Annotated in this window: 47 protein-coding genes and 4 tRNA genes (1 of these 51 only partly in view); 36 read left to right on the top strand and 15 right to left on the bottom strand. The window is 46.7% G+C overall.

Going from position 1 to position 57,671, the window contains the following annotated elements:
* Nucleotides 1-2,094: the 3' portion of a multicopper oxidase domain-containing protein gene (locus tag A4V09_RS12235; RefSeq protein ID WP_065542601.1), read on the top strand. It extends 1,590 nt beyond the left edge of the window; only the last 2,094 of its 3,684 coding nucleotides appear in the window; its start codon lies beyond the left edge, outside the window; it ends in the stop codon at nt 2,092-2,094.
* A gap of 181 nt (nt 2,095-2,275) precedes the next feature.
* Here the strand turns inward: A4V09_RS12235 and A4V09_RS12230 are convergent, their stop codons facing one another.
* Complete coding sequence (locus tag A4V09_RS12230) at nt 2,276-2,935, bottom strand: GntR family transcriptional regulator (RefSeq protein WP_065542600.1); 660 nt, start codon at nt 2,933-2,935, stop codon at nt 2,276-2,278.
* Nucleotides 2,936-3,149: 214 nt separating this feature from the next.
* Between A4V09_RS12230 and garR the strand changes: the two genes are divergently transcribed.
* The 12 genes from garR to A4V09_RS12170 all read left to right on the top strand — a co-directional run bounded on the left by garR (nt 3,150) and on the right by A4V09_RS12170 (nt 16,096).
* Nucleotides 3,150-4,040, top strand: a complete 891-nt coding sequence (gene garR / locus A4V09_RS12225; RefSeq protein ID WP_065542599.1) for a 2-hydroxy-3-oxopropionate reductase — start codon at nt 3,150-3,152, stop codon at nt 4,038-4,040.
* Nucleotides 4,041-4,049: 9 nt separating this feature from the next.
* A complete protein-coding gene (locus A4V09_RS12220; protein WP_065542598.1) occupies nt 4,050-5,483 on the top strand; it encodes a four-carbon acid sugar kinase family protein in 1,434 nt (477 codons plus the stop codon).
* Between the two features lie 263 nt (nt 5,484-5,746).
* The gene (locus A4V09_RS12215; protein ID WP_065542597.1) at nt 5,747-6,712 is read left to right on the top strand and encodes a uroporphyrinogen decarboxylase family protein; all 966 of its coding nucleotides are present in this window, start codon (nt 5,747-5,749) and stop codon (nt 6,710-6,712) included.
* Between the two features lie 72 nt (nt 6,713-6,784).
* On the top strand, nt 6,785-8,128 hold the full coding sequence (locus A4V09_RS12210) for a M20/M25/M40 family metallo-hydrolase (protein ID WP_065542596.1): 1,344 nt from the start codon (nt 6,785-6,787) through the stop codon (nt 8,126-8,128).
* 30 nt (nt 8,129-8,158) lie between these two features.
* Entirely contained in the window at nt 8,159-9,340 is a 1,182-nt protein-coding gene (locus A4V09_RS12205) for an iron-containing alcohol dehydrogenase (protein ID WP_065542595.1), read from the top strand.
* 13 nt (nt 9,341-9,353) lie between these two features.
* Entirely contained in the window at nt 9,354-10,625 is a 1,272-nt protein-coding gene (locus A4V09_RS12200; RefSeq protein ID WP_065542594.1) for an L-cysteine desulfidase family protein, read from the top strand.
* Between the two features lie 56 nt (nt 10,626-10,681).
* Entirely contained in the window at nt 10,682-12,049 is a 1,368-nt protein-coding gene (locus A4V09_RS12195; RefSeq protein ID WP_065542593.1) for an ABC transporter substrate-binding protein, read from the top strand.
* A gap of 39 nt (nt 12,050-12,088) precedes the next feature.
* Nucleotides 12,089-13,006 carry a carbohydrate ABC transporter permease gene (locus A4V09_RS12190; protein ID WP_065542592.1) on the top strand — a complete coding sequence of 306 codons (918 nt, stop codon included), beginning with the start codon at nt 12,089-12,091 and terminating at the stop codon, nt 13,004-13,006.
* Nucleotides 13,007-13,021: 15 nt separating this feature from the next.
* Nucleotides 13,022-13,846 (top strand): carbohydrate ABC transporter permease, encoded by an 825-nt coding sequence (locus A4V09_RS12185; protein ID WP_065542591.1) that lies wholly within the window; start codon nt 13,022-13,024, stop codon nt 13,844-13,846.
* Nucleotides 13,847-13,936: 90 nt separating this feature from the next.
* The gene (locus A4V09_RS12180) at nt 13,937-14,569 is read left to right on the top strand and encodes a GntR family transcriptional regulator (protein WP_065542590.1); all 633 of its coding nucleotides are present in this window, start codon (nt 13,937-13,939) and stop codon (nt 14,567-14,569) included.
* A gap of 216 nt (nt 14,570-14,785) precedes the next feature.
* On the top strand, nt 14,786-15,742 hold the full coding sequence (locus tag A4V09_RS12175; RefSeq protein WP_065542589.1) for a 2-hydroxyacid dehydrogenase: 957 nt from the start codon (nt 14,786-14,788) through the stop codon (nt 15,740-15,742).
* Between the two features lie 272 nt (nt 15,743-16,014).
* Nucleotides 16,015-16,096 (top strand) — tRNA-Leu (locus A4V09_RS12170).
* A gap of 56 nt (nt 16,097-16,152) precedes the next feature.
* Here the strand turns inward: A4V09_RS12170 and A4V09_RS12165 are convergent.
* The 3 genes from A4V09_RS12165 to A4V09_RS12155 form a co-directional block, all read right to left on the bottom strand.
* Nucleotides 16,153-16,521: a hypothetical protein gene (locus A4V09_RS12165; protein ID WP_065542588.1), complete on the bottom strand. Its 369-nt coding sequence runs from the start codon at nt 16,519-16,521 to the stop codon at nt 16,153-16,155.
* Nucleotides 16,522-16,612: 91 nt separating this feature from the next.
* Nucleotides 16,613-17,380 (bottom strand): uroporphyrinogen decarboxylase family protein, encoded by a 768-nt coding sequence (locus A4V09_RS12160; protein WP_330396561.1) that lies wholly within the window; start codon nt 17,378-17,380, stop codon nt 16,613-16,615.
* 13 nt (nt 17,381-17,393) lie between these two features.
* Nucleotides 17,394-17,921: an MFS transporter gene (locus tag A4V09_RS12155; protein WP_157766949.1), complete on the bottom strand. Its 528-nt coding sequence runs from the start codon at nt 17,919-17,921 to the stop codon at nt 17,394-17,396.
* A gap of 194 nt (nt 17,922-18,115) precedes the next feature.
* Here A4V09_RS12155 and A4V09_RS12145 point away from each other — a divergent pair, with 194 nt between their 5' ends.
* The 14 genes from A4V09_RS12145 to A4V09_RS12080 all read left to right on the top strand — a co-directional run bounded on the left by A4V09_RS12145 (nt 18,116) and on the right by A4V09_RS12080 (nt 36,583).
* Nucleotides 18,116-19,006: a hypothetical protein gene (locus tag A4V09_RS12145; RefSeq protein WP_065542585.1), complete on the top strand. Its 891-nt coding sequence runs from the start codon at nt 18,116-18,118 to the stop codon at nt 19,004-19,006.
* A gap of 12 nt (nt 19,007-19,018) precedes the next feature.
* Nucleotides 19,019-19,258 (top strand): helix-turn-helix domain-containing protein, encoded by a 240-nt coding sequence (locus A4V09_RS12140; protein ID WP_065542584.1) that lies wholly within the window; start codon nt 19,019-19,021, stop codon nt 19,256-19,258.
* Nucleotides 19,255-20,379 carry a hypothetical protein gene (locus A4V09_RS12135; RefSeq protein ID WP_065542583.1) on the top strand — a complete coding sequence of 375 codons (1,125 nt, stop codon included), beginning with the start codon at nt 19,255-19,257 and terminating at the stop codon, nt 20,377-20,379. Before A4V09_RS12140 ends, A4V09_RS12135 begins: the two co-directional genes overlap by 4 nt.
* 39 nt (nt 20,380-20,418) lie before the next feature.
* Entirely contained in the window at nt 20,419-21,693 is a 1,275-nt protein-coding gene (locus tag A4V09_RS12130; RefSeq protein ID WP_065542582.1) for a ferritin family protein, read from the top strand.
* Nucleotides 21,662-22,564 carry a patatin-like phospholipase family protein gene (locus A4V09_RS12125; protein WP_242964079.1) on the top strand — a complete coding sequence of 301 codons (903 nt, stop codon included), beginning with the start codon at nt 21,662-21,664 and terminating at the stop codon, nt 22,562-22,564. The genes A4V09_RS12130 and A4V09_RS12125 overlap by 32 nt, the downstream gene beginning before the upstream one ends.
* A gap of 203 nt (nt 22,565-22,767) precedes the next feature.
* The gene (locus tag A4V09_RS12120; RefSeq protein WP_065542581.1) at nt 22,768-25,158 is read left to right on the top strand and encodes a glycoside hydrolase family 94 protein; all 2,391 of its coding nucleotides are present in this window, start codon (nt 22,768-22,770) and stop codon (nt 25,156-25,158) included.
* A gap of 78 nt (nt 25,159-25,236) precedes the next feature.
* Complete coding sequence (locus tag A4V09_RS12115) at nt 25,237-26,670, top strand: phosphoglucomutase/phosphomannomutase family protein (protein WP_065542580.1); 1,434 nt, start codon at nt 25,237-25,239, stop codon at nt 26,668-26,670.
* Nucleotides 26,671-26,809: 139 nt separating this feature from the next.
* Nucleotides 26,810-28,558 carry a sensor histidine kinase gene (locus A4V09_RS12110; RefSeq protein ID WP_065542579.1) on the top strand — a complete coding sequence of 583 codons (1,749 nt, stop codon included), beginning with the start codon at nt 26,810-26,812 and terminating at the stop codon, nt 28,556-28,558.
* A gap of 109 nt (nt 28,559-28,667) precedes the next feature.
* The gene (locus tag A4V09_RS12105) at nt 28,668-30,020 is read left to right on the top strand and encodes an ABC transporter substrate-binding protein (protein WP_065542578.1); all 1,353 of its coding nucleotides are present in this window, start codon (nt 28,668-28,670) and stop codon (nt 30,018-30,020) included.
* Between the two features lie 156 nt (nt 30,021-30,176).
* Nucleotides 30,177-31,070, top strand: coding sequence for a carbohydrate ABC transporter permease (locus tag A4V09_RS12100; RefSeq protein WP_065542577.1), 894 nt, complete (start codon nt 30,177-30,179; stop codon nt 31,068-31,070).
* A gap of 15 nt (nt 31,071-31,085) precedes the next feature.
* On the top strand, nt 31,086-31,943 hold the full coding sequence (locus A4V09_RS12095; protein ID WP_065542576.1) for a carbohydrate ABC transporter permease: 858 nt from the start codon (nt 31,086-31,088) through the stop codon (nt 31,941-31,943).
* Nucleotides 31,944-32,132: 189 nt separating this feature from the next.
* A complete protein-coding gene (locus A4V09_RS12090) occupies nt 32,133-32,867 on the top strand; it encodes a response regulator transcription factor (protein WP_065542575.1) in 735 nt (244 codons plus the stop codon).
* A 24-nt stretch (nt 32,868-32,891) separates the two neighbouring features.
* Nucleotides 32,892-34,436, top strand: a complete 1,545-nt coding sequence (locus A4V09_RS12085; RefSeq protein WP_065542574.1) for a Ppx/GppA phosphatase family protein — start codon at nt 32,892-32,894, stop codon at nt 34,434-34,436.
* Nucleotides 34,437-34,447: 11 nt separating this feature from the next.
* Nucleotides 34,448-36,583 (top strand): RNA degradosome polyphosphate kinase, encoded by a 2,136-nt coding sequence (locus A4V09_RS12080; protein WP_065542573.1) that lies wholly within the window; start codon nt 34,448-34,450, stop codon nt 36,581-36,583.
* A gap of 268 nt (nt 36,584-36,851) precedes the next feature.
* On the opposite strand, the gene A4V09_RS12075 is transcribed toward A4V09_RS12080, so the two are convergent.
* The 3 genes from A4V09_RS12075 to A4V09_RS12065 form a co-directional block, all read right to left on the bottom strand.
* A tRNA-Glu gene (locus A4V09_RS12075) sits at nt 36,852-36,923 on the bottom strand.
* A 47-nt stretch (nt 36,924-36,970) separates the two neighbouring features.
* A tRNA-Glu gene (locus tag A4V09_RS12070) sits at nt 36,971-37,042 on the bottom strand.
* 49 nt (nt 37,043-37,091) lie between these two features.
* Nucleotides 37,092-37,163, bottom strand: a tRNA-Glu gene (locus tag A4V09_RS12065).
* A gap of 267 nt (nt 37,164-37,430) precedes the next feature.
* Here A4V09_RS12065 and A4V09_RS12060 point away from each other — a divergent pair.
* Complete coding sequence (locus A4V09_RS12060; protein ID WP_065542572.1) at nt 37,431-38,270, top strand: PHP domain-containing protein; 840 nt, start codon at nt 37,431-37,433, stop codon at nt 38,268-38,270.
* Between the two features lie 243 nt (nt 38,271-38,513).
* On the top strand, nt 38,514-39,887 hold the full coding sequence (locus tag A4V09_RS12055; protein WP_065542571.1) for an MATE family efflux transporter: 1,374 nt from the start codon (nt 38,514-38,516) through the stop codon (nt 39,885-39,887).
* 61 nt (nt 39,888-39,948) lie between these two features.
* Here A4V09_RS12055 and A4V09_RS12050 read toward each other — a convergent pair whose 3' ends face one another.
* The 4 genes from A4V09_RS12050 to A4V09_RS12035 all read right to left on the bottom strand — a co-directional run bounded on the left by A4V09_RS12050 (nt 39,949) and on the right by A4V09_RS12035 (nt 45,149).
* Nucleotides 39,949-41,526: a PucR family transcriptional regulator gene (locus tag A4V09_RS12050; RefSeq protein WP_065542570.1), complete on the bottom strand. Its 1,578-nt coding sequence runs from the start codon at nt 41,524-41,526 to the stop codon at nt 39,949-39,951.
* 133 nt (nt 41,527-41,659) lie between these two features.
* Nucleotides 41,660-42,658 carry a uroporphyrinogen decarboxylase family protein gene (locus tag A4V09_RS12045; RefSeq protein ID WP_065542569.1) on the bottom strand — a complete coding sequence of 333 codons (999 nt, stop codon included), beginning with the start codon at nt 42,656-42,658 and terminating at the stop codon, nt 41,660-41,662.
* Complete coding sequence (locus A4V09_RS12040; protein WP_065542568.1) at nt 42,652-43,713, bottom strand: uroporphyrinogen decarboxylase family protein; 1,062 nt, start codon at nt 43,711-43,713, stop codon at nt 42,652-42,654. Before A4V09_RS12040 ends, A4V09_RS12045 begins: the two co-directional genes overlap by 7 nt.
* Nucleotides 43,714-43,730: 17 nt before the next feature.
* Complete coding sequence (locus A4V09_RS12035; RefSeq protein ID WP_065542567.1) at nt 43,731-45,149, bottom strand: MFS transporter; 1,419 nt, start codon at nt 45,147-45,149, stop codon at nt 43,731-43,733.
* A 288-nt stretch (nt 45,150-45,437) separates the two neighbouring features.
* On the opposite strand from A4V09_RS12035, the gene A4V09_RS12030 reads away from it, so the two are divergent.
* The 7 genes from A4V09_RS12030 to A4V09_RS12000 all read left to right on the top strand — a co-directional run bounded on the left by A4V09_RS12030 (nt 45,438) and on the right by A4V09_RS12000 (nt 54,395).
* Nucleotides 45,438-46,994: a PucR family transcriptional regulator gene (locus tag A4V09_RS12030; RefSeq protein ID WP_065542566.1), complete on the top strand. Its 1,557-nt coding sequence runs from the start codon at nt 45,438-45,440 to the stop codon at nt 46,992-46,994.
* Between the two features lie 178 nt (nt 46,995-47,172).
* Complete coding sequence (locus A4V09_RS12025; protein WP_065542565.1) at nt 47,173-48,264, top strand: uroporphyrinogen decarboxylase/cobalamine-independent methonine synthase family protein; 1,092 nt, start codon at nt 47,173-47,175, stop codon at nt 48,262-48,264.
* Between the two features lie 21 nt (nt 48,265-48,285).
* Entirely contained in the window at nt 48,286-49,662 is a 1,377-nt protein-coding gene (dcuC, locus tag A4V09_RS12020) for a C4-dicarboxylate transporter DcuC (RefSeq protein WP_065542564.1), read from the top strand.
* Nucleotides 49,663-49,701: 39 nt separating this feature from the next.
* Entirely contained in the window at nt 49,702-50,973 is a 1,272-nt protein-coding gene (locus A4V09_RS12015; protein ID WP_065542563.1) for an SLC13 family permease, read from the top strand.
* Between the two features lie 151 nt (nt 50,974-51,124).
* Nucleotides 51,125-51,910 carry an arylamine N-acetyltransferase family protein gene (locus tag A4V09_RS12010; protein WP_065542562.1) on the top strand — a complete coding sequence of 262 codons (786 nt, stop codon included), beginning with the start codon at nt 51,125-51,127 and terminating at the stop codon, nt 51,908-51,910.
* A 138-nt stretch (nt 51,911-52,048) separates the two neighbouring features.
* Entirely contained in the window at nt 52,049-52,726 is a 678-nt protein-coding gene (locus tag A4V09_RS12005; RefSeq protein WP_157123500.1) for a TetR family transcriptional regulator, read from the top strand.
* Nucleotides 52,727-52,976: 250 nt separating this feature from the next.
* Nucleotides 52,977-54,395 (top strand): trimethylamine methyltransferase family protein, encoded by a 1,419-nt coding sequence (locus A4V09_RS12000; protein ID WP_065542560.1) that lies wholly within the window; start codon nt 52,977-52,979, stop codon nt 54,393-54,395.
* Between the two features lie 87 nt (nt 54,396-54,482).
* On the opposite strand, the gene A4V09_RS11995 is transcribed toward A4V09_RS12000, so the two are convergent.
* The 4 genes from A4V09_RS11995 to A4V09_RS11980 all read right to left on the bottom strand — a co-directional run bounded on the left by A4V09_RS11995 (nt 54,483) and on the right by A4V09_RS11980 (nt 57,548).
* Nucleotides 54,483-55,007, bottom strand: a complete 525-nt coding sequence (locus tag A4V09_RS11995; RefSeq protein ID WP_065542559.1) for a nitroreductase family protein — start codon at nt 55,005-55,007, stop codon at nt 54,483-54,485.
* 39 nt (nt 55,008-55,046) lie between these two features.
* Entirely contained in the window at nt 55,047-55,703 is a 657-nt protein-coding gene (locus tag A4V09_RS11990; protein WP_065542558.1) for an ATP-binding cassette domain-containing protein, read from the bottom strand.
* Nucleotides 55,700-56,386, bottom strand: a complete 687-nt coding sequence (locus A4V09_RS11985) for an ABC transporter permease (protein ID WP_065542557.1) — start codon at nt 56,384-56,386, stop codon at nt 55,700-55,702. Before A4V09_RS11985 ends, A4V09_RS11990 begins: the two co-directional genes overlap by 4 nt.
* 133 nt (nt 56,387-56,519) lie before the next feature.
* Nucleotides 56,520-57,548 (bottom strand): ABC transporter substrate-binding protein, encoded by a 1,029-nt coding sequence (locus A4V09_RS11980; RefSeq protein WP_065542556.1) that lies wholly within the window; start codon nt 57,546-57,548, stop codon nt 56,520-56,522.
* Nucleotides 57,549-57,671: the final 123 nt, after the last annotated feature.

The raw sequence follows: 57,671 nt of genomic DNA, 5'->3' as shown, positions 1-57,671 counted from the left end.
GACTGTATTGAAGTTCGCTTTACAAACCTTCTTCCGGAATATATAGAAGCAAGCCCGTTTCAGATGGAGACACTGACTGACATTGTGGGATATCACATCCATCTGGTGAAATTCGATACAATTGTATCGGACGGAGCAGCCAATGGCTGGAATAATATTGCCGGAGCCAGAAGATACGAGACTCTTGTGGAACGGTTCTTTGCAAATGCGGAATTGAGAACTGTATTTTTCCATGACCATCTGTTTGCAAATACACATCAGCAGCATGGGATGTTCGGAGCATTGGTGATAGAGGAAGCGGGAGCTACATTTCATGATGTGGAAACAGGAGAAGCGCTGAAATTTGGGACCAAAGCTGTTATCCGCAGGCGTGATGGAACCTCTTTCCGGGAATTTGCCTTGTTTCTGCATGATTTTGCCCTGTTATTTGACGGAAACGGAAAACCCCTGAATCCGCCGGAGGTTCCCGGCTCCCACCATGATCCCGGCGTCATGGGGATTAATTACCGGTGTGAACCAATGAGGGAAAGGCTCAGCGATACGGCAGACCCGGCTTATATTTTCAGTTCTATTGTTCATGGAGATCCAGCTACCCCTCTGCTGGAGACATATCCGGGAGATGAGCTGATGATCAGGCTGCTTGACGGGGCTCATGAGGAGCAGCATGTTTTAAACGTCACGGGAATGTACTGGAGAAAAGAAATAGCGGATATCCATTCGCCGCTGGCTGCGTCTCAGTCTATCGGAATATCTGAGGCATTTAACCTTCAGATCCGGAAAAATTATAACTGCGGTGATTATCTCTATTATTCAGGCGGGATTGACGACGCCTGGCTGGGGCTGTGGGGGATCATCCGTGTGTACGATAAAAAGCAGGCACATTTGAAGCCGCTGTGTAAAAATGAATTGGGTATCCTGCCGCTTCCCATGTGTCCCGGCAGAGATTCTGTGGTGCGGAAATATGAAATTGCTGCCATAAAGACGGATATTTTATATAACAAATACGGGGATCATGACCCGGACGGTTTGATTTTCGTTCCGGCGGATGAGGTGGAGCAGGTGCTCTGCGGTAAATATCAGCCTAAGCCATTGATACTCCGGGCAAATGCGGGGGACTGGATTGAAGTCACCCTCCATAACATGATGGGGCCGGATATTCCGTATTTTGACTATCCCCGTGTCCCGCTGGATAAGAAGCATCGCCCTTCCAACAGGGTGTCCTTAAACCCCCAATTTCTTCAGTATGATCCGATCTGTGATTCGGGCATCAATGTGGGATACAACAATCGGGAGCAGACAGTAGGGCCAGGGGAGAGCAAGAAATATCTCTGGCATGCAGATCAGGAATACGGCTCCTGTATCATACAGTCTTTTGGTGATCTGCGGAATCACAGATATCACGGATTATTCGGCGCAATTATCATTGAGCCGCCTGCTTCCAGGTGGTATCAGAATTTTATGCTGAAAAGCGGAGTATATCAGGAACAGGCAGTCATCACAGCGCCCGGGACAGAGACTTTCCGGGAGTTTGTTGTCTTTATCCAGAATGGAATCCGCCTGGAGGATGCAGAGGGCAATGTGATCCGGACGGCGCAGGGGGATGACACGGACCCGGTGGAGGCGGAGGACACAGGCGAAAAAGGATATAATTACCGCTCCGAGCGTTTTGCCAACCGGCTTCGCAGAGACAGCCGGATCGCGAAAGTATTCAGCAGTAAAGTGCATGGAGATCCCGCCACGCCTGTTTTTAAAGCATATACCGGAGACCGTGTTATTTTCCGGACCATGATGCCGGCGGATAAACCGCGTAATGTAGGGTTTGCGGTCCATGGGCATATGTGGAAGGAACAGCCGGATGACTTCCATTCCAGAGTGATCCCCATTCAGGGCGCGATCAGTGTGGGAAACAAATTTGAGATGGAACTTGAAAAGGGCGCATCATGTCCCGGTGATTATCTCTATCGGTCCGGAAGCCTGAAGTGGGATGTGGAATCAGGAATGTGGGGAATATTCAGAGTCCTCAGACAGGGAATCGGGTGTAAATGTAAAAACACATGCAGAAAAGCATTACAGTGTTTCGGCAGAAAATATTAAGTGGCAGGAGACAGGGATGATCGGGAAGCTGATAGTGCTGGGTGAGTGATGCCCGTTAAGCCAGGATAAATGATGCTGGTAAGATCAGCGGAAAGTATATTTGGATTACCAGGCAGAGCCATGGATTCGACAGGCTTTGCCTGGTGATGTTCACATTTGCCATCCGGATTTTCTATGTTGATCATGAATAACAAAAGTCTGACAGGTTCAGTCCTTTTGGGGTTTCCATATGCTTCATGGTTATGGAATAGATTTCCGCAAGATTGCCGGATCTCATAGCATTCAGGATCGCGCTGTGTTCTTCAATGGTTTCCTGCATACGTCCCGGATGTCCCAGAGAGAGGACAGCCAGGCGCTTTATCTGAAAAAGATAACTGCCAAAAAGCTCATGAAAAGTCCGGTTGTTAAGACTTGAAACGATTTCTATATGAAACTGGTTATCATATTCCACAAAAGCGGAAATATCCTGGGTGGTTTCAAGGATCTTTCTTTGTTTTTCCATAATATAGTCCAGTTTCCGAAAAAGTTTTTGGGACCAGTCTTCTTTATGATCCTTTGCTATTTGTACGGTACAGTATCCTTCGATCGCGGACCGGATCTGAAAGGTCTCGATGATGTCCTGTTTGGTCATCTGATGGATACAAAAGCCTTTGCTTGGGATGATGTCAATATAACGTTCCTGGGCAAGGCGGTGTAATGCATCCCTCATGGGAGTACGGGAAACTCCGATTTCCTTTGAGATCTTTGTCTCTGAATAAATTGTATCATACACAAAGGCATCCTTTAAGATCAAATCTTTGATATAATCATATGCTTTAGTCTGAAGCGGTTTCTGCGTCATGTTCCATGCCTCCTGAAGGAATACTATTTTATTTATTCTATAGCATACCGGGATACCGGTCAATATAAAACAGAAAAGATAATTGGACAGATTCTACAAAAATGATGGATATAAATTGTAAAATACAGAGAAGATACATAAATGCATTGACCAACACACCGGTATACCGGTATACTGATGATAATAAAATAATTTTCGGATAAGGAGAAAGTGAATGAAAAGAGCAGGATTTATCGGGCTGGGAATTATGGGAAAACCAATGGCAGAGAATCTGTTAAAAGCAGATATAAAAGTCATGGTGAATGATTTAAATCAGGATGCAGTCAAAGAATTGGTAAATGCAGGTGCGCAAGAGGGGACACCCGGTGAAATCGGAAGTTCATGTGAAGTGGTATTCACAATCCTCCCAAACGGCACGATCGTCCGGAATGTGCTGTTTGGGGAGAAGGGTGTGGCAAAATCTATGAAGAGAGGCGGCATTCTATGTGATATGAGTTCTGTGACCCCGGAGGATTCAAAGATATGCTACGAAAAATGCAGAGAGTACGGTATCAGGTTCGTGGATGCACCTGTTTCAGGGGGAGAGCCGGGGGCGGTCAATGGGACACTGGCTTTTATGGCAGGCGGTGACCAGCCGGTGTTTGAAGCCCTTAAGCCTTATTTTGAAGTTATGGGCAGCTCGGCTCTGCTTGTAGGCGGACCGGGCAGCGGAAGTGTGACCAAGCTGGCAAACCAGATCATAGTCAATAATACCATAGCAGCGGTTTCGGAGGCATTTGTCCTGGCTGCAAAGGCCGGGGCAGACCCGGTAAAAGTATACGAGGCTATCCGGGGAGGCCTGGCAGGAAGTGCTGTGCTGGATGCAAAAATCCCCATGATCGTGGAGCGGAATTTTGTGCCGGGGGGAAAGATTTCCATCAATCACAAAGATATAAAAAATGTGGTGGAAGCTGCCCACTCCCTGGACGTACCAATTCCATACACAGCGCAGCTGTTTGAGATCATGCAGGCGCTGAAAGTGGGAGGGCACCTGGAGGAGGACCATTGCAGTATTGTGAAATATTTTGAAAATCTGGCAGGTATCACTGTGGAAAAGATAAAATAGGAGATAAATATGGAAAACATACTTAGCGCGGAGGTATTGTTATCATATCCGGAGGCGGATATGGCAAAGGCGAGACAGCTCCTTCAGATGGAAATCAGCAGGAGCGGTAAAAAAATCGTTGTGCTGGATGATGACCCTACAGGAGTACAGACGGTTCATGATGTATCTGTGTATACAGACTGGACAGAACAGAGTATTCGTCGGGGATTTGAGGAAGAGAACCATTTGTTTTACATACTGACAAATTCCAGAGGACTCACTGCAGAACAGACAGCAAAAGTACATAGAGAAATTGCCGCAGCGGTTACAAAAGTGTCTGAGGAGACAGGAAAAGAGTATCTCATCATGAGCCGGAGTGATTCTACCCTCAGAGGGCACTATCCTTTGGAAACCCGGATCCTAAAGGAGGAAATAGAGGCTTTGGCAGATATCTGCATAGACGGTGAGATTATCTGTCCGTTTTTCAAAGAGGGCGGCCGTTATACCCTTCATAATACGCATTTTGTAAAATACGGAGAGGAGCTGATTCCGGCAGCACAGACAGAGTTTGCAAAGGACAAGACATTCGGATACAACCATTCAGACATCTGTGAATATGTGGAAGAGAAAACAGATGGTGTATATAAAGCAAAAGAGGTGATCTGCATCAGCCTGGAAGATTTGCGGAACATGAATTTAGATAAGATTACCGCACAATTGTGCACAGTGAAAAATTTCCAAAAGGTAGTGGTCAATGCCATTGACAATTGTGATGTGAAAATCATGAGTATTGCTGTTTACCGGGCATTGTCAGCAGGAAAAAACTTTATATTCCGTACAGCGGCAGCCCTGGTAAAAGAAATGGGAGGGGTATCTTCCCAGCCGCTTTTGACCAGGGAAAAAATGATCATAAAAGATACCGATAATGGGGGCGTGGTCATAATAGGCTCTCATACCAGGAAAACCACACAGCAGTTGGAAGAACTTAAAAAAGCGGAGGGAATCATAAGCATGGAGTTTAATTCAGACTTGGTGCTGGATGAGGAGGCACTTTGCGCTGAAACCGGGAGGATAACCAGAAAAATAGAACAGGTGATCACTGCCGGGAAAACAGCGGTGGTGTATACAAAAAGACAGCTTTTGGTTGTGGAGGATGATACAAAGGAGGAAGCTCTGCTGCGTTCCGTAAAAATTTCAGACGCGGTCCAGTCTCTTGTGGGGAATTTAAGGGCAGTTCCCAGCTTTGTCATAGCAAAGGGCGGAATCACGTCAAGTGATGTGGGGACAAAGGCACTGAAGGTAAAACGTGCAGCGGTTATGGGACAGATCCGTCCTGGGATCCCGGTGTGGCAGACCGGAGAGGAGAGTAAATTTCCGCTAACCCCGTATGTGATTTTCCCGGGAAATGTAGGGGATGTGAATACTTTGCGGGAGGCGGTGGAAATCCTCATGAAGCGGAAGTGAGCATCCGCGTAATTGACACTTTAAATGTATATAGGAAGTTGATGAAAAAAGGATGGTCATACTGTCCTTTTTTTATATGGAAAACGATGTCATCGTGAACAAACGACTCCAGAATAAACAAAAATCTGTGGGTATATTTGTGTATTATGTCAAAAAAATAAATTGAAACAGAAAAAAGTTGCATATTTTAACTAAAGGTGGTATCTTGATATTATCACTAATCATATTACAAATAATAATACAGGTAATATCAGGAGGAAAAAATGGATAAAAGGACAAGAGTATTGAATGCAATGAACAAAAAGGAGGTAGACCACGTACCGGTAGGATTTTGGTTCCACTTTGACGGAGAGGAAGCCGTTGGTGACGGGTGCGTGAAAGCGCACCTGGATTATTACCGTGAGACAGATTTGGATTTTGTGAAAATCATGTGTGACAATTTTTTTCCGTATCCAGTGCCGGAGAAATTAGAAACCACAAAAGACTGGTATCAGATGAAACCATTGGAGGCAGGTCATCCCTTTATAAAAGATCAGGTAGAGAGGGCAAAGAAGATTGTAGATAATATCGGGGCAGAGCGATGTGTGTTTTACAATGTCTTTGCACCTTTTTCCTCCATCCGTTTCGGCGCGGGGGATGAGTTGGTAATGGAACACCTGAAAGAAGAGCCCAATGCAGTCATGTTTGCTCTTGATGTAATCGCCCAGACCAATGCGCTGCTGGCACAGCTCTTGATTACAGAGGCAGGCTGTGATGGAATCTATTACTGCGTACAGGGCGGAGAATTTGACAGATTTACGCCGGAGGAATATAAAAAATTAATCACTCCCAGTGATTTATATGTGATGGAGCATGCCAACAGATATTCCTCCAACAATATCATACATATGTGTGGATGGGCTGGTCAGCCGAACCAGCTGGATATCTGGAAAGATTACCCTGCAAAGGTGATTAACTGGGCTGTATTTGTGGAGGACCTTCCTTTGGATGATGGGCGGTATTGCTTCCAGGGAAGAACATCTCTGGGCGGTTTCGAGACACACTGGGATGAACATGGACAAAGAGGTATCCTGTACAACGGAACAAAAGAAGAGCTTCAGGAATATACCAGAAATCTGATCCTGGAACATGGCAAAAAGGGGTTAATTCTGGGTGGAGACTGTACTGTGGATTCTAAAATAGATAGGGAACGGATTAAATGGATCGTGGAGGCAGCAAGGAGTATTTAACATCCATAAGACGGCTGCTGTTTCCATACCGGGCGGCGTAAGGGTCTTGCAGGAGAAAGAGAGGTTTTGTAAATGTGGTCTTATGATAAGAATGAGAAAAAGAATTATGGTGATATTGGACCTATCATGTCGGATCTGGTAAAGATTCCCACTGTACACGGTATGCCGGAATTATATGAGATAGAGTGTTATAAAAACTGCCTGAAGAAGCAGTTCAAATCTCTGTTTGAACAGGCGTCTCTTTTTCCTATGGGACAGGCCCTGATATTAAAGCTGGAAGGCGGAAACCCAAATTTAAAGCCTATTATGTTTGACGGGCATATGGATGTGGTGCCCGCGGATGAAAAAGAATGGCTGCATGGTCCTTTTAACGGCGAGATCATAGACAATGAAGTATGGGGAAGAGGAACACAGGATATGAAAGGACCGCAGTGTGCATTACTGGCCGCGTTAAATTACTTGTGCCAGGAAGGGTGGAAACCAGGGCCTGATATTTATCTTTATCTTTCCTGTGATGAAGAAACCGGAGGAGAGACTGCAAAAGAGGCGGCAGCATATTTTAAAGAGCATATGATACAGTTTCAGGTGATTTACGATGAAGGCGGGACAATCTGCGAAAATTTTATGGGACTTATAGATGGGAAGGCAGCTATGGTTGCGGTGGGAGAGAAAGGGTCTTTGGTATACCGGTTTACGGCAAAGGGCAGCGGGGGTCATGGGGCTAATCCCCGGCCGGGTACGGCAATTGCCAGAATAGCAGCATTTATATGTGATGTGGAAGATCATTCCCTTTTCAGGAAAGATATGACACCCGGAGTACGTTCCATGCTGCGGGAAATGCACAATATCTGCAGTGACGAAGGGAAAAAAGAAAAACTGCTGCAGGCTTCTGAGGCGTTAGAAGACTTTACCGTATTATATGAACTGACAGAGGAAGCAGGAAGCCTGCTGGGAGCCACCATTGCATTTACACAGATCCATGGCGGGACAGCCTTTAATGTAATTCCTGGAGAGGCTGAATTGACTGCAAATGTAAGAGTCAACATGGTTCAAGGCAAGGATGAAGTGACAAAAATCCTCCGGGGAAAGGCAGCACAGTATGATATAGAGTGCGAATTGGTATCAGGAATAGATGCCGCCCGGGAAACAGCGGCGGATTCTGCCATCTACCGAAATCTGAAGCACTGTATTGAGACAGTATTTCCGGGAGTGCCGGTCATTCCATTTGTGCTGGCTGGCGGTACAGATTCCAGGCATTTTCAGGATGTGACAGATGAAACCATACGTTTTTCCCCTCTTTATGCATCATTAAGGCAGAGCAGAGGCGTACACAGTGTAAATGAAAGTGTGTTTATTGAGGCGCTGCAGGAGGCAGCGGCATTTTATCAGTATTTTCTTTCATTATATTATAGCTGAATACAATGTAACAGGAAACAGGAGGAAAAGATGGAACCTTTTAATTTTGAATGCGGTACAAAGCTGGTATTTGGACCAGATGCAGAGGAACAGACAGGCATTGAATTAAAAAAAATGGGAGCCAGTAAAGTATTGCTTGTATACGGCGGCAGATCGATCAAAAAGAGTGGGCTGTACGAAAAAGTCCTGAAAGCGCTGTACACGGCACAGCTTGAAGTGAGGGAACTGCCGGGTGTCGTGCCGAACCCAAGAGTTTCTCTGGTAAGGGATGGAATTGAATTATGTAGGAAAGAATCTGTGGATTTTTTACTTGCCGTGGGGGGAGGCAGTGTGATTGATACCTGTAAAGCCATTTCCTTTGGTGCTTATTATGATGGTGATGTGTGGGAGTTGATAAGCGGTAAAGTAAAACCGGGCACCAGAAGGATTCCTGTGGCGGATATTCTGACGCTTCCGGCAGCAGGCAGTGAGGAGAGTGACAGTTGTGTGATTTCAGATGAAACCCTGCAGATCAAAACAGGATTTGGCTCACCTTTGATGAGACCGGTCCTGTCTCTCCTGAATCCGAAGCTTACTCTGACACTGCCTATGTATCAGACAGCCTGCGGCTGTATAGATATGCTGGCGCATGCTATGGAACGATATTTCTCGCCCACTGCAAATGTTGAGATGACAGATCGTATGGCAGAGGGGATCATGACGACTATTGTACATAATTTCGCCAGGTTAATTGAGAATCCCCAGGATTTGGATGCAAGGTCTGAAATCATGCTCTGCGGCACATTTGCGCAGAATGATATGACTGGCATGGGCAGGGTACAGGACTGGTTTAACCATGGGCTGGAACACCAGATCAGCGGATTTTACGATATTGCCCATGGTGCAGGATTGGCAGTTTCTTTCCCTGCATGGATGGAGTTTTTGGCAGATAAGGAGAAGTGTGTCATGAAGCTGGCACAATTTGCAGTCCGGGTGTTGGGGGCGGATATGAACTTTGAAAATCCAATGGAGACAGCACTTGAAGGTGTGATCCGCTTAAAAAATCTTCTGAGAAAATCGGGGCTTCCATTGTCACTGTCCGAAGCGGGAATAGGAAACGAAAGATTTGAAGAGATAGCGGATAATATGACTTTAAACGGAACGCAGAAATGTGGGGCATTTTATCCTATGGCAAAGAAGGATATCCTGGCATTACTGGAGAGGATGGCCTGACAGGAGAGACATAATGATGAAAAAGCATCTGATAGAAATATTGAAACAAGAACTGACTCCAGCTACCGGATGTACGGAGCCTGTAGCTGTAGCTTATGCGGCTGCAAAAGTGAGACAAGTTCTGGGAAAACTGCCGGATAAAACAGAGATTCTCGTCAGCAGTAATATGATGAAAAACGCAAGGGGCGTTGGCATTCCCGGAACAGGAATGGCAGGCCTGGACATTGCGGCTGCATTAGGCATGGCAGGAGGAGATGCAGAAGCAGGATTAAATGTGCTGCATACTGTTTCAGAGGAAGCGGTCATGAAAGCCAGGGCAATGCTGGAAAACCAGATAGAAGTGAGGCTGAAAGACACAGATAAGAAGCTGTATATAGAAGTAAATGCCCTTGCCGGAGAAGAATCGGCCAGTGTTTTTATAGAAGACAGTCATACCAATATCACCAGGATTGTCCGTAATCAGAAAATTATCTATTCCGGTGTCAGGTGTCCGGAAGTGACAGGTACTGCAGGACTTCCCGCTGATATGTTGACAGTGGATGGAATTTGGGATGCTGTCATGAGCGCAGATGAAGAATCCCTATCTTTTCTGGAAGAAGGGATAATGACGAATCTGTTCATTGCCAATGAGGGTATGCAAAGAGATTACGGACTAAGCGTAGGGAAAAGCATGTCTGCAAGACATACCGGAGACAGCCCCGAAGAAGCCTGGAAACATGCTGCAGCTACGGCCTGTGCGGCTGCAGATGCCAGAATGGGAGGAAGCACGCTCCCGGTCATGACTTTGTGCGGAAGCGGGAACCAGGGGATAACAGCCATGCTGCCTGCGGCGGAATTCTGCAGACAGAGGAAGCTCGATAAGATAACCACATTAAGGGCTGTTGCTTTGAGCTGCCTGATCACGATCCATGTCAAACAGTATATCGGAAAACTGTCTCCCTTGTGCGGCTGCGGCACAGGTTCAGCCATTGGCTCGGCAAGCGCGCTGACCTGGCTGAGCGGAGGGCATCTTTGGCAGGTAAAATTTGCTATCAGCAATATGATCGCAGATGTCTCGGGTATTATCTGTGATGGAGCCAAATCAGGCTGTGCACTGAAGATCGCAACTGTGCTGACCAGCGCCTATCATTGTGCAGTGATCGCACTGCAGGGCAGAGGAGCCGGAGAACTGGACGGAATCGTTACGCAGGATGTGGAGCTGTCAATCAGCAATCTGGGAAAACTGGGAAACCGGGGGATGAAAAATACGGATAAGGTGATTTTGGATATGATGGTATCTGCATAACGTCTTGTAAACAGCCATTGCAGGCCAGCATAAAACTTAAAAAGGAGTGTATGATCATGAGGAAAAGCAGAATGTTAACAGCAGTTTTAATGTCAATGGTCCTGACATCTGGCTTACTGACAGGTTGTGGGACAGCTGAGGAAGAAAAGGATACAGGGGAAAAGGCTGCTGCGGAAGATGAGGGCACAGTAGAAACAGAGAAAACCGAAGCAAACCGGGAAGCCGCCTGGAACACGGGAGAAGGAAGTGTCTATGAAGGGCCTGAAAAAGATGTAAAGCTGACTTTTTGGAATGGATTTACCGGCACAGACGGGGCTGTCCTGACTGAAATAGTGAATAACTATAATAAAACCAATCAGTTTGGTATTACGATTGAAATGGATATTATGCCGTGGGACACATTCTATGAAAAACTCCCGACAGCTATTGCCACAAAGACGGCGCCGGATTTTGTGCTGATGCCAACCAGCAGGATCAGACAGTACGGCTCAGATACGCTGCAGAAGATAGACGATTATTTTGATTATGCAGGAAGCAGCAAAGAGGACTATATAGATGGAATACTGGATACATGCATGATGGATGGCTCCTGTTACAGCATTCCCATGCAGATCGTATCGCATTACCTGTTTTGGGATAAGGATATGTTTGAGAAGGCGGGACTGGACCCGGATTCTCCACCGGAAACCATGGAAGAACTGAAAGAGTATGCCTTAAAACTTACTGATAAATCGAAAAACCAGTATGGATTTGCCATGGCTACATCAGGTACAAATTTATTATATTCTTATATGATGATGGCTTTTGGCGACAGTTTTTGGGATGAAGAAAAGAATAAACCCACACTGGATACAGAAGATAATATCAAAGCCATGACATTTGCCCAGGAGCTCTATGAGGATGGCGTATCACCGGCAGATATAGATGATACTGTACTTCAGTCAGGGCAGGTGGGGATGTTCATCAATGGGTCCTGGATGATAAACGGTATGCGCAATGCGGGGCGTAATTTCGGTGTGACATCAGTGCCGGCAGCTAAGGGGGAAGAGCAGAAAGCCATATCAGTACCTGTAGGATTTATGATTCCTTCCACGACGACCGAGGAGAAAAAGCTGGCAGCGTATGATTTCATGCGCTATTGGAACAGTACAGAAATCGGCAGGAAATGGGCACAGGAAAATGGCTGCCCTCCTTATCTGAAATCAGTGGCAGAGGATCCGGAGGTTTCATCCGACCAGATTCTCAATGCGACAATTTCCGTGCTTAACTACGCACAGCCCCAGTACAGAAATGTGACATACGGTGCTACCATAACCAATGATTATATGTATCCGTGTGCGGAAGAGATTTTTGCAGGCTCTGATGTGAAGAAAACATTACAGAAGTACCAAGAAAAGATTGAGGAGTTTGTGGCACAGCAGTAATATTGCAGACTTGATATTTTTTGGTGGAAAGGAAGAGACATGAAGGAAAAAAGCAGGGCAGGCCGGGTGTATTCCTATTGGTCAAAACCCAATCATGCCGCATATTTGTTTATTGCTCCGTCGCTGGCAGTTATTTTGGTTTTTGTTGTATTTCCATTGGTCAGTTCGTTTGTGATCAGCCTGACAGATATGGATATCTTTATGAAGGATACTAAGTTCATAGGATTCGGCAATTACATAAAATCTTTTTCGGAAGAGCGGGTTATGCGGTCTTTTTTAACAACAATAAAGTATGTAATGGTTTCTGTGCCGTTACAAATAGCAATATCCCTGGTATTGGCATTTTGGCTTGCAAAAGAAGATTTTTTCAGCAAACTTATGAGGTCGGTTTATTTTATACCTGTAATCTGTTCCTTTACCGGTATAGGTATCTTATTTAAAATGTTTTTTGGCTCAGCTGTGGGATTTTTCCCGTATGTTATTTCTTTGATCACTAAAAACGGAGTCCCCAGTTTCTGGTCGGAAGCCTCTGCCGCGTTTGGCCTTATCGTGTTTATATCAATCTGGAAAAAGTTCGGGCAGACACTGATTATTCTGGTGGCAGGTATCAATGGCATTCCTGAATCATACTATGAAGCTGCAAGGATAGATGGGGCGTCAAAAATCCAGATTTTCACCAGAATTACAATACCGCTGTTGTGGTCCACATTGAGTTTTGTTATTGTAACAACACTGATAGGAGCTATGCAGGTATTTGATGTGGTCTATGTTACAACAGGCGGAGGACCGCTGTATTCTACAGAAACAATTGTACAGTACATTTATTCCAGAGGTTTTCAGAATGAATATCAGTTGGGATACGCCTCTTCCCTGAGTGTGGAGCTGTTTCTTCTGATCGCGGTTATTACTTTTGCCGCAAGAAAATTTACCAATAAAAAAGAAAAAGAGAATTCATAGAAAGGGGAGGACAGAATGAAAAATAATAAAATCTCAGATAGTGTTGAGAAAATACTGTGTATTGTTGTATTGATCACAATTTTGGTCCCTTTTCTGTGGATGGTGAGTATGGCTTTTAAGCAGGAGTCTGAAATTATGTCATTTCCACCGACTTTTTTTCCGAAGGAGTTTACCGGAATCCATATAAAAGAGATTTTCAGCAGGATTCCCATGTTGAAATATATCAGGAATACCCTTGTATTTTCAGTGGGAGTAGGATTGATTTCCGTCTTTTTTGATTCTCTTGCGGGATATGCTTTTGCAAGACTTAATTTTAAGGGGCGGGACAGGATCTTTGCTTTGATATTGCTGACAATGATGATTCCGTTCAATATTATTATGATACCCTTGTATATTGAAGTGTACAAAATGAATCTGCTGAATACTTTTATAGGCCTTATATTGCCCAGGGCGGCATCTGCATATGGTATTTTCTTTATGCGCTCTTTCTTCATTGGGCTGCCGAAAGACTTAGAGGAGTCAGCCAGACTGGATGGCTTAGGGGAGTTTGGAATATATTTCCGGATCATGTTTCCTTTATGTAAGCCAGCAGTTATTACATTGTTTATATTCGTACTCATGTCAAACTGGAATGACCTGCTGTATCCAATGATGATGACAAGTTCCACAGATATGAGAACATTGTCAGCGGGGCTGGCGATGTTTGTGGGAGAAGGGCTTACTGAAGTAGGGCCTTCCATGGCCGGGGCACTGGTTTCTATACTGCCGTTGTTTATAGTATATTGTTTTGCCCAGAAGTATTTTGTACAGGGGATCGCATTATCGGGTATGAAAGAATAAGGGAAAAAATTTACAATCTATACATTTACAAATAAATTTGTTATAATTTCAAATAGTAAAAACTAATTTAAAAAAGTGGGAGCTTGGTATATGAAGAAAAAGACATCTTTATCTGAACAAATCCATGATAAAATTATGGAAATAATAATTCAGGAATCAGCAAGTGAAGAATTGATCTTTACAGAAAGCAGTCTGGTTGAACAATTCGGTGTCAGCAAAGCTCCTGTCAGAGAAGCCTTAATTAAGTTATGCAGTGAGGGCATATTAAAAAATATTCCGAGGTATGGATATTCTGTTGTCCGTCTTTCGGAAAAAGATGCCAGAGACATTATCCAGTTAAGACTTATATTGGAGACGGAAGCATTAAAACTGAGTTATGAGGATATCACGGAAAATCATCTGGATGATATGAAAAATTATCTTGATGCTTATGGTGAAAAGGAGATGGATATCTGGCAGGAATGGGAGGATAATATTAAGTTTCATACCATGCTGATATCTTATTGCAACAACGATGCCATGGTTGCCTGCCTCCGGGATAGTATGAACACGCAGACGAGAATTTTTGCGCAGCTTAGTTTCAGCAAAAACCGTTCCTTCTCTGCGGCAATGGATAAATCGGCTCATGAACAAATCTTTGAGGCATTGCAGAATCGGGATTTGGAAAAAGCACTGGAATGCCTGGAAAAAGATATTATTTCCACAACCGTATATACGAATTGAAAAGAAACCATTGCGAAAGCAGCTGTGTCTGCCGGAGCAATGGTTTCTTTTGGGCGTTTCTTGCCAGCAGCGGCCTTGTGCGGGGCGGAAGAAAATTTACCGAGAAGTTTAAATGTGAAAATTCTGTAGGAGACATTAAAGCAGCAGGGTGTTATACTGGAATAGCAGAAAGGTTTAATACGATCACAAAAATGAACAGAACAGGGAGGAAAAAAATTGAAAATTGCATTATTAGAGCCAATCGGAGTGACAAGAGAAATTGTGGAAAGTTATGGGGAAAGATTAAGAGAAATGGGACATGAGTTCTGTTATTATGATACCCTGTGGGAGAATACAGAGGAACTGAAGAAAAGATCTGAGGGCTGTGACATTGCTATGATCGCCAACCATCCATACCCTCAGGAGGTTATTGAGGCTTCTGATAAACTGAAAATGATTTCCGTTGCCTTTACAGGGATCGACCATGTGGGAACTGCATACTGCAAAGAAAAAGATATTATGGTCTGCAATGCAGCAGGATATTCAAACCAGACAGTAGCGGAACTGATCATCGGTTTTGCAGTGGATGCCCTCAGAAATGTGGTGAAAGCAGACGCGGTGGTACGGAAGCAAGGGACAAGCGCCGGTATGGGAGGCAGGGAAATCTGCGGCAGAACCGTGGGTATTATCGGGCTTGGGCAGATTGGGACCATGGCTGCAAAATTATTCCAGGCGTTTGGAGCCAGAGTGATCGCTTATAACAGAAGCCAGTCTGAAGAGAAAAAGGATTTGGGAATCACGTATTGTTCCTTGGATGAGGTACTGGAACAGAGTGATATTATTTCCCTGAATCTTCCGCTGAACAATGAGACAAGAGGATTTATCAGCAGAGAAAAGATTGTTAAAATGAAACCGGATGCGGTGTTTATCAACTGTGCAAGAGGCCCCATTGTGGACAATAAGGCCCTGGCAGAGGCCCTGAATGAGAACCGCCTTGGGTTTGCATGTATAGATGTCTTCGACTGTGAGCCGCCTATTCCGGAGGATTACCCTCTTCTTCATGCGAAGAATACGGTGTTGACACCCCATCAGGCATTTATCTCTGAGGAGTCCATGAAGAGACGTGCTGAAATAGTATTCCAGAATGTATTTTCCTATCTGGAAGGTGCGCCGCAGAATGTTTGTAAGCTGTAAACCTTGACCATATAAAAAAGGAACAGGAAATTTGATACGCATTTTTTCGTAGATGACTGGAAAATGCCGGGATGGGGCTTCTGGCAGTGCTTGTGTCCTGCGTCCTGGAGCCTGTGATCCTCAGGCGACTGGGGACAGCGGTTTCCCTCAGTGAAGTCTGTTTGCGAGGGAAACAACCAGAAAATAAATCTTGATTATTTGATAAAAAAAGACAAAAACACTTGCGCGATATGAAAATATATGGTAATATTATCTTCGGTTCGTGAGAACGGGCCGCTGTGGCGGAATTGGCAGACGCACTTGACTCAAAATCAAGCGGGTAACTCCGTGCCGGTTCGAGTCCGGCCAGCGGCATTATAAAAAGCCCTCGTGATCGCTGTTTTACAGAAACAGCGATCTGAGGGCTTTTGTCATGCGGTTTTTCTTTTCAACTCTTCTATTTCTTTTTCCAGCTTCTCCACTTTTTCAGTCAGAATGTTTACTCTGATTTCCTCGATATAGCGCTTGTCGGAAACCTTAACTGCCTGGTTTAACTTGTCAATCAAATGGCCGTGGTTCTCTGCCAATAAAGAGATATTTCTATCTGTGACATTTTCAAGATGTAATTTTATGTCAGTGATATCCTTCTGCATGCTGGTGATATCCTTCTGCATGCCGGTGATATCCTTCTGCATGCCGGTGATATCCTTCTGCATGCCGGTGATCGCATTTTGCAGCGGCTCTGTGGTATTTTGCAATAACACTGCAATGGCTTGTAAATCTTCTTTCGTCAGTGCCATGTCCTCATCCCTCCTTTTCTTCATGCATTATACCACAGATCCATACTTCCCGAAACCCTAAAATTAAATTACATATGGAATACCTGTATGGCTATACAAAGATTTCTTTACTGTAAGCTGTGATCTCTTCGCTGAGCGTTTCATATACCCCCGGGAAGGTGCTGATATCAAGTCCCTGAGAAGCACACGGAATGAAATAGAGCCTGCCGTTCTCGTCGCAGGCGCGGCGTACTTCTTTTTTGATGACCTCCCTTGTCCAGCCCGGGTAGTCCACTTTGGCGCTGTCTATGCCGCCCATGAAGGAAATCTGGCCGCCGTATTTCCGGATCAGTTCCGGTACATTGTTTGTTGTCATGACACCCTGCCAGATATCAATCCCCATCTGGATCATATAAGGAACCAGTGTGGCTGCATAGGAAGCCGAGTGATGTACAATAAGCTCCACGCCGTTGTCCAGGTATCTCTTGTAAATTTTCTTATATGCAGGAAGGAAAAACTCTTCAAACATAGCCGGGGAGATAAAGGTGGAGGTCTGTGTTCCCCAGTCATCGTGGTGGAAAAGCGCGTCAGGCTTCAGATACCTGCATACCTTATCCGCGTATTCCAGTTCCCAGTCCGTGAGGTGATCAATGAGTTCATGCATGGCTTCCGGTTCCTCGATAAAGTTCATCATGGTCTGGGGAATATCCATCAGATGATGGCACTGTTCAAAAAGACCGGGGAACATGACAGATGTTACGAAATATTCGTCCCTGTCAACCGATTCCGCCTCTTTGATATAAGGTTCCCATTCGGAGTCCGGGTAGTCCAGACTTGGTGCGTGGACATATTTTCTCCACTCTGTGACATCCTTCAGCACCAGATGTTCCTCGTCATGTACAGGAAAGTCCCCCGGCATTCCTTTTGGCCATGAGATTCTTTCCCTGGGCCTTTGCCCGGTCTTCCTCCGTTTGGCTGCCCTCCGGGGGCGTCATGGGAAGGAATATAAACATCATCACAATAACCGGAACGGCGATCCAGTAAACTTTAAACACTTCATTCCAGGAGCGGACCGCGAATACGCCTGCGATCAGGCTGATGACAGCTCCGGTGCCCGCCATGGTAGCGTTGAAAATACCCATGATGGTTCCGCGTTTGTCCTCGTCCACATAGACTTCCGCGATCAAAGCCATAGCAGCGGCATTTACAAAGCCCATGGAAATACCTACCAGGATACGCATGGCCAGTACATAATATACATTCGCCACAGTCCCTCCTAAAATGGCGGATACGGCAAAAAGAATCATAGCCCCGATCAAAATCCTTTTTTTACTCAGATACTGCATGAGTTTTCCGCAGAGCATAGCCGAGAAAAGCATGATAAACGACGGCCCAGACAGGATGAAAATGATCTGGAGCACGTTTCCGGTTACAGAGGGGAGCGGGATTATCTGGAAAGAAGCCTGTCCTTCTACACTCTATATCAGCCGGGCTGCGTACTGCGCAGAGATACGCTGTATCTGGTGGAGTCGGTCAGCCTGGCTGCAAAAATACCGGGGAAGGAATCCGGGACTGCACTGCTTATCATAGAGGGAGAGGAACAGGAAGCCGGGGGGTGTCCGGAGTTCATAACAGGGAATATGAACTGATGGCATATGCGGAGGCGGGGTGCGCCAGCTTTCCCTACAGCCTTTTGCAGGAGGGAACCAATTATCTGGACCGGAATATTACGGACGAGCTGTTTTTCCGCTCCGATTATCTGACGACTCTGGAATTTGTGACACCCCAGTTTTGGAGCAATGAAGGGGAAACATTTATTAGTATATACAGCAATATATTTAATGAGGATCAGGAGTATTGGGGAAGGATTGTCATAGACGGGGTGAACGGCAGCCTGACGGAGGGACACCTGGCCCTGCTCTCCGTGTTTACTGAGGCGGTGCGGGCACTTGCGATTCGTCACTCCGGCTCTAAGTTCAACGCACTGGCTGCGTTTAAGAATTATGCCCTAAAATACCTGCGCAGCCCATCCGGTTTTGACGCGGATAAGCTCTTGATGGCAATGCGGCTGGCAGGATGGAAGCGGAACGGCCCCTTTTTCTGTGTCTGCATGGAATTGACGGAGACGGGACAGGAACTACATTCCGCTGCCTATGAGAGCGTGCTTTTTGACCACCAGCTTTATGGATACCTTTCCCTGGAATATGAGGACAGGCTGCTGCTTCTGTGTAATCTGGGGCTGGGGCTGGAGGGAAGGGATGAGGAGTGCAGACGGCTGGCCTATATTGTCCGGGACAATCTGTTCAAATCAGGGATCAGCACGGAATTCTCCGACTTTTTCCGGTTTCCCGATTATTACAGACAGGCCGAGGCAGCGCTTCAGTCAGGAAAAGAGTGCAGCAGTACCCAATGGCTGTTCAAATTTGAAGACTATGCACTTCACTATGTGCTGAACCGCGGCGCCAATACCCTGCCTGTGAGAACACTGATCCCCCATCCATCCTGAAACTCATCCGGTATGACAGGACACACGAATTACAAGACACTTCGCAATTACATAGAATTTGATTCCCATACAGCAAAAGCCATTGATGATTTATATATCCACAGGAACACCTTCAAGTCCAGGATAAAGAAGATCAGGGAGCTTTTGGAGATGGAACCGGATTCCCCTCAGGAGCGACTCTACCTCATGCTGATTTTCCGTATACTCAGACGGTATCCTGAGCTGGCGTCAGAACAGGAGGTGAGGCTTTGAAACTGAACGGGTGTATATTGGCTGAGGATTTGAAAGGTTTGGAGGGAAGTTCTCTGAAATCGGATCCCATGGAGCTTCCCCTGACAGGCGCGCTGATCTGGCAGGAAGGGATATCGCTCAGGGAAAATTATATCTATATCATGTCCGCAGAAGATTTGGAGCGGATACCGAAAAAACATGCCGCGCTCACTGTAGCAAGCATCGGGAAACCTTCACAAGAATATCTGGAACGGGAGGGCATGGATATTCTCTGGGTCAGACCATACCTGACACCCCAGATGATATTGTCCTTACTCTTAAAAATATTTGAGAAATATAGGATATTTGAGGAGGGGTTAAACCGGCTGTGCCGGGAAGGGAAACCTTTTTCAGCCCTGACCCCGGTGCTCTTGTCCGTATTCTCCAATCCCATTATTGTAGTGGGGGAACACATGGAGATCCTGGCGCTGTCCCAGAATGAGGACACGTGCAGGATTCCCTGTGAGTGCAGGGATGGGGATACGGATTTTTTAAGGTCTTCTTTTGAGAAGGCTTTTTGCCGCGCATGGAAGGAGGAGGGCGGAGTATCTGCCACAGAGGAGGGGATCCCGTTTTTGGCGGTGCCGGTCCGGGAAGAGAATAAGATCGTGCTGGGGATTTATCTCCTCTCCGTCACAGTGCCGCTGACAGAGCGGGACAGGATACTGCTCTGCCAGACGGGACAGTATCTTAAGTGTATGCGGCGTGTGCATTTTATCAACAGCTGCCAGGGGATGGAACGGATGCAGAGCACCTTGGCACAGCAGGCACAATCCTGCAGAAGCTTTGTTGAGATGCCGGAATGTCTAACGCGGTCCCTTGCAAGGCTTGGCTGGGAACAAAAGGGAAGTTATGTCTGCATTGTGCTCAAATCAGCGTTTTTCAGTAAAGTCAGCCAGAGAGAGATACCTGCGGATGAACTGTTTGAGAACAGCAGTCTCATGGTCAAGACAGGGACTGAGGTTTTCTTTCTCTGTAATCTTCTGAAAGTATACGGGGGTGTGGAGGAGATCGGGGATGAGGCAGGATACCGCGTCGGTGGAAGCATATCTGGAACAGGAGGCCAAAAAAACCGCGCGAACGATTCCGGTTGCCAGTTCTGAAAAAATGAAGTAAACTAATACCATTGAGGAGGTATTGTTATGAAGAAACGTAATATTCAGAAAATTATAGAACCTATTGTCCGCCGCCCCGGCTGTACGTCCTTTGCGGTGATCGGGGACCCCGGATGTGAAGGGCTGGGAACCGTTATGATGAAGACCTATGCAGGAGCGCTTGAGAAAGCGGCAGAGGAAGATATGATCCTCATAGCAGGGGACATGGTCCCTGTTGGCGATGAGCGTCACTACAAAAATATCTGTACCCTCACAGAATCGGTGGCTGATAAAGATGTCTTTGTGCTTAGGGGAAACCATGACACAGGAGACTACAAGGCATTTTTCGGTCTGCATGACTATGCAGTCATTGCGGAGACTTTTACTATTGTAGTGGTTGACAATGCCTTCCGGAACTTTTCCGACACAGGGCTTGCGCTGCTTGGACGGGTACTTGCCATGGAAGAGTGCGAAAATGTGGTGATTGCCTTCCACATTCCCCTGCCTAACCATTTTACAGGAAATTCCGTTCCCCAGGAGGAATTTGAGCGTCTCAGGGCAGTATATCTTCCATATAAAGAAAAAATCAAATATTTTGTGTGCGGCCATGTGCACTCCTGCTTTGAGGATGAAGTGGATGGCATTCCCTTTGTGTGCACAGGGGGAGGCGGTGCCATCATAGAGGATGTGTCCGAGAATATAAAGGCATCGGATGTGGAACATCACATTGTCCGCTTTGCCAGGGAGAACGGCAGGCTTTGCCACAGATTTGAAAATCTTGGGGATGCCCCTTACCAGAGGGAGCGGGAGGACAAGATCACCAGGGACCAGCTTGAGGAGACCGTCAAAGGGGAACTGTATGCATTTCTTCGCTATCAGACCTTTGCGGAGCGTGCGGAAAAGAGAGGATACGGCAGGATCGCCAATCTGTTCCGGGCTTTGGCAGAATCGGAGTACCGGCATGCCAAGAGCTTTTACGCCATTCTGGACAAGCCGAAAGCTTTTCATGAATCAGTGGAGACCTATGTGCCCGGAGAAAAATTTGAATACGAGCGTCTGTATCCCATGGTCGCGGACTATGCCCAGGAGCGGGATTTCCTGCTCACGAGGCAGGCCTACCGGGACGCGGCTTCTGCCGAGAAGGCCCATGCAAGGCTTCTGAGAGAGGCTGCAGACCACACCGGATTTGAAAAAACCGTTTTTTACGTGTGCCCGGTCTGCGGATGCCTGATGGAGAGCCGGCCGGAGCGCTGCCCGGTCTGCGGGGCACCTGCAGGAGAGTTTTTGGTATATGAGAGCAAAGAAGAGACAAAAGAGGGATGACGGGAAAATGACACAAAATATTGCGAAAACAGGTTTGATTTTGGAGGGAGGCGGGATGCGGGGTGTATTTACCGCAGGCGTGCTGGACTATTTCCTGGAGGAGGACATTTCGTTTGGCACCTGCCTGGGCGTTTCCGCCGGCTCCTGTCTGGCCTGCAGTTATTTGTCGAAGCAGCACGGAAGGGGATACCGGACCGTTACCGGGTATCTGGATGACCCCAGATACTGCGGGATCGGCAGTTTCTTAAAGACGGGGGATTATTTTGGGGCAGAGATGCTTTACAAGACCATACCGGATGAACTGGACCCCTATGACCATGAAACGTTTGAAGCAAACCCAGCCAGGTTTTACGCGGTTGTGACCAACTGTGAGACCGGGCAGGCGGAGTATAAACGCATCCGGGACCTGCACCGGGACATTTGTTATATCCGGGCATCCAGTTCCCTTCCCCTTATGTCCAGGACCCTGTGGATTCGGAAAAAGCCATACCTGGACGGCGGCATCACGGATTCTATTCCCATCCGCAAATCCGAAAGTATGGGAAATGAAAAGAATGTGGTAGTGCTCACAAGGGGCAGGGAATACCGGAAGCAGAGAAACCAGATGGCGCCGCTTCTGCGCCTGCGCTACGGCAGACAGTTCCCCAAACTGGTGGAGTGTATGGAAAATAGGCACCGGGTCTATAACGAGACCCTGGATTATCTCTACCGGGAGGAAAAAGAGGGAAGAGTATTCCTGATCCAGCCTCCAAAGCCTGTGGAGATTGGACGGATCGAGAAGGACGGGGAAAAACTGAAAGCACTTTACGGCCAGGGATATGAGACGGCAGAGAGGCAGGCAGAGGCTCTGAAAAAATATCTGGAGAGTTAAAAAATATCTTTTCCGCGTCTTCACAAGAAAAAACAAATATTAACATCCTGAACTATGTTACTGAAACAGAAAGTTTTCTATAATAGAGCCAGGAAGACGAAAAGGGGTCTGCCGATGCAGGCCCTTTCGTATTATCAGGGCGGGCAGTACAGACTGCCTGTCCGCAAAGATTCTTAATAGGAGATTCAGGAGGGTATCGCAACATGAAATACGGACATTTTGACAATGAAAAGAGAGAGTACGTGATTGACAGGGTAGATTTACCTACATCCTGGACCAATTACCTGGGAGTGAAAGATATGTGTGCGGTTTTGAACCACACAGCAGGAGGATATATTTTCTACAAATCACCGGAGTATCACCGCATTACAAGGTTCCGCGCCAATGCAGTTCCCATGGACCGGCCGGGACATTATGTGTATATCCGTGACGATGAGGACGGAGATTACTGGAGCGTATCCTGGCAGCCTGTGGGCAAATCCCTGGAGGAAGCTAAATACACCTGCCGTCACGGCATGTCCTATTCTGTCTATGAATGTGACTACAGCGGCATCAAAGCATCCCAGAAAATGTGCATCCCCAAAGAGGACCCGGTGGAACTGTGGGACGTGAAGATCAAGAACGACAGCGGACGCCAAAGAAGCCTCAGCGTATATTCCTATCTGGAATTCTCCTTCCACCAGATTGAGATGGACAACAAAAATTTCCAGATGAGTATGTATGCGGCAGGCTCCTCCTGTGAGGATGGTATTATCGAACATGACCTTTTTTATGAAGAGTTTGGGTTCCAGTGGTTCACAGCCAGCTTTGAGCCGGATGGATTTGAGTGCCTGAGAGATGCGTTCATTGGTTCCTACCGCACGGAATCAAACCCCATTGGCGTGGAAAAAGGTGTCTTAAACGGCGGCTTTGAGAAGGGAAACAACCACTGCGGAGCCATGCAGAAAAAAATCACTCTGGCTCCCGGCGAGGAAGTGCGCCTGGTGTTCATGCTGGGTGAGGGCAACAGAAAAGCTGCTTATCCCTACAAAGAAAAATACAGTGATCCTGTAAATGTGGACGCAGCCTATGAGGAACTGAAAAACTACTGGGACAGCAAATTTGAAAAGCTGCAGATCCAGACACCAAATGAAGGTATGAATACACTGATCAATACGTGGACCCTTTACCAGGCGGAGATCAATGTAATGTTCTCACGCTTTGCCTCCTTTATCGAGGTGGGGGGACGTACAGGACTTGGATACAGGGATACGGCACAGGATGCCATGACAGTTCCCCACTCCAACCCTGAGAAATGCCGCCAGAGGATCATAGAGCTTTTAAGAGGCCAGGTGTCAGAGGGCTACGGCCTGCATCTGTTCCAGCCTGAGTGGTTTGATCCGGATACGGAAGTGAAGCCGTTCAAATCACCCACCGTTGTGCCCACTCCAAGCAGAGACCAGATGATCCATGGCCTGGAGGATACCTGTTCTGATGATGCCCTGTGGCTGGTCAGCTCCATTGTGGAGTATGTAAAAGAGACCGGTGAATTTGAACTTTTAAATCATGTGGTGCCATATGCTGACAAGGACGAGGGCACTGTCTATGACCATATGAAACGGATCTTAGACTTCTCCGCCAGACAGGTGGGAGCTGACGGTGTGTGCAAAGGCCTCCGTGCGGACTGGAATGACTGCCTGAATTTAGGCGGTGGTGAGAGCGCCATGGTATCCTTCCTGCACTACTGGGCCATCGGGAGTTTCCTTGAGGCAGCCACCTATCTGGGTGAAAAAGAGGATGTACAAAAATACACGGCAATGGCAGAGCATGTGAAGAAGGTCTGCGACCGTGAGCTTTGGGACGGTGAATGGTATGTCCGCGGCATCACCAAAAACGGCCGGAAGATCGGAACACAGAAGGACAAAGAGGGAAGGGTACATCTGGAATCCAATGCCTGGGCAGTGCTCTCCGGCGCGGCGCCAAAGGATAAGGGAACAAAAGCCATGGACGCTGTCTATGAGAATCTCTTTACGCCTTACGGTATCATGCTCAACGGTCCGTCCTACACAGTGCCGGATGATGACATAGGTTTTGTGACCAGGGTATATCCGGGTGTGAAGGAGAACGGATCTGTGTTCAGTCATCCAAACCCCTGGGCATGGGCAGCGGAATGTATGCTGGGAAGAGGAAGCCGGGCCATGGAATTTTATGATGCCCTTTGTCCTTATTACCAGAATGACATGATCGAGACCCGTCAGGCGGAACCTTACTCCTACTGCCAGTTCATTATGGGAAAAGACCACACCGCATACGGCAGGGCCAGGCATCCCTTCATGACAGGAAGCGGCGGCTGGGCTTACTTTGCAGCCACCAGATATATGCTTGGCATCCGTCCGCAGATGGATGGACTGGAGATAGATCCCTGTATTCCCGGTGACTGGGAAGGATTTACCGCGCACCGGGTATTCCGCGGCGCGTCCTTTGAAATCAAAGTGGAGAATCCGGCCCATGTGGAAAAAGGCGTGAAGGAAATCTGGCTGGACGGGGAAAAGGTGGATAAGATTCCTGTCTGTGAAGCGGGCAGCAGCCATACCGTAAGAATTGTTATGGGGTAACCATCCGGGTAACTGTGAAAATATAGAAGTGATTCGTTTTAGTAACATTTGGGTTCGTACAGGAAGGAGAGAACAGCAATGATCAAATTTGGAACAGGCGGTTGGAGAGCAATTATAGGTGACGGCTTCACAAAGGAGAATATCCAGAAGCTGACAAAAGCCCTTGCCATGAAGATGAAGGCAGAGGGTGTGGAGAAAGAGGATATCTGCATTGGCTATGACAGGCGTTTCCTTGCGAAGGAAGCTGTGATGTGGTCATGTGAGGTGCTGGCAGCGGAGGGGATCCGTGCCTGGTTTATCAACAGATCCTCCCCCACACCGCTGATCATGTATTATGTGATGGCCCATGATCTGCCCTACGGCATGATGGTGACAGCCAGCCATAATCCGGCCATTTACAATGGGATCAAGGTTTTCACCAGAGGCGGAAGAGATGCCAATGAGGTGCAGACTGAGGAGATTGAAGCGTATATAGCAAAGGTGGAGGAGGAGATCGCTGCCGGCAATACCATCAGCACGATCCCTTACGAGCAGGCAGTTGCTGAGGGAAAGGTTGTGGAATTTAATCCTCTCAATGAATATCTGGACAATATTATCGCGGCAGTGGATGTGGAGGCCATTAAGAACAAAGGGCTTCGTGTGGCTCTTGACCCCATGTACGGTGTGAGCCAGACATCTCTGAAGACGCTGCTTTCCATCACCCGCTGTGAGCTGGAGATCATACACGAGCGTCATGACACGTTGTTTGGCGGCAAGCTGCCTGCACCAAACGCCCAGACCCTGCGCTCTCTGCAGAATTATGTGCTGGATAGAGGCTGTGATATCGGTGTGGCTACGGATGGGGATGCCGACCGGATCGGCGTGATTGACGATACGGGGAAATTCCTGCATCCCAATGATATTTTAGTGCTGTTATATTATTATCTTGTAAAATACAAAGGCTGGAGCGGCCCTGTGGTGCGTAACGTGGCAACCACCCATATGCTGGACCGTGTGGCTGAGAGCTTCGGGCAGAAATGCTATGAAGTTCCGGTAGGATTCAAATATATATCTTCCAAGATGGAGGAGACAGACGCCATCATCGGCGGTGAATCCTCAGGCGGTCTTACCGTTAAGGGACATATCAACGGCAAGGACGGCGTATATGCCGCTATGCTTTTGGTAGAGATGATCGCTGTGACCGGAAAGAAGATATCCCGGATCGCAAGGGATATTGAGGAGGAGTACGGAAGCATCTATATGGAGGAGAGAGATTATAAGTTTACGCCTGCAAGGAAGGATGAGATCCAGAGGATCCTTATGGTGGATAAGGCTCTTCCCAATATTGATGAGCCGGTAGAGCGGGTGTCCTATATGGACGGCTGCAAGATCTACTTTAAGAACGGCGGCTGGATCATTGCCAGATTCTCCGGCACAGAGCCTCTTCTTCGTATTTTCTGCGAGATGCCTGAGGCATATCAGGCTGTCCGCATGTGCGAGCTTTTTGAAGAATTTTTGGAACTGAAAAGCTGATGGATTTATGATGATAGAAAGTGCGCGAAGCGTACTTTCTATTGTTTTTTTGCGGAAAAGGGTGGTGCATGATATAATGAGCGCAGGAGAGCGGTCAATGCACAAAAGCCGCAGTATGTATGGAGAGAGGTAAAAGGAAATGAAAGAAAAAAAGAAATTTTCCATCCAGTGGAGGGTCATTGCCATTGCTTTGGGGTGCTGGATGATACCATTTGTGCTCATGGTGGGAATGATGGTGCATTATATCCTGTCCAACCAGATGGGGGACCGGGTGGACAATATGACAGATCAGGTGAACTTTAACATGCAGACCAGTGTGGAGCGGCTGAACCAGGCCATAGAGGATTCCAGGGACGCATCCTACGAGGGGGAACTGCGCTCTGTCTATGAGGCATATAAGAATAACAATTACAAGGATTACTGGCTCAGCGGCAGGGTACGGGGGTATCTGAACACGAAGTATACCAATGACACAAACTTTTCCAGCACTATTTTCTGGTATAGGGAAGCGCCGGAGAAACTGAACGGCGAAGTATATAATTCCAGCGCGGGCGGGGGGTATCATCAGATTAACACATACTGGGAGTATGATCACGAAGCAGTCAAGGAATATGCCGAGACACTTGATACCGGTATTGGTTTTCTGGACAGGGACGGCCGCATTTACATGATCAGGAATCTTGTGAGCCGTTCTTTTGAGCCTGTGGGTGTGCTGGTCATGCGATTGAACATTGCCTATTGTTTTGAGGGTATGCGTCATTTTCTGAATGATTTAGATATGAGCATTTACTTAAATGAATTATGCCTGGAGTTCAGCCAGGATGGAGAACGGGAAAACACAGAAGGCCTGCGTCCGGAAAAATATCCCCAGGGCAGCACATGGGAGGGCGGCTATCTGTACATCAGGAATCATGTAAAAGAGAACAGCTACCGGCTGGATACCCTGGTACGCATTCCCAAGACTGTGATCATGGACTCTATGTATGCATATCTGCGTATTCTGGGCGTGATGATGGTACTTCTTGTGCCACTTGTGGTGTTCCTCATATTTATGGTGCGCCGTCATATCCTTCAGCCCACAGAACAGCTCATGGAGGGGGCCAGGGAAATCCAGGAGGGCAATCTGGGGTATCAGATCACCTTTGAGGCAGGCAGCCAGGAATTTGTCTATCTGACAGAATCCTTTAACCAGATGTCAAGCCGGCTCAAATACCAGTTTGACCATATATATCAGGAGGAGATGGCGCTTAAGGATGCCAGGATCATGGCTCTGCAGTCCCATATTAATCCCCATTTTATGAACAACACCCTGGAGATCATCAACTGGGAGGCCCGCCTCTCCGGTAATATGAAGATATCCAAGATGATAGAATCCCTGTCTGTGCTCATGAATGCGGCTATGGACAGAAAGCGGCGGCATGTGGTGCCTCTGAAAGAGGAACTGCAATATGTGGAGGCTTATCTTCATATTATGAAAGAGAGGCTGGGGAGCAAGCTTACTGTGGAGATGGATATTTCGGAAGAAACCCTGAATGAGAAGGTGCCAAGGCTGATCCTGCAGCCTGTGATCGAGAATGCCATTGAACACGGCGTCATAAGAAGCGGCAGCGGCACAGTGGTTTTAAGAAGCTATAAAAAGGGGGACTACCTCTACCTGGAGACGGAGAACAACGGCATTATGAACGAGCAGGAGAGGGCAAAGGTGGGCAGGCTGCTTGCGCCTGATTATGACACCAGCAAGGAATCCTCAGGCAATCTGGGCATAGCAAATGTAAACCAGAGACTGGGTATTTTGTACGGGGAACCCTGCGGACTGTCTATTTTCCAGGAAAAAGATGACCGGATTTGTGCCCGCTTGACCATTTTTGTTGGTCTAAGAGCACAATAAAAAGCAAAAAATCACAGTCTCAGTTATTCGCTTTTTACAATATATGCGGTATTATAATGTTATCAAGAAAAACAAAGCAAAACAAAGCGAACAGGGAGGTAATTCAGTAATGAAAAAGAAAGTTGTAGCAGTTTTACTTGCAGGAGCAATGGCAGGAACTATGCTGACAGGATGCGGCGGTGACAGCAAGGCAGCAGATTCCGGAGATACCAAGAAAGAAGATACCGCAGACAAAGCAGATGACAGTGACGACAGCGGCGCTGAGGGCAAAGTCACATTGAATGTTACCACAACCTTTGCAGGAACAGAGAGTAACGTTGATAAATACCAGGAGAGCATTGAGAACTGGCAGAAAGAGACCGGAAACAAAGTAAACGACTCCTCCGCATCTGCAGACGAGGCCATGAAAGCCCGTGTTATCACAGACTTTGAGACAGGCGCAGAACCGGATGTTTTGTTCTACTTCAACGGCAATGATTCCAATTCCTTTGTTGAGGCAGGCAAAGTGGTTTCCATTGATGAGATCCGTGAAAAATATCCGGACTATGCATCCAATATGAATGATGACCTGATTCCGGCTTCTCCGGCTGACGGTGTTAAATATGCGGTTCCTTTCTACGGATACTGGGAGGGCATGTATGTAAACAAGAAAGTCTGTGAAGATGCAGGCGTTGAGATTCCAGGCCCGGACACCACATGGGAACAGTTTATGGAAACCTGCCAGAAGATCAAAGACGCAGGCTATACCCCGATCGCAGCTTCTCTGATCAAAGAGCCGCATTACTGGTTTGAATACTCCATCTTCAACCATGACACACCGGCAACACACGTAGCAGTTCCGGAAAAAGTGGATGATAAAGTGGGCAAAGCCTGGGAAGCAGGAATTGCTGATATCAAAGATGTATACGGAAAAGGTTTCTTTACAGAGAACACCAACACCTGCGAAGCTGATGAGGCGTTCCAGGGATTCTTACAGGACAAAGCAGCATTCTATGTAGACGGTTCCTGGAAGATGGGCGGTATCAGAGATAACTCTGACAATATTGACAACTTTACCGTTACCTTTGTACCTGGTCAGAACGAGAGAAAGACAACCGACATCATCAGCGGTCTGTCCTCAGGCTGGTACATCACCAAAAAAGCATGGGATGATCCGGAAAAACAGAAAGCAGCTGTGGATTTAGTAGAATCCTTCATCAACACGGAAACTGTATCCGATTACGCAGGAACAGCAACAACTGCATTAAAAGACGGTGCGCAGGTGGATGAAAGCAAGCTGAATTCCCTTGAGAAAGATGCTCTTACCATGCTGAAATCCGTAACCGCTACATCAGGCGCATGCCAGGATCTGTGCTCAGAAGATCAGAGGGCTCCTATCTTCACAAATATGCCGCAGATCGTTGAAGGCCAGATGGAGATCAGTGACGCTATCCAGCAGGTTATTGATGCAATGGAAGAATAATATCTGTATCACGGATACTATATTTGTAACGTAAAAACCGTATTTTTTAAGGACCGGAGAGGAAAAAAATTCCTCCGGTCCTTCTTAAAGAAAAGCAAGTGAAGTAACTTTCAAATGGACGCAGGTGTTCGCTTGAAAGTCTGGGAGGCGAAATCTATGAATAACACATCAAATATTTATAAGAATAAGAAGCCGGCCATTTTTTTCCTGCTGCCTGCATTCCTGTTTCTGATCCTGTATCTGTATTACCCATTTATCCAGAACATCTTCAACAGTTTCATGAAAATCAAAGGACTGGCAACTCCGGCCAAAGGGTTCAATGACCCGGTTTACAAGAACTACACACGTCTGTTTACAGACCCGAACATGAGAATTGCCCTGAAAAACACCCTGATCATGATCATTGTAACCATCGTAGGGCAGGTGGGGATCGCAATTGTCATCGCACTTTTGGTAGATAACATCAAAAGGGGAGCAAAGTTCTTCCGAATCGTTTACTTCTTCCCCATTGTTATCTCCGCAACCGCATTAGGACTTCTGTTCAACCTGATCTTCCTGTATGACAAAGGTATGATCAACCAGCTTCTGGAGTTCTTAGGAAAGACGAACCTGACGGACTGGAAGGACGAGGCCCACGCCATTATGACTATGATGATACCCGTCACGTGGCAGTATGTGGGATTCTACTTCATCATACTGCTGACAGGACTTAACAATATCTCTGATGAGCTGTATGAATCAGCAGCCATTGACGGAGCCACCCGGTTCCAGAGAGTACGCTTCATCTCCGTTCCCCTTCTGCACAACGTTATCTGCACCTGCTGTGTGCTGGCTGTGACAGGAGCACTGAAGGTCTTCGACCTGCCATGGATGATGTTCCCCAACGGTATGCCGTACGGCAAGACGTGGCTCACCGGTACTTACATGTATTACTACGCATTTGTAGCAAGTGACGCGGACTACAGTTCCACAATCGCGATCGTCATTGTTGTCCTCGGCATTATCCTATCCAAGGTTGTAAATGTCATTTTTAAAGAGAAAGACTATTAGAAGGGAGATATGAAAATGAAAAAGCGTAAATTTTCACCAGGAATGTGCGTCGTATATCTCATCCTGATATTCTGGGCACTTACAACAATATATCCGATCCTGTGGGTTATCTTAAACTCATTCAAAGACAGAAAGAAAATTATTGCAAACTCCTTTGCACTTCCGTTAGGTGATTTGTTCAGTATGGAGAACTATAAGACGGCGTTTGACAGACTGAACATCTTCACCGCATATAAAAACAGTATCATCGTTTCCTGCTGCGTGGCAGTTGTGGTGATCCTCCTGGCAGGAATGGCCTCCTACGCACTGGTCCGTTACAACCTGAAGACAAAAAAACTGTTAAACACTCTGGTGGTGGCAGCTATGATGTTCCCGGTATTCGCAACGATCATCCCGGTATTCCGAATGGAGTTTTCATGGGGAATCGTCAACACCGATAAAGTTTCCCTATCGATGCTGTCGCTCATACTGCCGCAGATAGCCGGAAACCTGGCTTTTGCCATGGTGGTGCTCACAGGGTATATCCGAAGTCTTCCCATTGAACTGGAAGAGTCGGCGTACCTGGAAGGCTGCAATCCCATGCAGATTTTTTTCAAGATCGTGGTACCCCTGACAAAACCATCCTTCGCAACGGTTGGTATCTTCAGTTTCCTTTGGAGCTATAATGACCTGTTCTCCCAGACCTTCTTCCTTCGTTTCAAAGACCAGTGGGCGATCACACGACTGCTCATGGAGATTTCCTCCAGGGAAGGTACAGACTACGGCCTCATGGCAGCAGTGGTGACACTGATCATCGTACCGCTTCTGGTTGTGTATGTATGTCTGCAGAAATACATTATCAAAGGTATGACAGCGGGAGCTGTGAAGGGCTGAGTGCCTGAAATAAAAATAAAGAAAGACAGAAGGAAAGTATTTGGTGGAAAAGACGCCAGATACTTTCCTTTTTTTCGCTAATGTTTTATAATAATAGAAAGTAGTATTTATTTTACACAAATTTAATGTATATTTGAAAGAAGAATAGAATATTTGTGATAAACTATAAGAGGAACCAGGGGGGTACATATGTATAAAGTAGTAATAGTAGATGATGAGCCAATTATCGCGGAAGGGCTTTCCAAAGTGGTGCCATGGGACAAATACGGCTGCAGGATTGCAGCGACAGCAGGCAACGGACAGGAAGGGCTGGAGGTTATGAGAAAAGAGCATCCCAATATGGTTATTTCCGATATCTCCATGCCCGGCATGGACGGATTGAAGATGATCGCTGCCCTCAGGGTGGAATTTCCGGAGATGCAGATATCTATTCTGACAGGTTACCGGGATTTCGACTATGCGCAGCAGGCTATCCGCCTGGGCGTGACGCGCTTCCTGTTAAAGCCGTCCAATATGGGCGAGATAGAGGAAGCTGTGCAGGTTATGGCGGAAAACCTGAAAAAACGAAACATAACCGGCGAGGAGGATGAGTCTGAAAATACTGCAGGTAGTTTCATTGTGAAGAATGCCCTGGCTTATATTCAGGAAAACTATAATAAAAAGATTTCTCTGAGTGAAGTTGCAGATAACACGTTTGTGAGCCAGTGGCATCTGAGCAAGCTTTTAAATAAACATCTGGAAAAGAGTTTTTCGGAAATCCTCAATTCCATCCGGATCGAGAAGGCCAAAGAGCTGTTAAAAGACCCTTCCCTGCGTATCGGAGATGTGGCGGAGGAAGTGGGCTTTTTAGATATGGCGCATTTTTCCAGGGTCTTTAAAAAGATAGAGGGGATTTCAGCCAACGAGTACAGAAATAAGATATAGTCCGTTTACGGAAGAGGTGAGAAAATGGCAATTACAAGATTTGCAGCAATTGATGTGGGGTCTTATCATGTATCCATGGATATCTACGAAATTTCACCCAAAGCGGGAATCCGTCAGATTGATGAGGTCAGAAGCCGGTTGGAAATCGGGCGGGATACCTACGGAACAGGTAAAATAGGATATGATTCCACCCAGGAGCTGTGTGCAGTGCTCCGGGATTTTGCCGGTATCATGCAGGAATACCAGGTGGATGCCTACCGTGCCTGTGCCACCAGTACGCTGCAGGAGGCGAAAAATGTCTGGATCGTGCTGGACCAGGTATACCAGAAAACAGGTATTAATGTGGAGATACTGAGCAATTCAGAGCAGAGATTTTACGGCTACAAATCACTGGCAGCCAAGGAAGCGGCTTTTACAAAGATCATCCAGAAGGGAACCGCTATCATTGAGATAGGCGGCGGAAATGTACAGATCTCCCTGTTCGACAAGGACTCGCTGGTGACTACCCAGAACTTTAAGATGGGCAGCCTGCGTATCCGGGAACGGCTGATCCCGGTGGAAAAGGAGACCGTGTACTATGAGCATCTGGTGGAGGAACTGATCCACAATGATATTCTCAGTTTTAAAAAGCTGCATCTGAAGGAGCGGAAAATTGACAATATTATTCTTCTGGGGGATGTATTTATGGAGACGCTCCTGAAGAAAAAGAATAGTATGGAGGAGAACAGGACTGTCAGCCGTGACGCATTTATGCAGGTATATGAAGGGATCGTCCATAAATCTCCGGAACAGGCGGCTGTGGAACTGGGGATATCCCTGGAATTTGCCACTATTCTGGTGCCTACCCTGATCATCTGCAGGGTGTTCATTGATGAGATGGGAGCAGAGACTTTATGGCTTCCCGGCACCCAGTTAAATGACGGTGTTTCCTATGATCATGCCCAGAAGCAGAAGCTTATCAAAAGTACCCATAATTTTGAAAATGACATACTGGTATCTGCCAGGAATATAGCAAAGCGGTACATGAGCAACAAGAACCATACCCAGGCGGTCGCTCAGGCAGCAACCATTATTTTTGACAGTATGAAGAAGGTGCACGGCATGGGCAGCAGGGAGAAGTTGCTGCTGCAGATCGCAGTGATCCTCCATGACTGCGGGAAATATATCAGTATGAGTAATGCGGCGGAGTGCTCCTATGCGATCATTATGTCCACGGAGATCATCGGCCTGTCCCATATGGAGCGGGAGGTGATCGCAAGTGTGGTGCGGTTTAATTCAGAGCCTTTTAAGTATTACGGGGAGGCGGATTCCAAGAGCGCCATTGACCGTGACACTTATATACTGATCGGTAAGCTGACAGCAATTTTAAGGGTTGCCAATGCTCTGGACCGCAGCCACAAACAGAAAGTGGAGGAGATCAAGGCTGCAGTCAGGGAGAAAGAGCTGATACTGACCATTGACACACAGGAAGATCTGACGCTGGAGGAAGGGCTTCTGACGGAAAAGGCAGATTTCTTTGAAGAGGTATTCAGCATCCGCCCGAGACTGCGGCGAAAGAAGAGAAGATAGGGGGCATCAGGATGGATTTAAAAGAGTATATAAAACCGGAATACTACTGGAACAGGGAATTGAGCTGGATCAAATTTAACGAGAGAGTCCTCTCTGAGGCCAGGGACAAAAGTCTGCCTCTGTTTGAGAGGCTGAAATTTTTAAGTATCACGGCCTCCAATCTGGATGAGTTTTTCATGATTCGGGTTGCTTCCCTGAAAGATATGGTACATGCAAAATACACGAAGCCGGATATTGCCGGTATGACACCCAAGGACCAGTTAAAAGAGCTGTCTGTTGTGACAAAGGAACTGGTGGAGGCACAGTACAATACTTACAACCGTTCTCTTCTGCCTGCGCTGAAAAAGGTAGGGCTTTACGTGGTGGAGAGGCATGAGGATTTGACGGAGGAACAGCAGAAATATGTGGACCGTTATTTTGAGGACAGTGTGTATCCGGTCCTCACACCTATGGCGATGGATTCGGCCAGGCCCTTTCCGCTCATCAGAAACAAGACGCTGAATATTGGCGCCCTGATATCCAAAAAGGATAAAAAAGGCAGAGAGGAACTGGAGTTTGCCACAGTCCAGGTACCATCCGTGCTGCCCAGGATCGTCATGCTGCCTGAGGATAAGAAAGGGAATCCTGTGGTGATCCTCCTGGAGCAGGTGATCGAGCGGAATATTGGCAAGCTGTTTCTGAGCAACCAGGTGGCCTGCACCTGCCCGTACCGGATCATGAGAAATGCGGATCTGACCATTGACGAGGACGAAGCGGCAGACCTTTTAAAGGAAATCCAGAAACAGCTGAAAAAGCGCCAGTGGGGCGAAGTGATCCGGCTGGAAGTGGAAGACAAGATGGATGAAAGGCTTTTGAATATCCTCAAAATGGAGTTTGAGATCAAGGAGGAGGATATCTTCCAGATCAATGGGCCGCTGGATCTGACTTTCCTTATGAAGATGTATGGAATGGACGGGTTTGAGGAGTACAGGAACAAGCCTTACACACCGGCCCCGGTACCGGCTATGATGACGGACGAGGATATTTTTACCCAGATCAGAAGAGGGGATATTCTGCTGCACCATCCGTTTATGACGTTTCAGCCTGTGGTGGATTTTGTGCGGCAGGCAGCCAAGGACCCGGATGTGCTGGCTATCAAGCAGACGTTGTACCGGGTGAGCGGCAATTCGCCTATTATCGCGGCGCTGGCCCAGGCTGCGGAGAACGGCAAGCAGGTGACCGTTCTGGTGGAGCTGAAAGCCCGTTTTGACGAGGAGAATAATATTGTCTGGGCAAAGATGCTTGAGAAGGCAGGGTGCCATGTGATCTATGGACTTTTGGGACTCAAGACGCACAGCAAGATCACCTTGGTGGTGCGCAGGGAGGAAAATGGTATCCGCAGATATGTGCATCTGGGAACTGGAAATTATAATGATTCCACCGCGAAGCTGTATACAGACTGCGGTATCCTCACCTGTTCCGCCAGAATCGGGGAGGATGCCACAGCGGTATTTAATATGCTCTCCGGTTATTCGGAGCCGAGGACTTGGAATAAGCTGGTGGTGGCGCCAATCTGGATGCGTGACCGTTTCCTGCATCAGATCGGGATGGAGCGGGAATACGCGCTGAAAGGACGGAAGGCCAGAATTGTGGCGAAGATGAATTCTCTCTGTGACAGGGATATTATTGCGGCCCTGTATGCAGCCAGCGCAGCAGGGGTGAAGATTGACCTGATCGTGCGGGGAATCTGCTGTTTGAAGACCGGAATACCGGGAGTCAGTGAAAATATTACCGTGCGCTCTATTGTGGGGAATTTTCTGGAGCACAGCAGGATATTTTATTTCTACAGTGACGGGCATGAGGACGTCTTTATGGGAAGCGCAGACTGGATGCCCAGGAACCTGGACAAGAGAGTGGAGATCGTATTTCCTGTGGAGGATGAACGGCTGAAAGAGGAAGTGAAGCATATTCTGGAGATGCAGCTTGCGGATAATGTGAAGGCCCATGTGCTGCAGGCAGATGGCAGGTATGAGAAGATTGATAAAAGAGGGAAGGTGCTTTTGAATTCTCAGGATTATTTCTGTTTCGAGGCATGGGAACGGGTTAGTGTGCCGGAGAGTGCCGCGGATCAGAGAGTGTTTGTGCCTGCGGAGGCGCCGGAGGATTAGCGGGCCGGGTCAGGGCGCAGGCCGGATGGGGGAGTAATAAGGGGAAGGCTGGAAGCGTTAAGAGTTGTGGGAATAGGAACCGCTGTACGGGAAGCCGGGGATTTCCGTATGGCGGTTTGTTGTTGGGCTGCGCGCCGTAGGGCTTCTGCTGCCGGGCGGTACATTTGTGGATGGTGCATTTGTATAGGATGGCCACGGGGATCTGCGAAACTTTTGTTGTTTTGGGTAATAAAAAAGATTTCAGTGATTGGACTGAAATCTTTTTTAGCAGTTCGTAGGGGAATCGAACCCCTGTTTCCGCCGTGAGAGGGCGGCGTCTTAACCGCTTGACCAACGAACCATGTGTGTTTTGTTTTGATGCTTTTCAGTTATAGCTTAGTGAATGAGCAGTTCGTAGGGGAATCGAACCCCTGTTTCCGCCGTGAGAGGGCGGCGTCTTAACCGCTTGACCAACGAACCGTATGTGTGCTTTGTTTTGATGCTTTTCAGTTATAGCTTAGCGAATGAGCAGTTCGTAGGGGAATCGAACCCCTGTTTCCGCCGTGAGAGGGCGGCGTCTTAACCGCTTGACCAACGAACCGTATTGTGTTTCTTGTTTCGCATGACGCTAGATTATGATACTACACATTTTAACAAAATGCAAGCTTTTTTTAGCAAAAATGTTAAAAATATTTGAGGCAGGAAGGCGGACAAAAAGAGATGGGAAAGGATGGGGGTGAGCTGGATCAAGGATGATAGGTGAAGTGATGGATGATTGGGTGGATATTGTATCTTTGGGATAGGTTTGCTATACTGGGAGGGAGAAGGAAAGGGGCGTTGGGGAGTGATGGGAGAGGAGAAATGGGTTATGAAGGATATGATAGATCTGCATGTGCATTCTAATGCCTCTGATGGAACTTTTTCGCCGGGGGAGATTGTGGAATATGCGGTGGAGAAGGGGCTGCGGGCGGTTGCGCTTACGGACCATGATACGACGGACGGGATTGAGGAGGCTGTGGCGGCGGCAGTGGGAACGACTTTGGAGGTGATTCCGGGGATTGAGATCTCTACTACATGGTGGGGAAAGGATATTCATATTGTCGGGCTGGGGATTGACTGGAGGAATGCCCGGTTCCAGGAGGAATTGCTGCGGTTTCAGCAGTCCAGGGATTCGCGGAATTTGATGATGATGGAACGTTTGAGGGAACTTGGGATGGAGGTTACCTATGAAAGGATGATGGAGGAGTTTCCGGAGAGTGTTTGGACCAGGGCGCATTTTGCACGGTTTCTTTTGGAAAGAGGATATGTCAGCTCTATCAAGGAGGCTTTTGACAGGTTTCTGGGGGATCATGCTTCCTGTTATGTGCCCAGGGAAAAGGTTACGCCGTTTCAGGGGATTCAGCTTATCCATGAGGGCGGCGGAAAGGCTGTCTTTGCCCACCCGGTCTTGTGCAGGCTTTCGGATGGGAATCTGGAGAAGATGACGGCGGAGATGAAGAAGGCAGGGCTTGACGGATTGGAGGCCTTTTATTCTACTTACCGCCCGGCTGAGGAGGGGGCTGTGATAAGGCTGGCGAAGCGTCTTTCCCTGGGGCTTTCCGGCGGCAGTGATTTTCATGGGGCCAATAAGCCGAATATAGATTTAGGATGCGGCTGGGGAAATTTGAAGATTCCTTATTCGGTATGGGAAAGGCTGAAGGAAAAGTAAGTGTGGGATCGTGTTCTACAGATTGTTGGAATGAGAGACGCAGAAAAAGACAGAATAATGGATTGACAATATTTTTTAATTCCTTTACACTATATAAAGTAAAAGTGAAATGTGAGTCTGCTTCGGCAGACTCTTTGTTATGATGATAGAAAGCCTGCAGTGAACTGGCGGAGCGTGGTTTCTATTATTTTGGCATAAGAAGTTCCATGATGGGATAAAAACACGAAGGAAAGGAAGTCTTATATGACACAAACTAACGTACAAGAAAATAAAATGGGGGTCGTACCGGTTCCGAAGCTTTTGTTTCAGATGTCGCTGCCTATGATTTTGTCTATGCTGGTACAGGCATTGTATAATGTAGTGGATAGTATTTTCGTGGCACAGATCAATGAGAATGCGCTGACAGCCGTCTCCCTGGTTTTTCCGGTGCAGAGCCTTATGATCTCTATAGCTGTGGGTACCGGAGTGGGTGTAAATGCAGTGTTGTCCAGGAGTCTCGGTGAGCGGGACGGCAGGATGGCGGATGAATCAGCGAAAAATGGTATTTTTCTGGCATTTGTGAGCTGTGTTGTCTTTGCGGTGCTGGGTGTACTGCTGGCAAAACCTTTTTTCCATATGCAGACTGCTGATGTGCAGATCAGGGAATACGGGATCCAGTATATGACGATCATTTCAGCGCTCTGTATTGCCGTGTATATGCAGGTAATGTTTGAGAGGCTGCTGCAGTCTACAGGACGTACTTTTTACACCATGATCTCCCAGGGGCTGGGTGCTGTTGTCAATATTATATTTGACCCTATTATGATCTTCGGCCTTTTCGGATTTCCTAAGATGGGAGTTGCGGGAGCGGCTGCGGCTACGGTTCTGGGACAGTTCTGCGGAATGTTTCTGGCAATGTTTTTTAATATTAAGTTTAATAAGGATATCCATATCGGTATGCGGCATTTCAGGCCGTCAGGCCGGATCATCAAAGTGATCTATTCGGTTGGTGTGCCTTCTATTATCATGCAGGCCATTGGATCGGTCATGACATTTGGAATGAACAAGATCCTGATCCAGTTTACATCCACGGCTACAGCGGTATTTGGTGTGTATTTCAAGCTTAACAGTTTTATTTTTATGCCTGTCTTCGGACTGAATAATGGTATGGTGCCTATTGTTGCCTTTAACTATGGGGCAGGGGATAAAAAGAGGATCACCCAGACGATCCATATCAGTATTATTTCTGCGGTTGTTATTATGTTTCTGGGGCTTGCCCTGTTTATGATCTTTCCGGCACAGCTTCTGGGTATGTTCAATGCATCGAAGGATATGCTGGCGATCGGTGTTCCTGCTCTTAGGATCATCTGTCTCAGTTTCCTGTTTGCAGGGTTTTGTATCATCGTAGGCTCTGTGTTCCAGGCTTTGGGTAACGGTGTGTACAGTTTGATCATCTCTGCCACCAGACAGCTTCTGATCATTCTTCCGGCAGCAGCCATTCTGGCAAAGGTGGGTGGATTGTCAGCCGTATGGTGGTCTATTCCCATCGCGGAGATCGCATCTGTGGTGCTGAGTGCTTATTTTTACAGAAAGATTTACAGGGAGAAGATTGCGTCCCTTGGCAAAAATAAGAGATAAATCATAAAAAAGGAACAGAAACGGTTTGTGGTGGATCGTTTTCTGTTCCTTTTTTAGTGGGTCAGGTTTCCAGTTTTTGTTCCAGGATGTAGAAGGAAAGTCTTAAGATCAGGCGCTCTCTGCTGTCCTCGAAATCAATACCCGCTATTTTGCGGATACGGTCCAGACGGTAGAAGAGGGTGCTGCGGTGGATGTACAGCTCATTTGCGGTCTGGAGGATATTGCGTTCCAGTTCCAGATAGACTTTTACGGTGTGGTATAGATCGGTCTTGTTTTTATCATCGTATTTTTTCAGAAGGAGCAGCTTTTCGGAACAGAGGAGCTGGGGCGGGATCTCTTGCCTGCCTTTTTTCAGAAGATATTCCAGCAGATAGTCATCAAATCGGTAGCACCAGGTCATGCTGTCACTTTTTCGCCCCAGGTCCAGTGCTGCGCTGGCCTGGATATATCCCTGGGGAACCAGCATAAAATCATGGATCTCCGAGCTGGCTCCCATTTTCAGAAGGCCTTCCCGCATGAGGATGGCCAGGCTGCTGATCACTTCGGAGGCGGAACTGTGCCCGTAAGACAGGTTGACGACCACAGCTATACTATGCCTGTAAAGGAAAGCATGGCCGGAGGGGATCTGGGTTTCTATATGCCCCAGTGTGGCAGCCGCGGACAGCATATTGATATCTCTCTGCTCTGTCTCCAGACGCAGGCAGAGATACCGGTCGTTCTGCTTCCAGTGCAGGAAATAAAGATAATTGAGAATGCGCTGGTTGTCCCCGATGGTGCCGTCCAGATATTCATTGAAAAAACGGTCCATGTCATTGCCCATGCTCAGGGAAAAGAGACTTTTGTGTTTGATAGCCAGTTCTATAAAGTGTCCGAGATATTCCAGGGCCAGATAATTGCCCTTCTGCAATTCACTCTGTATTTCATCCACGCAGATGCGGCCTTCATAGCGGCTGCCGTTCCAGAGATTGACGTAGAGGATCCGGTAACCCCGCTGTTCAGCAGAGAACAGGTCAGGCGCTTTTTTACTGAGCGTGTCCAAATATTCGGTGTCTGCCTTAAAGTCATGGATCAGGCTTAAAGGCACCATGTTGTGCCCTGTTCTGGAATCCCGTTCCCAGACAGTCATGCCCTGCACATATCTTGGGCAGGAAAGTATGTAAAAATCAGTGTTGTGGATAAACATGGGATTGCCGAAAATATCAAGGCTTGCCAGAAGCATTTCATCCAGAGGATGCTCGCTGTTCAGGGCATACTGCAGGTGTGTGTCCCACTGCCTGTATTTTGCAAAGGTTTCCTGCACCATCTCAAAGGCATCCAGGAAATCCGGGCTGTTCTTCAGCTCAATGACGGGACAGCTTTGGTGGAAACAGGTGATATCCGTATGTCCCACACAAATAAAGCCGATGTTTTTATATTCCGGGAAGGTGTTATCCACATCCCTGCTCTGCAGAAGATAGACATACCGGGGATTCAGGCTCTTTCCCCTTTTATAGAGGCGGATGCCTTCCAGACAGGGGCGGTCGTTTTGGGCATAGAAAGTGATAGTTTGGTAATGTGCGGTAAAGGCGTCCGCTAATATCTGCATGTTCAGCCGGAACAGACGGCTTTTCTCTTCCCGGTTTAAAGATAATTCTGTCAAGAATGGATTCTCCTTTCGGCTTTTCGCTGTCTACAGTATACCATTTACGGATGAATGGCGTAAAGTCTTTGAAACGTATAGAAATAAGCGGAAACGGGAAGTCTTTTCCCGTTTCCGCTTCGCCGTCCGCCGGTCAGACAGCACTGTTCTCTCTGTTGTAGGCTTCGATCTCGTCGGCTATGATCTCGTCTGTTCGGGGATAAATAGTACCTGCAAGGCCGTAAGTCATACAGGGGATGAAATGACCGCCCGGGCCGTAGGTGCTGCAGGCTCTGCGCACGTCCGCCCGGATCTCTTCTTCCGTGGCATCCTCCCGGTCTATGGTGGCATCAATACCGCCCATGAGAATCATACGGCCGTCAAGCTGTTTCTGCAGTTTTAAAATATCATTTTCCGGCAGAACTCCCTGCCATACATCCACACCGATCTCTGCCATGTCCTCAACGATGGGTTCCAGGAACGAGTCTGCATGGTGCATGACTAAAACGCCGTGGTCGTGCATATATCCGTAGATACGGCGGTAATGCTCTTTGAAAAATTCTCTCCAGATGTCAGGCTGCATGAACAGGCTGGTTTTGGAGCCCCAGTCATCATGTGAGAGGATGATATCCGGGTGCAGATTATCAACAAGCAGTTTGGCATACCGGAAACGGTACTCTGCAATGGCATCCACCAGCTCCTTCATGGATTCCGGTTCCAGCAGCAGGTTCATAAGGGCATCCTCAAAGCCCATGAGAAAATGGCTCTGCTCAAAGATTCCGGTTCCCATGAAGCCAAGCACCAGTTTTTCACTGCGGTCTACCTGGGCCGCCGATTGAAGGGCGTCCTCCCATCCGTCGCTGCAGTTGGCAGCCAGATCAGGTACCTTTACGGATTTCTGCCATTCGGTCACATCCGGGCATACTTTGTTGGATTCCGTAACGTGCGGCATGGGGCCGGGGGCGTCCTCGGGGAAGAGGATCTCAGTTCCCCACTTATCCACGGAAGTTTTGCCTCTTACCCGGTTTCCTCTGGTGAATTTCTGTAAGGGGTCATTCATGATCGGTACAAAGGGCTGGTACTGGTTGACCAGACGGTCCGGTTTTCCGTCCTTTTTTAAAGTTTCCAGAAAGTTTTCTTTGGGTGTCAGCATTTTGATTCCTCCAATTCTGCATATTTTATTCTGCTGTAACGGTACAGTTCGTCGGCCAGATTTACTGCACGGTCAGGCTTTTCATCTTTTAAGCGGCAGGCAAAGCGGCCTGTCATAGCCAGTTCATCTACTTTTTTGTGTATATCCGCAACCGCGTCCTCGTCGCTCATGTCTGCGGGGATGATATACAGAGTGCACTGTGCCAGGTCTTTTCCGTATTCCTTCATGATAGCTGCTTTGTCATTGGCACTGTCCTGTCCCTCCCAGGCATCAAATCCCGCCTCGATCATGAGAGGCATCAGTGTTTTAATGCACCCGCAGGAGTGGAGGCAGATGTGCATTCCCATATCGTGGGCTGCTTTGGTGACTTTTTTGTACTGGGGGACAAACAGCTCCTCATAGGTGGAGGGTGAGAAAAAGGTGCTGATCTGGGTGCCCATGTCATCGTGGAAGAGGATCATATCCGCGTGATAAACCTCATGTGCGATCTTGATCAGTTCTATATGCCAGTCCGCCAGTTTGTCGTAAAATGCCGTAAGCTCGTCAGGCTCCTCAAGGAGGGCGCAGAAGGCATCCTCAAAGCTGATAAGATCAGCCGTTCTTTCAAAAAATCCGTTTACAATGACAAAGTAGGAAAAGCGGTCTTCGGCAATCCGTCCTTTGTAGTTTTCTTCAAAGTCTTTCTTCCAGTCTATGGCGGATAAATCGGGAAATTCCAGTTCTTCCCGCCATTTTGTAATATCAGACAGTCTGCGGGTGCCTGGCTTTACCATGGCAGCCTTTGTGTTAGGCTCATATTCCCATTCAATACCAAACCAGTCCGTACCGCCGAAATTGCGGGCCTTTGCATCAGGCATGACCAGGGGCTGAATGGCATTGTTGTCAAGGGTCTGGTTGGGGACCCAAAGGGGCATTCTACCGTCCAGCATGCGGAGCATATTTTCTTTTGGGGTGATGGGACGGTTGTATTTAGGTACAATACTGTCCGGTGCACCGTAAATTCCGGGCATGTTGTATTCACCTATGATCTCCAGTTCTTTTTCATCAAATTTCATTTCCTGATTCCCTCCTGTCAATTGTTATTTCTTGCGGCGATCTCTGCGGAATACTGTTCTACTTTCTCTTTTGTCAGGCAAAAGCCGAAGAGAAGAAGTACAGCGGCCACGATGAGAGCCAGTGCCGGTATGATCATAAATGCCATGCAGATTCCCTTTTTCAGCTCTACGGATGCCATTGCAGCGTCAATACTCGGGTCAAAGGCAGCGAAGGCAAGGCAGGCGGAGATGATAATACCTCTTGTCATGACGCCCACCTTCAGAGGTACATTTTGAAGGCCGCTGATCCATCCGGTGGCGTTTTTCCCTGTTTTCCACTCAGAGTAGATGATGGTATCTGCATAGAGGGCAGGGGTACATGCGTATGCAATGCCGTATCCGAACTGTGCCACAGACATAAGGATAATGACCAGGGTTACGTTGGCATAGGTAAAGTTGGCTGCGATCAGGATGACCGCCATAGCGAAAAAGGTGACAATGGTAGTCGATCTGGTGGAAATCTTTTTCGCCATATTTTTTGCCAGGTAGGAGCCAATGACACACAGGATATTGGAGATCAGGATGTACCTTGCCAGCAGACCGGAATCTTGTGCCACATATGTAAAATAGTAGATGGCGACACCGGAGCATACAAAGTTAAACATCCATTTGGCCAGGTCTGCAAGCAGTAAAGAGAGGAGGGGCGGGTTCTGTAAAAGAGCTTTGACCAGATCCATGCCTCCTGTTTTTGTAGTGTCTTTTTTTGCTGTGGTGCTGCTTGCGGCGGCTTCTGTTTCTTCGTAGCCGTCAAACATTTTAAAGTGTGTGAAATAGAGCACTGCCATGATACAGCCCAGTACAAAAGCAGTTGCTCCGTACTGGCTTTTCTCTCCGATCATGCCTGCAAAGAGAGCTGCCAGAGGCGGTCCCACATAGGAGAAGATAACCTTTGAAAAGTTGGCCCATGCAGCTCTGGTGGAAGCCAGATGTGCCCTGTCGTCCGGTGTTTTTCCGGCTACGGCGATCATGGATACATTGGCTACATAGGGGAAGTTCCATACAATATGGCTGACAACGGCAGCTATGATAATGATCGCTATGGAAAGAGGCCCGTCACCGATCTTTAAAAACTGGAACGCGTAGAGAAAAGGTACCAGCCACGGCAGAAGGATCAGCCAGGAACGGTAACGGCCCCATTTTTTCGGTTTGATGCTGTTTAAGATGGCTCCGTATATCCAGGACAGGAGGGCATCAATGATGCTCGCGGTGGTGGTTATAAAGGAGACGGTGGCAAGTCCGAATTGCGCCAGATTGGTGAGGAAAAAGTTAAAATAATAACTCTCCACATTGGTCATCAGGGTAAAGCCGCAGTCACCCACGCCGTAGAACAGCTTCAGCGCCTTGCTCAGTCCCTTTTTGCCGGGTTTTTCAGTGTCAGGATTGGTTTTACTACTCATCTGAATCTCTCCCTTCGTTTTGGACATCGTGCGCACTTGCCCATTCCTACTTTTTGTTCAGATACCGGTATGCTGTAATAAATTCATAAAACAAGTATATAACAGGTCACGGTTTGCGTAAATCCGCACAGGGTTCCATTTGCGGAAAATAGATTCCTACTTTTTGTAGCATATGGGGTGATCAAAATGACGAAAGTTTTTTGGGGCTTTACAAACAAAAAAATACCTGTATATAATGATAATGGCAGCAGTCCTGCACTTTGTACTTTATAATACTGAGGAAAAACTATGCAGATATATAATTATGATACCAAGCTCCTGTTAAATATGCAGATCCTTGTGGATAATCTGGAGGATGATTATAATATTACCTTCTTTCGCAGATGGCATGATGAACAGCGGCTAACCGGCGCCGGTATATATTATGGGCAGAAGGAATTGTCTCCCCAATTGGTCTATGTGGCAAAAGGGGAGATATTCGACCAATACCCAATTACAGAAAACGGTATAAGCCGGATCATGGTCGGAAAATCAAAAGAGGACGTGGATTCAATATTGTGCTCTGTGATCGAAATAGACGAATCGGGATGCTGGGAAAGCATCTTTAATTATATACAGGAAATTTTTATCCGCTATGCATCATGGTCCCAGAAGCTGGAGGATATTCTAAACAGCGGCGGAGGGCTGCATGAATTATGCGTTTCCGCTATGGATTTTTTTCAAAATCCACTCTATATCCATGATAATACGTTTCATGTTCTTGCTATGCCTACATGGGTTGTGGGCATGGGAAATATTCAGGTGGATGAAAATTCGGGTAACATATTCTTTTCTCAGGAAAAGATAGAAAAGCTGCAGAATAGTCCCGAATACATACAAACACTTTCCACAAGAGGGGCAAATATATGGGAACCCATATACGGAACGCATCGCATGCTTTATGCAAATATCTGGACAAGCAATGATATTTATTGCGGGCGTTTTTTGCTCCATGAACTTAACCGTTCCATTAAACCGGGTGATTTCCTTATGGTCAATTATTTTGCCACATTCCTGCGAATGGCGTTTGACCGAAATCTTTTTAAACGAAATGATGTAACCTCTTTTGAGAAAATTATTATCAAACTGATCAAAGGCGAGCCTGTAGAACAACCATATTTAGTAAAACGTCTGGAAATGCTGGGCTGGAAGCTTACAAATGAATATATCTGTTTAAAGTTAGAAATACAAAAGGACAGCAAAGAGATTCTCAGACACCAGAAAATCTGCAGTTCTGTGAATATAATATTAAAAGATGCCCTGTCTATATCAGTAGAAAACGGAGCCTTTTCCATCTGTAATCTTTCTTTATCTCAATATACCCGTAATGAGCTTGCAATGAAATTAGACAGCCTATGCAGAGAGATGGACCTGATCATTGGATGCAGTAATCACTTTCATGATTTTACGGAGATTAGGGAGTACAGCAGGCAGGCAGAAAAAGCGATTTTGTTGAGTTTACAGAGAAATAGTATGGGGAATTTTTTCTGCTTTTCTGAATATGTGCTGGATTATATTATAGGTCATTTTACAGAAGAGTTCAGTATTCGTTCCATATGTTCGGATTCCATCATGGCCCTGGATCAAATTGACCATGAGAAAGGGACCGAATATATCGAAACACTTACCTGTTATTTGAAGCATGGCTGCAATCAGACCCCTACCGCCAATGAATTATATATACATCGAAGTACGTTGATGTACCGGCTGGAACGCATTCAAAAACTAACGGGGATCAATCTGGAAGACCCTGATACCAGGCTTTTTATAGAAATTTCCATGCGCCTGCTGGGTTATATTACATAAATAAGCCGAAAAAATAAAGAGTAACAGTTTTTTTTCCTGTTACCCTTTATTTTTTTGCTTCCTTTCCTTCCGCATTTTGCGGAAATTTAAGGAGTATTTTAAAAAATCGGCGGATTTACATATCCTCCTGTCAAAGATATAATTCTTTTATAAAATTTTAGTATGTGGAGGTAAAGATATGGCGATTCCTTTTAGTACAAATGAACTTGCTATAGTGGAAATCTCAAAAGCATTCCGCGATGCCAGCGTTCCTGTATTTCATTATCCCGTCACCATGAGAGAGGCCTGGAGACGTATGGCCATTGATAAAAAACCGGTCTGGTTGTGCACCGGTGTGGAGGCCTTCAGTTTTTATCCGGATGTAATTCCTGACAATCGTGCAAGAGGCTGTGTCAATGACGGCGGATGCCGTATTACAGAGGAAGAAAAGGGCGGAACAGACATGTTTGGCATAGAGTGGATCTATGTTCCTGTGGCTGAAGGATCTATGGAAAAGCCGGGCTGCCCACATTTGTTTGAAGACGCCAATGACTGGGGATCATCTGTAAAATGGCCGGATATAGATTCCTGGGATTGGGAGGGGAGTAAAAAATTAAACGAAGAATTTTTGAAAAACAGCCAGTTCAGGTACATAACATTTCTAAATGGTTTTGGTTTTGAACGTCTGATTTCTTTCATGGGGTTTGAGGCAGCTGCAATGGCGCTGGTTGACGAGGAACAACAGGATGCTTTAAAGGGCCTATTTGACAGACTTTCTGATCTGTATTGCAGAATCGTGGATAAATGTTGTGAGGCATACGATATTGATGGGTTTATGGTTCATGATGACTGGGGAACACAGAGAGCGCCGTTTTTTTCTTTTGAAACAGGCAGGAATCTGCTTGTACCATATATGAAAAAAGTAACAGACCATATCCATTCCAAAGGAAAAGTGGCGGAACTGCACAGCTGTGGGTGTAATGAGATGCAGATAGAAAACTATATTGCTGCGGGATGGGATATCTGGGGGCCTATGAGCAATATTAATGACACACAGAAACTCTTTGAAAAATATGGAGATAAAATCATCCTGGGGGTAACACCGGATATTTATGATCCGGAGAAAGATTCCGAAGAAACTATCCGTCAAAAAGCAGATGCATTTGTTCAAAAGTTTTGTTGTGACCCTAATAAGATATGTATTATCAACCGTTACTTTGGACCATATCTGCAAAGAACATACGCAGAAGAACTTTATAAGGCTTCCCGCCTTATATATGAAAACAACTAAGACGATTTAGGAGGGGTGGATATGGGTGAAGCGATCCGCATTTTTGTAACATTAGTAATGATTGTCATGATATTGGTGATCGTGGCCAGAAAATATTATACGGCTACTGCTTTTCTAGGCATTGGTTTTGTGGTTCTGCTGGTAACAACTTTGGTGACCGGACAGAGCGCAATCGCTGAGGGAGGTTCAGGCAATGCCCTTGTGGACGTATTTGAAGTGATGGCAAATGCCATTACAACGTCCCTTGGTTCTACCGGTCTTGTTATTATGGTAGTTATGGGATATGTAGGCTATATGACGCATATAAAGGCCGCAGAACTATTCAGTATTGTAGTGGCAGGACCTCTTCGTAAAATAAAACATTCTGAAATACTGATTTTTGCGACCTTTGTATTGGTTGTGATCGTTAAGCTTGCGATACCTTCAAGCTCAAGTGAGGTTTCTCTTTTGATCGCCACGGTATTTCCGGTTCTGATCGCGGTGGGGATCAGCAAAGAGACTTCGGCAGCCCTTCTGATGGTTGCGACGGCCATTGTGTGGGGACCATCCAATACACTGGCTCTGACCGCATTCAATGGCGCAGGGCTTGAAAATATCTCAATTCCTGTTTATTTTGTAACAAAAGAAATACTGCCTGTAATCTGTATGATCATAGTGGGGACCATTGTATTTATCCTTGTAAATAAATATTTTGATAAAAAAGAAGGTGTGTTGGTAAGCCGTTCGGAACTTCCGGAATTAAAGGATGTAAAAGAACTGGGAATCCCCAAATTCTATGCAATTTTTCCGGTACTTCCTGTTTTGCTGGTCATTATCTTCAGCCCTATAGTACAAAAATACATTACAATCTCAGTAGTAGCCGCCAACTTTATGTCCTTCCTGCTGGTTATGGTAATCGAGATCATTCGGAAACACAATATCCGTCAGACTTTTGATGACTCCAAAGCTCTTTTTGAGGGGATGGGCAAAGCTTTTGTCAGTGTAGTATCAATCCTTATCGGTATCAATGTATTCTCTGCCGCACTGAATCAGGTAGGGGGGCTGAAAATACTGGCCGGTGCCTTTGCAAGTGCAGGAGGGGGAACGATCACCATTGCTGTTATCGGTGCGGCGGCAGCTTTTATTCTGATTGGCATCGGAAGTTCTATCAGCGGAACGCTTCCTTTGTTTTCCTCTCTGTATGCAGCTTTTGCGGCTTCAGAGGGTGAACTGGTCAATATGGTACGCATTCTGATCTTCGGAGGAAGTCTGGCAAGTGCTGTCAATCCGATCGCACCTACTACCATGATCGTCAGCGGCGGCTGTAACGTGCCGATCACTACGATCATCAAAAGGACGATCATCCCTGCATTAGCCTGTCTGCTCACTGAAATCATTGTCTGCATTTTGATTCCGTAATGAAACACTGCAGAACTGGAATTTGGGAGGTAAAGTGTTATGGATACAGAAATTCTGATTACATTGATCATTCTCCTTTGTGCAGTGCTGTTTTATTCTACATCATGGATGAATGTGACTGCGACATCCCTTCTTATTCTGGCAGCCCTTTATCTTTCCGGGATCGTGACTGTTTCAGAACTATTTATCAATCTGGTGAACGGCTCTACTCTTTTAGTGATTTTTATGTTTGTTATCAGCGGTTCTCTCTTAAAATCCGGTGCGTCTGCGCTGATTGGAAAATGGCTGGTGTGGAAGGCTAAGACCGAAAAGCAGATTGTCATGCGCCTGTTATTGCTGTCTATGCTCTTGTCAGCCTTTTTCAGCAATATGGCAACTGCTGTTGTGGTGGCTGCCTTTGCGGCCGGCATAGCAGAATCGCATAAAGATTATCATCTTCCGAAAATGACCATGAGTATTGCAGTGGGGAGTATTCTTGGAGGGATGCTCACTATGATCGGAGTTTCCGGAAATGTTATGGTGAAAACATTTCTGGAAGAGTCCGGAGCAGGGAGTGTGGGATTTTGGGATTTCGGAAAAATCGGACTCCCGTTGTGTATTGCAGGTTATCTTTACATGTATTTTGCCGGTTATCGGCTGTCACCAGCCAAATCTGCCAATGACACGTATATAGTTCATACGGAACATCAGGAAGATACTTACAGTAAGGGACCATGTTTTTTTACTCTGTTTGTTTTTGGGATGGTTATTATTTGCATGATGCTGGAAAATGTGATCCATCTGCCCATTCATATGACCGCTTTTTTCGGAAGCCTGATACTGATCGTAAGCAGGACAATTACCGAGAAGGAGGCTTTTTCATATGTGAATTGGCCGACTACACTTATGTTTGCAAGCCTTTTGACTCTTGGAAGCGCAATTTCCAAGTCTGGAGCAGCTTCCTTGATCTCAAAGAATTTTTTGGGATTATTTGGTGAAGGGACAAATAAAATGTTCATTCTAAGTATATTCTTTGTTATGATCGTTATCATAACGCAATTTATGTCCAATGGAGCCACTGCGGCTGTTTTCTATCCAATCGGTCTGTCAGTTGCGCAGCAGCTGCATGTCAGTCCTGTAGCAACACTGATGATGGTTTGTGTGGCTGCAGGGAGCTCTTTCGCAACGCCCATGGCGACTCCGCTGAATGCATATTTAATGTCTGTCTCCGGCTGCGGTTTTTTGGACTATCTTAAAGTGGGAATTCCCTTATTAGTCCTGACAACCACAATCTGCGTAGTTTTGTGCCCGGTAATTTGGAGAATAGTTTGAATGATTCATATTATGGAGCCTGACTTTCGTATTCTGCTTTTGACAGCATACCTTGTAATCATAAAAGCGAAGGTTTTTTCGCTTTACAAATAAAAATATACCTGTATATAATAAAAGTATTAGGTGGTATACTGCCGAAGGAGGAAAGGATATGTATGAAGCACTGTATGCGTCTGTTCCCGATGCGGACGCCTATCTGGAACGGATCCACAGGAAGCGCCGGACTGCGCTTACGAAAGAGTATCTGGACGATTTGATCTATGGACATCAGATTCATGTACCTTTTGAGAATCTGGATGTCTGGATGTTTAAAAAAGATATACCGCTGGATATTGCATCTATTTATGAAAAAGTGGTGGTTAAGCACAGGGGCGGCTACTGCTTTGAGCTGAATGCCCTGTTTACTGCCCTGCTAAAGGACCTGGGATTCCATGCCTATTCCTGCATGTGCCGGATCACCAGGAATAATAACTATGTACCGCTGGTGCTTCACAGGGGGATCCTTGTGGAACTGGATGGCATGAAGTATTTCTGTGATGTGGGCTATGGCGGTCCCATGCCTCCGGGAGCGGTACCGGTGCAGGACGGGGCAGAGGCGGATATCCGTGGAGAGAAGTATTATATGTACAAGGATGTGGTACCCTGGTGGACCATGAAGAGAAGGACAAGCAGCGGGGCCATGGAATCCATGCTGCAGTTTTATACTATGCCTCAGGAGGCAGTGGATTATATTCCCATGAATGAATACTGTTCCAAGAATGAGAATTCGGTGTTTTGTCAGAGGCTTTATGTGAATATGAGGACGGAAAATGGGAGTGTTTCGGTTGTGGGGAATATCTTTACAGAAGTGGAGAATGGGGCAGTGGTGCAGGAAACGGAGATTGGGGAGGAGAAAGTGGCTGGGATTTTGGAGAAGTATTTTGGTATTTTGTTATAGAGAAAAGGCAGAGGTGTCTCATGTGGGGCCTCTGTCTTTTTAGGGTAACGGCAGATTCATCTCTAAAAGAAGAAATACTTGACAAACCGTTCCCAATACCGTATTATAAAGGTAATCAAGATTACAGAGGCAGATATCATGAATATAAACCCTGACAGAAAGATCAAATATATTACCATTACCAGCCGGATTCTGGAGGAAGAAGGCATAGAGGGTGTGAGCATCCGGCGTGTTGCCAAGGAAGCCGGATGTACGAGCGCTGTTCTTTATAAGCACTTTGAGAACAGAGATCATCTGATCATGCTGGCCTCTGTCAAGTTTCTGGAGAATTACATACAGGAGTTCCGCAAACAGACCAGACGAAAAGATATCACGTCCATTCAGATGGACTTGATCCTCTGGAAATTCTTTATTCGTGAAGCGTTTACGAAGAAGCCATATTATGAGCAGATGTTTTTCAGTCCGGAACGTGATAAGCTGGAAGACTGTGTATATGAGTATTACCAGTTGTTTCCGGAGCAGCAGCGGGATTTCGATGGATTCAGTGCCAGTATTATTTTCAGCAATAATCTGACAGAGCGTGAGTTTATCCGGCTCAGAAGAGCTGCAAATGCCGGATTGATCACTCTGGATAACGCTTCCCTTCTGAGTCGTCTGGCAACTGCCGTTTTCCATGGACTTTTTATTTTGTATCCTTATTCTGAAATGAAAGATAATAAGGCTGCAATGGAGATGGCTATTGAGGACTGTTATCGTCTGATATATGAACTCTTCCGAAAATTTGTTGAACCGGAAACTGTCCTGGATGCGGATTAGGGAGATTTACATGAAAAACCCTGGTTTGACGATTGTATTATAAATGAGATACACAAAGTAGAGCTGATACGCAAGGTATCAGCTATGCTTTAAACCTTAAAGGTAATCGCGATTACATAAATGATTACTTTTAGATTCCAATTTAACCGCAGTTATTTTATGGCTGCGGGGAATATTCTTTTGTTTCACATGTAACTGTTAACATATAATTTGTTGTGAAAAAAAGTGCACAGCAGAAAAGGAGAAATTTATGACAAAACGTGATGAGCAGATCGTGGAACGGATTCACCAGAATACGCTTCGTATCCTGGAGGAAGTAGGTATGGCTTTTCTTTCCGAGGAGGCTTTGGAGATCCTTCGTAAAGGCGGCATACGGGTGGAAGAAAATCGTGCTTATTTTACCGAGGAGCAGGTGATGCATGCGTTGGATACTGCGGTGAAAGATTTTACCGTATATGCAAGAAACAGTACCTACAATGTGAAAATGAATACAGAGGACCTGTATATCACTCCGGGGTATGGAAGCCCGAGTATTTGTGAAGCAGACGGCAAGGTCAGAACAGCGACTTTTGATGACTTTCTGAAACTTGCCATGATCGTGCAGTCCAGTGACGCATTTTCAATCAACGGCGGTATTCTTGCCCAGCCATCGGACATTGATGCCGATATTTCTGTAGAAGCAATGGTTTATACTACACTCTGCCGTTCCGATAAAGCGCTTTTTTCCGTGTGCGGAGGCGGTGAGCAGGCGGAACATATTATGGAAATGCTGCGGATCGTGTTTGGGGGTGACATTGAAAAGATTCCATGCTGCTTTAACTTGATTTCCACGTTAAGTCCGCTGGGAATCACAAAAGGCACTCTTGACACCATAAACGTTTGTGCCAAAAACGGCCAGCCGCTGGTAATTGCGCCTGGACCTATGGCAGGCGGTACCGGTCCCATCTCACTTGCCGGCAATACCTCCCTTGCCAATGCTGAGATTTTAGCCACGAATGTCTATGCGCAGTTGGTTCATCCGGGTACGCCTATTGTCTACGGGTTCGCCGCCACTGTCAGCGATATGAAAAATATGAATGTATCCAATGCCTGCCCTGGTTTCCTGAAGGAGGCACGTTATGGGGCGTTGTTGTCCAAGAAATATGGCCTTGCATGTAGAAGCGGCGGAGGAATGTCCAATGCAAATGGTCTGACTGCTCAGGCCGGAGTGGAAAGCGCCATGAGTCTGTTTGAATCGTTTTCGGAAAAGGCCAATCTGGTCATGCATGCGACAGGATCACTGCATTCCTTTAATACGGTAAGTTACGAGAAATTTATTATGGATATTGAGACCATTGACCGTATGCGTTACTATTTCAGTGACCTTCCGGATGATGACGATGCTCTGGCTTTTGATGCGATTCAGGAGGTTGCGGAGGAAGGCAGCAACTTTATTACGGTCGAACATACCTTTGAACGGTGCAGAATGGATCCATGGTTTAGTACGGTTTCCGTTCATGATAACGGGCGAGGTAATCCTAATGAAGAATTGTATGCCTCTGCGCAGAAAAGAATTGAAAAGGTTTTAGAGGAATATGAATATCCCACTTTGTCACAGGAAAAAAGGGATGCACTGGACGCAATCATGAGAAAACTGGGAATGAAAGAGAAAGATATTGCAAAGGTGTGAGAAAGAAGCGAGATGCAGCAGAAGAGAGCAGCTATAATAGAATGAGACAGAACCGGGGCGTGACATCAGTCATGCCCCGGTGTACTTTTAAAATTTCTCCCAATGTATTTTATCCAAAGGAAGTGCTGACAATTCTTGTTTCGCCGGATGATTCTGCGGCATACCCAGTGAAAGAACCGCCTCTAAAACATACGTTTTTGGATACCCCAGGAATTTTCTCAAATAATCCTCCGTGGTCTCTCCATTTGGCGTCACCCTAAGCCTTCCCTGGATCCAGCAGCTTCCAAGACCCAGGCTGTCAGCCATCAGGTGCATATTGGACATTACGATGGAACAGTCTTCAATCCAGACATCAGAGGCGGTGCTGTCAGCCACCACTACGATTGCTGCCTGGGCGCCGGCCAGCATTTTGGCTGAACCCACACGGCAGTCGGATAATTTTTCCAGGACGGCTCTCTCTTTTACCACGATAATTTCCCATGGGCGGATAGAACGGCTGGATGCGGAAAGGAGACCGGCCTGTAAAACGGTCATCAAAGTCTCTTCCGGGATTGGTTCTTTCGTGTATTTTCTTACGCTATGTCTGTTCTGCAGGATTTCTAATAAGCTCATATGACTTCCTCCTTAATAGGTGAGAGATTATAAGTAGTGTTAAATACCATAAAATTCCAGAAATTGTCTGGTTTCCGGGCGGGTGGGAGCAAAGAGCAGCCTTTCTTTCGGCCCGGATTCAAAAAGTTGTCCTTTGTGGAAAAACAGGATTTCATCGGCGATTCTTTTGGCCTGCTGAAGGCTGTGGGTTATGAGGAGCAGCACACAGCCGCTTTTCTTGGCATACTCCCAAATGAGATTTTCCGATAAAAAAGTGGTTTCCACATCCATGGCGGCGGTGGGTTCATCCAGGATCACCAGGTCAAAGTGTTTCATCATCAGCCGTGCCAGTGCCATGCGGGACGTCTCTCCCCCGGAAAGCCGGTCTGCACGCTGGGATGCAAGACTGTCCAATTGAAGAACCTCCATTAAGCGTTCTGCTTTTGCGCTGTCAGAACCGCCCAGGAGGATATTGGCTTTTGTGCTCATCCGAAAGGCGTAGTTCTTCTGGGGGATGTAGCCAACGGTGATGCCGGCGTCAAGCTGAGGACCTTTTTGGTCTGCGGGGAGGACTTTTGCCAGAATTTTTGCGTACGTGGATTTTCCGCTGCCGTTGGAGCCGATAATGCTGTAGATTTTTCCGGGATGCAGTTCTAGTTCGGGAACATCCAGGACAGTTACGCCGTGATAGGTCTTGGAAAAGGCAGAAATCTTCATTTGCTTAACCTCCTTTGCAGTAAAGTGATCGCGGTATTTACAAGCAGGGAAATGGTAAGCAGGATCATGCCCAGTGCGATGCCGAGAGAGAAATTGCCGCGGTTGGTATATTGCATGATAGCCGTGGTCATTACATTCGTCTTCCAGGCAATGGCGCCGCCCACCATGGAAACAGCCCCCACTTCTGAGATTGCTCTGGCGAAGGACAGCATATAGACAAAAAAAATCTGATAGATACATTCATTGGCCAGCAGCAAAAGGGTTTTGATTCTGGTAAGCCCCAGACCTCTGGTGGTTTCCTGTATGGCGGGGGCGATTCCGGAGACGTAAGTTTCCATGTTTCCAATCACGATGGGGGTAATCAGAACCACCTGTGCCAGGATCATAATGTTTACAGTGAACAGGAGCTTTCCGCGGCGAAGGGGGCCAACGCCGGAGAATAGGATATAAAACAAAAGACCGCAGACCACAGGCGGCATGCCCATGAGTGTGCGATTCATTATGAGTATAAGGCCTTTTCCCCGGAAGTGGCAGGCTCCAAGCCAGATTCCAAACGGAACTCCGATCAGGAGGGCAATGATAGAACTGGTGAGACTCATTCTTGCTGTTACGAAGAGGATATTGCACAGCTCCGCATCTCCGGTCATAATTAAGTGTATTGCTTTTTCAAATGCAGACTGCATTTTTCTGCCTTTTCCTCCGTTTTTTGATTTTAATGCATCCCGGTAAAAAGTCCGCAGAGGGTGCTTCCTGCCGTGTTAAGGACATACACATGGAAGAATTTCTTCCATGCGTATGTCACTGCAGAGTAATGCCTTACATTTCGCCGTTGTTTTGAACAAATACCAGGAAGGTGGCTTTATCTGTCAGGATATAACCGCCCATCTCTTCGGCCATGACCAGACATGCTCCCATGCCGGCATTCGCTGATGTATACCAGTCTGTATAAGAGGCAAAGGAATCCGGCTGATCCGTGATCCCCAGGTCTTTTGGCCATAGGGACAATTCTTTTGTATGGGTTCCGGAACCGTCACCGCGGGAGATAAAGACGCTTTTTGTCTCAGCAATGGCGGCAAAGGCATCTAAGACATTTTCACAGGAAGCAGTTCCTGCGGGGTCAGCCGATGGGCCGCAGAGCACAAAGTAATTGTAGAGGAATGAAAGACGTTCGGATGCAAAGCCGTCAACCGTACGTGCGTAACCGTCAGCTACAAATACCTCCTCCTGTGATTTTGCATGGACGAGGATGAGGTCAGCATTGCCGTACTGTGCGGCGGCAATCGCCTTTCCCGTGCCTGCAGACTGTATTTCAACCGTATATCCATACTTTTCTTCAAAAGTTGGGAGCATATATCCAAGCAGACCGGAATCGTTCACAGAAGTAGTCGTGGAGAGACGGATGATTTTGTTTTCTTCCGCTGCGGGGGTGATCTCCCCAGAGTAGGCTGGGGCATCGTCCTTCACATAAAATAAATGGTCATTGTATTTAGCAACGCCATAGTCAGCAGCCAGATCCAGGGCTTCCTGTGTCAGAAACCAGTCAATCAGAGCATCGGCGCCTTCTGTGTTGATGGCAACATCAGAAACAGCATTTCCGTCGGCGTCAGCAAATGGTGCATCCGGATTTACTGCGATAAGCGTATAGGTATTGATCATGCTCTCGTCAGTTTCTTTCAGGATGACAGTGTCGGGAGCAGATTGTGTTGCTGCGTCTGTGTCGTCCTTTGTTTCCGTTTCTGCGGCGGCCGCGTCAGCCTTTGGCTTGCTATGATCCCCGCCGGAACAGCCTGTCAGCATAGTGAAGCTCAAAGCCAGAGTTAGTAGTAATGCGATGTTTTTTTTCATGATCTTCCTCCAAAAATGTGTAATAAAAAATGACCAGCCGTTCCAATACCAAAAGAGCATAAATATCGTGCAAATTTCTTGGCTTTGGAAAGAGGCTCGTCCACCGCTTTACAAAAATAATAT

It is taken from the genome of Blautia pseudococcoides, assembly GCF_001689125.2.
Lineage (GTDB): Bacteria > Bacillota > Clostridia > Lachnospirales > Lachnospiraceae > Blautia > Blautia pseudococcoides.
Note: the sequence above shows the minus strand (reverse complement) of the source record. Positions and strands in the feature narration are given on the sequence as shown.

Coding starts and splice junctions, on each gene's coding strand:
- A4V09_RS12230 (WP_065542600.1), bottom strand. CDS start 2,935: ATGACGCAGAAACCGCTTCAGACTAAAGCATATGATTATATCAAAGAT.
- garR (WP_065542599.1), top strand. CDS start 3,150: ATGAAAAGAGCAGGATTTATCGGGCTGGGAATTATGGGAAAACCAATG.
- A4V09_RS12220 (WP_065542598.1), top strand. CDS start 4,050: ATGGAAAACATACTTAGCGCGGAGGTATTGTTATCATATCCGGAGGCG.
- A4V09_RS12215 (WP_065542597.1), top strand. CDS start 5,747: ATGGATAAAAGGACAAGAGTATTGAATGCAATGAACAAAAAGGAGGTA.
- A4V09_RS12210 (WP_065542596.1), top strand. CDS start 6,785: ATGTGGTCTTATGATAAGAATGAGAAAAAGAATTATGGTGATATTGGA.
- A4V09_RS12205 (WP_065542595.1), top strand. CDS start 8,159: ATGGAACCTTTTAATTTTGAATGCGGTACAAAGCTGGTATTTGGACCA.
- A4V09_RS12200 (WP_065542594.1), top strand. CDS start 9,354: ATGATGAAAAAGCATCTGATAGAAATATTGAAACAAGAACTGACTCCA.
- A4V09_RS12195 (WP_065542593.1), top strand. CDS start 10,682: ATGAGGAAAAGCAGAATGTTAACAGCAGTTTTAATGTCAATGGTCCTG.
- A4V09_RS12190 (WP_065542592.1), top strand. CDS start 12,089: ATGAAGGAAAAAAGCAGGGCAGGCCGGGTGTATTCCTATTGGTCAAAA.
- A4V09_RS12185 (WP_065542591.1), top strand. CDS start 13,022: ATGAAAAATAATAAAATCTCAGATAGTGTTGAGAAAATACTGTGTATT.
- A4V09_RS12180 (WP_065542590.1), top strand. CDS start 13,937: ATGAAGAAAAAGACATCTTTATCTGAACAAATCCATGATAAAATTATG.
- A4V09_RS12165 (WP_065542588.1), bottom strand. CDS start 16,521: ATGGCACTGACGAAAGAAGATTTACAAGCCATTGCAGTGTTATTGCAA.
- A4V09_RS12140 (WP_065542584.1), top strand. CDS start 19,019: ATGACAGGACACACGAATTACAAGACACTTCGCAATTACATAGAATTT.
- A4V09_RS12130 (WP_065542582.1), top strand. CDS start 20,419: ATGAAGAAACGTAATATTCAGAAAATTATAGAACCTATTGTCCGCCGC.
- A4V09_RS12125 (WP_242964079.1), top strand. CDS start 21,662: ATGAGAGCAAAGAAGAGACAAAAGAGGGATGACGGGAAAATGACACAA.
- A4V09_RS12120 (WP_065542581.1), top strand. CDS start 22,768: ATGAAATACGGACATTTTGACAATGAAAAGAGAGAGTACGTGATTGAC.
- A4V09_RS12115 (WP_065542580.1), top strand. CDS start 25,237: ATGATCAAATTTGGAACAGGCGGTTGGAGAGCAATTATAGGTGACGGC.
- A4V09_RS12110 (WP_065542579.1), top strand. CDS start 26,810: ATGAAAGAAAAAAAGAAATTTTCCATCCAGTGGAGGGTCATTGCCATT.
- A4V09_RS12105 (WP_065542578.1), top strand. CDS start 28,668: ATGAAAAAGAAAGTTGTAGCAGTTTTACTTGCAGGAGCAATGGCAGGA.
- A4V09_RS12100 (WP_065542577.1), top strand. CDS start 30,177: ATGAATAACACATCAAATATTTATAAGAATAAGAAGCCGGCCATTTTT.
- A4V09_RS12095 (WP_065542576.1), top strand. CDS start 31,086: ATGAAAAAGCGTAAATTTTCACCAGGAATGTGCGTCGTATATCTCATC.
- A4V09_RS12090 (WP_065542575.1), top strand. CDS start 32,133: ATGTATAAAGTAGTAATAGTAGATGATGAGCCAATTATCGCGGAAGGG.
- A4V09_RS12085 (WP_065542574.1), top strand. CDS start 32,892: ATGGCAATTACAAGATTTGCAGCAATTGATGTGGGGTCTTATCATGTA.
- A4V09_RS12080 (WP_065542573.1), top strand. CDS start 34,448: ATGGATTTAAAAGAGTATATAAAACCGGAATACTACTGGAACAGGGAA.
- A4V09_RS12060 (WP_065542572.1), top strand. CDS start 37,431: ATGAAGGATATGATAGATCTGCATGTGCATTCTAATGCCTCTGATGGA.
- A4V09_RS12055 (WP_065542571.1), top strand. CDS start 38,514: ATGACACAAACTAACGTACAAGAAAATAAAATGGGGGTCGTACCGGTT.
- A4V09_RS12045 (WP_065542569.1), bottom strand. CDS start 42,658: ATGCTGACACCCAAAGAAAACTTTCTGGAAACTTTAAAAAAGGACGGA.
- A4V09_RS12040 (WP_065542568.1), bottom strand. CDS start 43,713: ATGAAATTTGATGAAAAAGAACTGGAGATCATAGGTGAATACAACATG.
- A4V09_RS12035 (WP_065542567.1), bottom strand. CDS start 45,149: ATGAGTAGTAAAACCAATCCTGACACTGAAAAACCCGGCAAAAAGGGA.
- A4V09_RS12030 (WP_065542566.1), top strand. CDS start 45,438: ATGCAGATATATAATTATGATACCAAGCTCCTGTTAAATATGCAGATC.
- A4V09_RS12025 (WP_065542565.1), top strand. CDS start 47,173: ATGGCGATTCCTTTTAGTACAAATGAACTTGCTATAGTGGAAATCTCA.
- dcuC (WP_065542564.1), top strand. CDS start 48,286: ATGGGTGAAGCGATCCGCATTTTTGTAACATTAGTAATGATTGTCATG.
- A4V09_RS12015 (WP_065542563.1), top strand. CDS start 49,702: ATGGATACAGAAATTCTGATTACATTGATCATTCTCCTTTGTGCAGTG.
- A4V09_RS12010 (WP_065542562.1), top strand. CDS start 51,125: ATGTATGAAGCACTGTATGCGTCTGTTCCCGATGCGGACGCCTATCTG.
- A4V09_RS12005 (WP_157123500.1), top strand. CDS start 52,049: ATGAATATAAACCCTGACAGAAAGATCAAATATATTACCATTACCAGC.
- A4V09_RS12000 (WP_065542560.1), top strand. CDS start 52,977: ATGACAAAACGTGATGAGCAGATCGTGGAACGGATTCACCAGAATACG.
- A4V09_RS11995 (WP_065542559.1), bottom strand. CDS start 55,007: ATGAGCTTATTAGAAATCCTGCAGAACAGACATAGCGTAAGAAAATAC.
- A4V09_RS11990 (WP_065542558.1), bottom strand. CDS start 55,703: ATGAAGATTTCTGCCTTTTCCAAGACCTATCACGGCGTAACTGTCCTG.
- A4V09_RS11985 (WP_065542557.1), bottom strand. CDS start 56,386: ATGCAGTCTGCATTTGAAAAAGCAATACACTTAATTATGACCGGAGAT.
- A4V09_RS11980 (WP_065542556.1), bottom strand. CDS start 57,548: ATGAAAAAAAACATCGCATTACTACTAACTCTGGCTTTGAGCTTCACT.